The sequence below is a fragment of the Archangium violaceum Cb vi76 genome (assembly GCF_000733295.1).
GTDB lineage: Bacteria > Myxococcota > Myxococcia > Myxococcales > Myxococcaceae > Archangium > Archangium violaceum.
Window position 1 is genome coordinate 172,168 of sequence record NZ_JPMI01000233.1, and the last position, 57,151, is coordinate 229,318.

Below are 57,151 nucleotides of genomic sequence, written 5' to 3' on the forward strand. Positions count from 1 at the left end.
CGGTGAACAGCGCGGCGCCAAGCACGAGCGCCCCATCATGGACACGCGTGCGTGCGAAGACGTCGGCCAGGACGCGAGGCGGTGGAGAACCCGTGCCCGCGCTCAATGCCGTCCCACCAGCGAGGAGTGTGACCAGCGGGACGACTCGGAGGGGAGTGGAGACACGAACCGATGCTCAGCGAGGACGAACTCCGATGCAAGACGTCACTCCGAGGAATGGGCCGAGCCGGTGGAGTGAGCCGGAAAAGTGTCAGACACTTCGTACCGGCTCGCCCTGCCCGGCCCCCGGGGCCGTGGGGGCCGGCTAGCCGCGGATGAACGAGTGGCGGTACTGCTTGAGGGCCTGGGCGAGCTCCTGGGTCGCCTTCTGGACGGTGCCCTGGTACTCCAAGATGGGCTCCTGGCGATCGATGCTCGTCGCACCGAACGAGACGCCCAGCGAGTCCGCGCCGTCGCCGCCCTTGGCGGACACCTGCGTGCTCTGTGTCTGGATGGGGGTCAGCGTCGCCTCCACCTGGGTGATGTTCGCGAGCGCCGAGTAGGCCCGCGAGAAGTTCCCCTGGAGGGCGGCCTGGAGGGCACCGGAGTCGAGGATGTCCTGCGCTCCACCGGTGAACGTGAGCTCCGCCTCGAGCTCCCCGCCGCGATTGCCCGCCGCGCCGGGGACATTGGCACCGAGTGCGCCGCTGACATTGGCACCGAGCGTCACCGAGACCTCGCCGGTGCGCCTGGCGTTCGAGGCGATCTCCTTCGCGGCGTTCAGCGGATCGCGGACCGCATCGCCGACGCTGAAGTCCTCCGGCAGCTCGAAGCGCTCCTGCACGGTGACGGTCCCCGAGCCACCGATGCTCCCCTCCAGTCCCGGGATGGAGGCGGAATCCGACACGGAGGCATTCACGGATTGGGAGAGGACGAGCTGCGGAGGACCCTCGTCGCCGAACTCGATCCGGGCGCTCACCGAGGCCTTCCCGGAGGCGCCCGCGCTGATGCCCAGGAAGCTGTCGGCCTGCTGGGTCCCGCCCGGCGTGTTGGCCGGCCCGCTCGTTCCGCTCGTCCCTCCGAAGCCGACCTCGGCCAGCACCGAGGCCGACACGTTGGGGGAGATCTCCACGGCCGAGATGTTCTCGAGGAGCGCGTCGTAATCCGGAGTGGCCCCGTCGATGGCGCCCTGGATGCCGCCGTCGAGCGCGCCCGAGACCCCACCGCCGATCGGTCCCAGGAACGTCCGCGCGGCCTCGGCCACCTCGTCCGCGGAGTCGAACGTGAACTCCACGGTGGCGCTCTGGTTGGCGAACGCGTCCGCGGTCACCGTGCCCGCGCCGGTCGAGCCCGTGCGGCTCATCAGGCCGACCCCCGCCTCACCGTTCACGGCGAGCGTGTACGTCCCGTCCTGGTTGTGGGTGATCGTCTGCGAGCCACTGAGGCGCCCGGCCAGGCCGAAGGCGGAGCCGTCCAGGCTGGCGTTGAGCGAGTAGCTGTCTCCCGGCCCCAGGGCCTCGATGTCTTTCTCGATGGCCAGCAGCGACGTGGTGTCGCGGGCAAACTCGATGACGTCCCGGGTGGTACCGATTGGGTCCTCCGCCGCCCTGCGTCCGAGGTTCACCCCGCCGTGGGCCAGGGACTCCGCGGCGCCACCCATGAACTCCTGCACCCGCTCGTGGTGCTTCAGCGCCGTCCGGCCGAAGCCCACCGCGTTGCGCGCGCCGCCCAGCACGTTGTCGACGATGCCTCCCTCGGGCGCGAGCCGATCCGCCGCCGACAGGGCCCGGTCCGCGAAACCGAGCGCCGCGTTCGGTCCCGCGCGCGCGATGTCCCCCGCGAGTTGGTAACCGTTGTTCGCGGCGCTGATGGCGGAGTGGGCGGCACCTTCCACGACATCCAGGGTGTTCCGGCGCGCCTGCTGGAGGGTGTCGAAAACCCCCGAAATCACGGGAGGCGGCGATTGGACGAACTCACTCACGCCGTCGAAGGCGCTGGTCGCCGCATCGGTCGTGCTGTCCACCACGTCGTCCGCGGTGTCGACCACCGTCTCCGTCACATCGGACACCGCGTTGACCGTCGAACTGACCGTACTGGAGACCGCGCTGCCCACCTTGCCCAGAAAACCCATGTGCGTAACCCTCCGTCATTTCCGCCGTTTTCCCCTGTATGCACGTGGAGTTTTTCCGGTTACAGCCCGCATGAATCAAAGGTGGGACGGGGGCTTCTGAGGACGGGACGTCTCGCGCGTCCGGCCTACCGGCTCACCCGCCACACGATGTTGCCCGCATCGTCCGCCACCAGGAGCGAGCCATCCGGCAGGAAGGCCACACCCACGGGCCGGCCGTACACCTCGCGCTCGTCCGCGTTCTGGATGAAGCCCGTGAGGAACGGCTCCGCGGGCGCGGTGGGCTGGCCCTCCGGGGAGAACGGCACGAAGACCACCTGGTAGCCGGAGAGCTTCGAGCGGTTCCACGAGCCGTGCTGACCAATGAAGGCCCCGTGGCGGAAGCGCTCGGGGAACATGGGCCCCTCGTTGAAGGCGAGCCCCAGGCTGGCGGTGTGCGAGCCCAGCGGCACGTCCGGCACCTTCGCCTGCTTCACGAGCTCGGGCTTCTGCTCCTTCACCCGCGGGTCCACGTGGGCGCCAAAGTAGCTGTAGGGCCAGCCGTAGAAGGCTCCGTCCTCCAGGTGGGTCAGGTAGTCGGGCACCAGCTCATCGCCCAGCTCGTCCCGCTCGTTCACCGTGGTCCACAGCACGCGCGAGCCCGGCGCGAAGCCCAGCCCCACGGGGTTGCGCAGGCCGCTCGCGAAGATGCGCTCCCCCGAGCCATCCGGGTTGATCTCCAGCACGTTGGCGCGACGCACCTCGTTGTCGAGGCCGTGCTCCCCCACGTTGCTGGCCGAGCCCACCGTCACGTAGAGCTTCGTCCCGTCCGGGTGGGCCAGCAGGTTGCGCGTCCAGTGGTTGTTGTACCCCCCCGCGGGCAGGTCGAGGATCTTCTCGCCCTTGCCGGTGATGGAGGTGGCCCCGGGCGAGTACGGATAGCGCCAGACCGCATCGGTGTTGGCCACGTAGAAGAAGCCGGCGTGTACGAGCATGCCGAAGGGCTGATTCAGGCCCTCCAGGAACACCGTGCGCGTCTCGGGCACGCCATCGTGGTCCGCGTCACGCAGCAGCGTGATGCGGTTGGCGCTGGGCCCGGTGCGCGCGGAGGCGGCATAGCCCACCAGCTTCGCGCCGAACTTCATCATGCCCCGCAGCTCGGTGTTGGCCTCGGCCACGAGCACGTCCCCCTGGGGTGTGACGTAGAGGTTGCGCGGGCTCACCAGGTCGGCGGCGTAGCGCTTCACGGTGAAGCCCTCGGCCACCGGGGCCTTGCCCTCGGGCCAGCCCCGCACCTTGCTGAACTTGCGTACCGAGTCCGTGGTGTACGGCCTCGGCAGCTCCACCGTCTCCGTTCGCGTCTCCACCCGGTCCGGAGGGCCCTTCTCCGCGTGGGAGCATCCCCACAGCACGCTTCCCATCAGTCCCGCGACTCCCCACACATGCATCCTGTTCATGGGCGCGGAGCATTTCCCAAGCGTGAGGCGCGTGCGAGCAGGAACGCGCACCCGAGCGTCGGGAGACGAACACCGGAGGAGCGCCCTCTCAAGCCCGCTGGTAGCGCAGGTACATGGTGCCGGACTGGAACGTGCGCGTCTCCACCAGGCGCAGGGGCACCTCCCGCTCGAGCGCCGGGAAGTACCGCTTGCCGCCGCCCAGGATGATCGGACAGACCACCAGCCGGTACTCGTCGATGAGGCCCAGCCGGGCGAACGACGACGCCAGCCCCGGGCCGCCCATCATGAGATCCTCCCCGGGCTGCTGCTTCAGCCGCTCGGCCTCGGCGGCGAGGTCGTCCCGGACCAGCCGACAGTTCTCGCCCACCTTCTCGAGCGTGGTGGAGAACACGACCTTGGGCACGGCCCTCCAGATGCGCCCGAACTCCCGCTCGAAGTCCGACGCCGAGGGCTCCACACCCATGGTCTGCCAGACGCGCATCACCTCGTACATGCGCCGGCCATACAAGAACGCTCCGCAGTCCCGGATCTGCTGGGTGAAGAACTGATGCACCTCCTCGTCCGGATTGCTCCACGCGATGCCGCCATCGGGCGCCTCGACGTAGCCGTCCAGGGACACGTTCATCAGGTAGAAGATCTTGCGCATGAGACTCTCTCCTCACCGCGTGGTGAGCATCCGGTGCGGGGCGTGGATGACATCGACGGCATGATCTCCCCAGTGGGAGTGGAATGCGAATCGCCACCTCCAGCCGGCGGCCTCCACCTTCCCCACATCCAGGAGCGCGAAGCCCCCGCGCAGGTCCCTCGTAGCGGTGGCCGGGCAGGGCAGGCCCCTCCTCTTCCTTCACGGCAACCCGGATACCCATGACGCGTGGAGTGGCGTCGTCGCGCTGCTCGAGCAGGAGTTCGCGTGCTTCGCTCCTGGCCACATTCGCCAGACGTTGAGCCTCCGGCACTCCGGCTCCTAGGACGAGGCCCACCCCCCGCCAAGGGCCCACGTTACGGGTGGGCACCCAGGCAGGGGATGGGTGAGCGTGGCGTCACTGCCCGGTGGCGGCGGTGGGAGTCCTGGATGCAGCGGCGCGGTCTTCCTCCCCCAGGCTGTGGAGCATCTCGCGCGCGGAGCGCAGCCCCGCCTCATGGGCCGCGGCGAACGAGCCGTTGTACATGGGCCTGCCCGTGGCCTCGCCTCCGAAGTACAGCCGCCGGAGGCAACCCTCTGTTGCCGGCTCCTGCTGTGAGGCGGGTTGATAGGAGCAGATCGACTGGCCCAGCGTCTCGCGCAAGTGCCAGGCGTCGGGCCTGGCCGCGGAGTAGGCCCCGAGCACCCAGGGCTCCAGGCTCCACCGCGTGAGGTAGATGTCCGCCTTGTCCACCGCCTGGCCGATGTCGAGGGGCGCGGAGGCCCCGGCCGCCGCGCTGGCACTCGAGGGATACATCCGGACCAGGGCCGCCCTGGTCTGCTGGACCGCCTTCTCGTCGCAGGGCTGGCGCTCGGGGGGCAGGGGCTTGTCGCCCGAGAGGCTGGCGCACTGCTGCTCGTACTGCCTGGCCCGCTCGCCGCCAAAGAAGCCAATGGCGATGTTTTTGCCGAGTGGCCGGATGACGAACGCCATCACGGAGTTGTCGGGCGCCTGGTAGAGGACCCACGAGTTGGGGGGCGTGCCTGCCATGAAGTCAGGCTGGTCCTTGAAGTCGATGATGACCTTCTGCATGTTGCCCATGGGCAGACCGTCAATGGCGTCCAGCTTGCTGGGCGGCAGCGGCGGCTCGAACTGGATCTTCTTCGCCTGGAGCACGCCAATGGACACCGTCACCAGCGCCTTGCGCGCCTGATAGCGCTTGCCGTTCTTCACGTCGACGACGACGCCGTCATCGGTGTAGGTGATCTTCGTCACGGGGGAGTTGAGGCAGACAGGCTCTTCGGCTCCAAAGGCCTCGATGAAGTTGCCCATGCCCTGCTTGAGGAGGTCATCGTCCCCAGCCTCGAACTCGACGGCGTCCACGGTGGAGTTCTGCGAGGTCTCCACCGCGCTCTCCAGGGGGCCGATGTTCCCCTCGAACAGGTAGCGGAACTCGGCGCCAGGGGGGTGAGGGGGTTGATCGTCACCCCGTGAATCCAGGCGCCACCCAGATCGATGGGAGGCCCCCGCTTCAGGGTGCTGGCCCGGCCGCCAATGCGGTCGGTGGCCTCGAGGATGAGAACGTTGTGGCGGCCGCCGCGCCGGAGCTCCTTGGAGGCCGTGAGCCCACTGAGGCCGGCACCGACGATGATGGCGTCATAGCCCGTGGTTTTCTCGCAATCGGCCACGGCGGGAGCGCGGGAGAGCAGCACTCGGGAAGAGGTGGCGGAGGAGGGGGGGGCGGTCACGCACCCCATGGGCAACACGAGCAGCAGCGCGGCCCAGATCCTCGAACGGGCCCTTGGCGCTGCCTGCGAACGCGTTTCTGGCAATTCATTGTTCAGGCTCATGCGCGGGCTCTCTAGCTTCTACTCCCAGTGAAGACAAGCACGGCAGCCCGCTGGATGACCAGGGCTTCCCCCAGGAATTCGCGTCCTACGTCGCTTCAGAGGTCCTTGTCCTCTTTGATTCGTTGCTCTTGCCGAGCATCCAGGATGCCTGCCGGAAGAATCCCGTCAGTCACGCGAGCGTCTGGTGTGGCGGTGCTGTAGTCACCATACGTCAGATGGACAGGGGCTTCTGGCTCGCAAGCACCAGAGCAATGAAGAAAGATGGAAGTGCGACCGGAGATCCACCCATGATCTACGCGCTTGGGCCCATTGGGCCACCTCGCCCCGAATGGCAGCGGGATTCCTGGACCATACTTTCGCGACAGCGCAGAGCGGAGTTCATCAAACTGCTCCCGTCCACGCACGTCAGCAAATCTAATCGCTACCTTTTGCAGACGGTCCTCCTTGAAATCTATGTAAAGCTTCGCCGGGCGGCCCGCGAATGGTCTTTCAATGATGCTGATATCCAGGTCTTCGGTCGCCTTGGCGGTGAGTTGTCCGGGAAATAGGTCCTTGAACTCCTTTGTGGTCATGCCCCAGCGCATACCGAGCGGGGCGCTTTCGTTTCCGGCGGCCTGTGACATCCCGCCGTCACTTGCAGCCAGTGTGTACGTCCCTAAGAGAGCAAAGATGAATATGGGGCAGGGGAGGGTGGGTCAGCACCGCTCGGCTCCACTCTCTACGGGAACGTCACCTTGGGGATGCTCAGGGTGCGCCCTGCCGCGTCCCACAGGCGCAACGTCACCTCTTCGGAGGGCGCCCCAGTGCCAGCGTCGGCCTCAACGAAGACACGCCACGTCTGGCCTGGGGAGATGGCTTCGGGCTGGGCGATCGTCACCCCCTCCAACTTCTCGCCGGTGGCCGTAGCCAGGGAGGCCCCAGCCACCAACCATGAATCGGTGCCAGCGTTCATCACCCACGCGGCCACTGCCACTGTCTTCTCGGAGCGGTAGCTGATGCCTCTCGTCATGAGAAGGGCGCCGTCCCCGGGTTGTCCCGCCCGCACCGCGATCGGAGTGGCTTTGATTCCATCCTCTCCCAGTGCTCCGCTCGCATTCAGCCCCTGAAGCTTGCCCGCCCACTCAAGTCCGGCGCGGAGCTGCCGGTTCTCCGCGCGTAGCTGATCGTTCTTCTCGCGTTCCTGGGCTGCCTCCTGCAGCACGGACTCTCGGGAGCGTTGGTCTCGGAATACCTCCACCTGGCGCGTCGCCTGTCTCGGGTGCGCCACCAGGGAGAAGCTGGCGCTCTGCCGTAAGAGTCCTTCCCCCCAGTGGACTGTAAGCCGGAGACGCTCCCCAGAGGTCATGTCTGGAGGTGGCATGAAGGTGAATCCACGAGGGCCGCGCAACACCTGCGCGAAGCGGGCCTCGTCCTGCACCTCCACGACGGCGGGAGCGTCGAAGAAGAAGCCAGTCAGGAGACCAGGGCTGACGCAGACCTCCGGCATCATGGCTCCAGGTGCCAACTCGACGCGGTGGCTGTCCTCGCAGGCATCACGAGAGGGAGGGGGAGTAGCAGTCATGGGACTCCCATGGAGCAGAACCAGGACCAGCAAGGAGGGCGGGGTGGGTGGGAGCATGGGAAACGGCCTCCAACGCGGACCTACTCGAACCGGCGCACGGCGCGGACGCTGACGCCGGAGATGACGAGCGCCCGGGTGGCAGTGCTGCCGGGCTCCATCACGACGCCGAGGACGGGATCCGCCACCGACTTCATCTGCAAGCATACGGGCACGATCTCCCCAGAGGGCAACCGGGCCTCGGTGAAGCGGCCATAGACACGCTTCTCGCCGATAACGACTCGCCCGGAGAAGGTGGTGTGATCCGGGAGCCCTCCCCACCGACCGATGATCTCCGCAGTGACGGGCCCCTCCTGGAGGGGCACCACTTCCACACGCGGAAGCGGAAGGACGAGGTTGATGCCGTGCGTCGAAGCCACTCCGAAGCGCTCGTGCGCCGCGGCGGCTCCAGGCGGGCAGTCCTCCGGCGGGGGCGGGGGGCGCGGCTTCGGCGCGCTCACGCAACCAGCGGCGCCAGCGACACAGCCAGCGGCAATGAGGGAACGGACCTGTCGGGTCTTGAGCATGGACGGTGCCTCGGTGTGAATGGGCGCGGGAGTGAAGGTCGCGCCGGGGGCACCTTCCACCGCGCTTGCCGGCAGCTCGACTTCCTGACCAGATGTGCCCGGGGACGTCTCAGGGTCCGGAGACGACGCTGTGCGTGGGGTGACCAAGGGCACGAGAAGGAAGAGGGCCGCGGTGAGTCCGAGCCCGCCAGCGGCCCACCAGAGCCAGCGGGACTGGCGCCCGGGCTCCGCCGGAACTGGCATGTTCTCCTGGCCGCTTCTCGGAAACATCGGCGTGCGCCAGGAGTAGTCCGCCTCGGCGCACACCTCCACCAGGTCCGCCGCGAGTACCTTCGCGTCCGGGTAGCGGTCCTCGAGCTTCTTCTCCAACAGCCCCATGCACACGTCGCTCAAGACCTGGGGCACACGCGGGTTGAGCTCATTCGGGGCCGGCGGCGTCTCCTCGAGGATGGCCCGATTCAACCCGGGATTGTTCCGGTCTCCGAAGGGGAGCGTCCGCGTCAACAGGCCGTAGATGACGACACCCATGGCCCACAGGTCATCTCCCGGGGAGAAGGGGTAGTGCTCTCCCTCCCACTGCTTCGCGAAGCGCAACACCTCTGGGCTGCGGTACTCGGCGGTGCCCGGTGGCAGCCGCATCGTCAGGCGGAGCGCCCCCTCCTTGAGCCCCGCGGCGCCGAAGTCCACCAGCACCGGTTGCCCATCCGACTCGCGCACGACGATGTTGGCTTCCTTGATGTCCCGGTGCACCACGCCCGAGGCATGCACGTCCGCGAGAGTGAGCGCGAGGGGCAGCAACACCCGCATCACCAGCTCGAGCGCGGAGGGATTCTCCCGGGCCGCCCAGGCGTCGAGCGTGAGACCCTCGACGAGCTCCAGGGCCAGGACGAGGAAGCGCGGTTCATCCTCGGGCCAGAGGCCATATCCGTGGAAGGTCACCACGTTGGGGTGCCGCACCAGGCGCAGCGCGGCGGCTTCCCGATCACCCCTCGGGGTGATGCGCACCAGCTTGACGGCGTAGGGCATCCCACTCCGCCTCGCGCGGTACACGGTGCCGAAGCTGCCGGAGGCAATCGTTCCCTCGATGGTGAAACCGGCCACCTCCGTGCCGGGCGAAAGAGTCGGCACGGCCCCCCATTCATTGCTGTCGTCGAGCATCCCACGTCCCTCCGGAAGTGGCGGACGCTACCAGGGAGAGGAGCGGGCAGGCCCGAACCTCGGGGGTTGGGCATGGGGTAGGGGAGGGGTGCAGCCCCAACTACTCCTTCACGGCGAGCAGCGCGCGCCCTTTCGACGGCACCCAACGCTTCGGCCACTGCATCCTCGAAGGTGGTGAACGCATCCCCCCCAGGTTCACCCCCCCAGCAGATCGCGTCGCACCTGGACTTAGAGCTTGTGACGCTGGCCGCGTTCTCCGCGCAGCTCGGGCTGAGGATGACGAGCGGCGATCTGAAGTAGCGAGGAGGGCCATCCGTCTCTCGGATGTGACCGACGAGCGAACTGGCCACACGGTCATGATCACGAACCGTGTTGCGGTGTAGCCCTCCGAGCACGGGGCGAGGAATCGGCGCTCCACCGATTCCAGCCCGGTGTCTGGAGATCAGCGCTTGGGAGTTTCTCCCCCGGAGGAATTGGCGGACCCGGTCTTCTTCAGACCGAACAGGCCCCCCTCGGCGTCGAAGAGCACGTTGAAGCCGCGCAGGAAGTGGCGGCCCGTGTTGACGAAGACGGTCTTTCCATTCGCCGTGGTGATGACCTGCGCGGGCGCCAGGGGATTGGCCTGGGCCGTGTCCCCGACCGTGAAGGTATAGGACGCGACCGGGGCCTCGTTGTCCGGGAAGCGGACGGTGACCTGGGAGCCGTCCACCAGCACGGGGACCTTCTTGCCCTTCACGCTCAGGTCGGGCGCCAGCTTCGTCTGGACGTTCACCTGGGAGGTGACGGTCAGGTACATCTGGGGGATGCCCGTGTCGACGAGCACCGCTCCGGGCACGCACGGCGACGCGCCGACGGCCACGCAGATGGACGCCTCGGGCCAGTCGCGCGGATCTTTCGAGTACTTGGTTCCGCCCAGCTGGGTGAAGACGAAGCCGCTCGTGTTCGCCGCGGTGAGCCCCACGTGCACCCCCTCCGGGGTGATGAGGTAGCCGTCGCGCATCGTGTCCCGCGTCACCGGCTTGCCGTTGATCTTGGTGATGTTGAGGAAGGGGTTCTTGTCCGGCGTGCCCTGCGGCTGGCCGTCATGCTCGCGGCCGAAACCCACGCCCATGTAGGCGATCTTGTCGCTCGCGGTCCCGAGCGGTTTGCCCGGACAGGTCGCCTTGTCGTCCTTCTTGTAGTCGGGGCAGACCACCTCCTGCTCGATGGCCAGCACCGGCACCTGGGCGGTGACGGGGACGCCCCCGGCGCCTGTGAAGGTCACCTCCTTGGGAACCCAATGGCCCACCCAGAGGATCTTGCTGCTCGACAGGAACTCCCAGCCCTGGGGGTAGCGCGCCGCGCCCTCGGGCGAGTAGTTGGGAAGGCTCCGGGCCGACAGCATGATCCCCGTGGTCCCCGTGTCCATGGTCACCAGGTAGGGCTTGCCGTCGACCGAGAACTGGAACTTCAGCGCCTCGGTGAAGGGCGGGACGTTGCTCCGGGCGTTCTCGTAAGGGAGCAGCTGCGTGGTGGTGTAGCGGGCATAGTCGGGGGCGGGCGCGGAGTGCACGGCCGGCACGAACCCCAGGGAGAGCGCGGCCAGGGCCAGTCGCAGCGCCTGACGCGGAAGGGGGAGCATGAACATGGAAAGCCTCGTGAGAAGGAAGGTGAATACTCGAACGCCGGAGTCCGGCCGTCCTGGTACACACCACCTTGTCAGCCCGGCCCCGGCGGCACCGTGAGCGGGCTCACCCTCCGGGTATGAAGCCGGTCACAAGCGCCCCGCGCAGGCGTATAGGCAGGAGGTTTGATTCCCGCCGCCTCCCCGCATCAATCCTTGTCGTCCGCGGAGGCCTTCACCGCGACCGGCCGGATGCTGAATGGCACGTCGACGAAGGAGTCGAGGGTGTTCAGCACCCGGGCCATGACCGTGGGCCGCTCTCCTCGAGCCAGGGCCAGCCTCATCTGGGCCTGATGCCAGGCCGTGACGTAGCGGAGCTTGGGTGGAGTGAGGTGGATGGCCCGGCGCATCGTGCCCTTCAGGAGCTTCCACGCGTGCTGGTGTCCCGGTCCCCAGGCCAGCCCGTACGCCTCGCGCCAGCGCTCCGGCAGGAGGCCGGCGGTGAGCAACTCATCGAGCTGTCCCTGGGTAAAGGGCGAATTGAAGAGCAGGCCCGCCAGCTCGCGCGCCGTGTCTCCCACGCGCAGCGTCTCCCCCGCCAGCTGCTCATGGTACCACGCGTAGAAGTCCTCGAGCGTGGGCGGCAGCTGCTCCGGCAGGAGCCCGAACTGCGCCCCGGCGAGCCGCGTCTCCTGATAATACCGGCGTTTCTCCTCGAGGCTGAGCGGCCGCACGAAGGTCTCGAAGACCTCGATGGCGCCGTCGATGAGGGTGGCGAGCACCCAACGCAGCAGCGAGGGATCGTTCGCGCGATAGCGGCCGTCACCCTGCGAGCCGGGGCCGGCGGGAAGGGAGCCGTAGACGCGGCTGTGGAGGCTGTGGACCCGCTTCGCGGCGCCCGTCGCCTCTCGGAGGCCGCCGAAGACGAGCTGGTACATCGCCGTATAGGTGCGTCGCGCACGGCCGAGCAGATCACCCCGGAAGTTGCTGTTCTGGGAGACGCCGTGGGCCACCGCCGGATGGGCGATCTGCAGCAGGATGGCGCGCAGTCCGCCGAGGAGGATCACCGGCTCCCGGTAGAGCACCCAGGTCATGCTGCCGGGGCCGTAGATGCCCTCGTGCTCGCCCGCCGCGTGCTCGCGCAGAGAGTCGAGACACTTGCGGAAATGCTCACTGTCCTGGCCGAGCTGCTGCTGCACTTCCGGGGGCATCGACCGCCACATCGAGTTCGCCTTCATGCCCCCGATTCTACCTCCATCGTGCCTGTCACCGTGGTCGCACCACGGGTACCCTCAGAGGTGCGGCATCGCGACCATCACCTCCTGCAGCGAGGGCTGCTGGGAGACGGTGAAGGGGTTGCACTTGGAGCGAGGCGCCGTCGTGCCACCATCCGTGGGGGGCACTTCCGTCATGGGCGATACACAGAGGTTGTAGTCACCTGGGATGACGGCGGTGAAGCGGGCGGGTTCCACGGGAGTGAGCACCTGGACCTGGGCGGGCGGGGCGGTGGTCCCCGGCTGGGCCTTGGCCATCAGGAGGACGCGGGCCGAGGTGGCGCTGGCTCCCTCCGCGGGCTGGGCCCGGACGAACACCGTCACATCTCCTTGTGGGAACTCCAGCTCCACGCGCGCCACCTGCTGGGCCTGGAGGGTGGTGGTGGTGCGCTGCACCTGCTGACTGCCCGCCGAGTCCGCCACGGCCAGCACCATGTAGGTGCCCGGCGCGAGGTTGTCGAAGCGGAACCGGCCGTCCGTGCCCGTGGTGCCCGTGGTGCCTCCGGCGGGTGCCGAGGGATTGGTGACCATCACGAGCGCGCCGCTCATGGGCTGTCCCCCGCTGAGCACCGTGCCCTCCAACTGTCCCGTCGCCGCGAGCCGCAGATTCCTCTCCAGCGCCGCCACGCCCGCGGGAATCTGGACGAACTCCGAGCGCCCCTCCTGGGGGTGCTCGCCCATGAGCTGCAGGGGCGTGATGGGCAACCCCGCGAAGGTGAAGCGGCCATCGGCTCCCGTCCTCGCTTGTTGCAGGCCGTAGTCCAGCTCCGCCGCGGTTCCGACCACCACGCCCGAGCCCTTCAGGGCCTGGGAGATGGAGACCATCGCATCCGCCACCGGTGTTCCATTCGCTCTCAGGACCTGGCCCTGGAGCCGGCGCCCGGCCTGGAGCACCACCACGCCCACGTCCGTCTCCTTCCCCTCCTGGACCTGGACATCCTGCACGGCCTTGGTGATGAAACCGGGCCCCGTGATGTAGAGCGTGTGGGAGCCCTCGGGCACGCCTTGCAGCAGGAATCGCCCATCGCCGCCGCCGTACGGAATGGAGCCGGAGCCGCGCAGCACCACCGAGAAGCTCTCCGGGACCGAGTTGTCGTCCCGGCGTACCTGTCCCCGGATGGCCCCTCCCAGGTTGATGCGCAGCACCGCCTCCCGGCCTCCCGTCTCGGCCTGCACGGGGGGCACCAGCCAGGCCAGTGTCCGCTGCGGCGGCGTGCCCGGAGGCGCGGCCCGCAGCAGATAGGTGCCGGGCTGGAGCCCTCGCAGCTCGAAGCGCCCGGCGGGATCCGCCTGGGTGACGAGCTGCCCACGCAGCGTCTGCTCCACGCGGCCTCGCGCCCGTGCGGAGCTCAGCTCCGCCTGCACCACGGCCTCTCCGGCGGGCTGGCCGTTGGAGAACTCCACGTGGCCGCGAAGCACCTCCGTCGCGTTGAGCACCAGCAGCACCTTCTCCTGCCGGACCGGCTCCTGGGAGAGATCCACGTACCGGGTGGTGGAGCTCGCCTGCTCGTGAAGGGCCAGCAGTGCCAGGCGCCGTTGGGGCAGACCTTCCATGACGAACTCGCCCCGCTGGTCGCAGGTGACCTGCCGCGCCAGCGTCCGGCTCATGCCCTCATCGAGCGCCACCCGCACCAGCGCATGGGGGACGGGCTCGCCCCGGTCGTCGAGGACCTGCCCCATGAGCCGGGTGGGCTCGGGCAGCGTGATGGTGATTCCACTCGTCTCGCGATCTTCCTCCAGCGTCACGGGGGCCGAGGAGCCCGTCGCGCGTTGAGGGCTGGAGGCCTCGAAGCGGTAGCTCCCGGCCGTGAGCTGCTCGAAGCGCCAGCGGCCGGAGGCGTCCGTCACGGTTCCATCCCAGCGCGCATCGGTGAGCGTCTGGAGGCTCTGCGTGGAGGGGACGGGCGTGACGGTGACCCCGGACACGGGGGCGCCGCTCGCATCCACCACCGTCCCGGAGACGGCGGCTCCGGAGCGGACCGCCACCGTCACCCGCTGGGGCACGGAAGAGGCCTGGCCCACGGAGAGCTGCTGCCACACGGGCGAGAAGCCCCGCGCCGAGACCTTGAGCACCAGCCGGCCCGTCGGGAGCGCCTGCAGGAGCGCGCGGCCCGACCCATCCGTGGTCGCCGAGCGGGGCTGCTGGGTGCGTGCTTCCACGATGGCGCCTGGCACCGCGCGCCGCGAGCCCGCCTCCACGACCTCGACCTCGAGGGACGCCGCGGGCCGCAGGTGGAGGACGAGGGGCTCGCTCCGCTCGCTCAGCCAGAGCGAGAGGGGGCCGGCCTGAAGGGAGCCGTGCCGGGCCTCGAGCTGGTAGGCGCGGGGGGTGAGCCCGGTGAAGGTGAAGGTGCCGTCCTTCTCCGTGTGCGCCGAGCGCACCGGATTCGAATCCAGCAGCACGGTGGCGTCCGCGACCGGCAGCTCCTGGGGATCCAACACCAGGACCTGCAGCCGCAGGGAGCCCTCGGGATCCTTGTCTGGGACGATGGGGAGCGTGTTGGCCTCGGAGAGCCCCAGTCCACGAGACGCGACATTCTGGGAGCGAACCATGACCCGGCTCTTGCGTTCGGGCGATGCGCTCTTCCCGTCGGCCGGTTCATCCCCCGCCGGAGCGTTCAGCCCCCTCAGTGTCAGCAGGATTGCTCCCAGCACCACCAGTCCGAGCACCACCAGACCAAGACGCTTCATGGGCATGTCATCACGCGAGCGGAGAAAAGAAAGGGGGGCACACGGAGTCCTGTTCCGTGGCCCCCCTTCGGAAATCAGCAGATTACCGGTCGAACGCGGCGTCCGTCAGGGCGCCCGAGGAAGCGCTGGTGGTGGGCGCGGCCAGGCCGTACTCGTAGTACTCCACGTAGTACACCTCGTCCGGAGTCTCGATGATGATGATGACGATCTCCGAGTCAGCGACGTTGGTGGTCGGGCCTTCGTAGGCGGCGGTCCGGTCGGTGGCGGCGGCGGAGGCAGGCACCGCGAAGGACGTGGCGGCGAGACCAGCGAAGAGACCGAGCAGCGACAGACGGGTGAGGAACTTCTTCATGGACGTGACTCCTTGAAGCACTACTCCGGGGGTGGGGACTGCTACTGCCCTGACGGCCTGCCCGGCATGCCGGGCCCTCCGCCAGCTTCTCCCCTCCGGGTTCATCCCGGAGGAGGCGAGCCTGATGACGACCCCGTCTCCACTCCCGCTTCGAGGGACATGGAGGGCTGCTGCCGGGTCTGGAAACGCTGACGCAGCCGCTCGAGCCAGCGGCCGATCGCGCGGTACTCCTCGTCACCCATGAGCGCCAGGTCCACGGACGTCATGAAGAGCGAGAAGGTGATGAGGCCGAGGAACAGCGCGATGCCCAGGTGGAAGGTGAAGCCCAACACCACGGCCACCATGCGGGTGTAGCGGTTGAGGAAGAGCAGGAAGGGGAAGGCCACCTGGAACGCCACGGTGCCGTACGACAGGGCCGTCACCACGAAGGCGTCGCGGTAGATCCACTCGGTGACGCCCGGCCAGACGAACTGGCCGCCACGGAAGGCGTAGTAGAGGGCGGTGCCTTCCTGCCACACCGGGCCCTGCACCTTGTAGAGGCCCGCCAGCCCATAGACGAGGCTGATCTGCATGGCGATGGCGAGCATCGCCGTGTTGTGGAACATGGCGCTCACGGGGGCCCACGGTCCGGGCGCCTCCGGCCGGGCCTGGCGCCGGCTCGCATCCATGGAGAAGTACGCGCTGACATCCGCGAACGTCGCGTACACGAGGACGAGGTGGATGATGTTGTCTCCCCCATCCCAGATTCCGGGGAAGCGCTGGTGCAGCGACCAGAGGAAGACGTAGTTGAGCGGGGTGAGGAAGCGGGTGCGCCAGCCCACCAGCCACAGGGCCGCCACGAGGATTCCGAGGTGGAAGATCACCTCGAAGTACACGGGCGAGCGGCTCCAGGAGTAGAGCGAGAAGTTGGCCGAGCGGGCCATGTCCGCGGCGAACACCTCATAGGGCCACAGCCCGTTGGGCCCGAAGAGGTAGCGCCGGTGCGCGTAGTTGATGAGGTACTCGATGAGGATGGCCGAGCCCGCGAGGATGCGGAACAGGCTGGCGCCGATCAGGAAGCGGGGCTGGGACATCCGCGCGATGAGCTCATTCCACGCGGCGGCGATCCCCGGCGGCGCGGACGGGGAAGCGGAGGTGCTCATGGCTCCTTCACCTCCTCATAGGGCTGCCAGGGCAGCTCCGTGTAGTTCGTGTCTCCGGTGGCCTCGCTCTCCATGCGCTGGGAGAAGGGCGGCGCCTTGATGGTGGCCATGCGGACGCGGACCTGTTTCATGCGCAGCGACGGGTAGAGGTTGGCACAGGCCGCGGAGGCCACACGGCCCAGCACGCGGGAGCCCAACCGCTTCGTGTGCTCACGCTGCCGCTCCACCTGCGCCACGGCCTGCCGGTACTGCTCCGTGTCCGCGGGCTTCGACAGGAGCTTCTTCGTCACCTCGTCATCGTCGGGTGTGAGCTGGCTGATGCCCACCGTCTGGGCTCGATCCAACCGGTCCGCTGGCGTCAGCCGGTAACGCTGCTTGAGCTCGTGCAGCGGCAGGGTGATGTTCACCCAGGGCTGCTCCTGCACCACCCCCTGCGCGTCCTCACCCCGGCAGGACACCAGCACGTAGCGCGTCAGGGCATCCACATTCGGCGCGAACAGCGTCCAGCGCTGCTCGAAGAACGGGCGGATGTACCCCTCCACCACTGGCATCAGCCGCAGCTTCACCGGGTTGAGCGGCGTCAGGTATGCCATTGTCATGGCGAAGTGCACCGCCAGGACTGCGATCAGCGCGGCGGGCAGCACGCGCATCACCTTCTCCGGCAGTGTCATGAATTTCCTCGTACCCAAGGAAAGAACCGTCATCTTGGAGGCCACGAAAACAGCCAGATGACGATTATTCGATTAGCACGGTTTGACACACTGAGCAATCACCCCCCGTGATGTTGGAAATGGGGTCCGATTGTTGTTGCTTCAAGCGCAACAGGTGTTGCCAGGCAAGCTTCGGAGTCCTGTTTCCGAGGCCGGATGGTGTTTCATCACCGTCTGGTGCGACATGCCTCCGAGCTCCGGCAGGGCCCAGCCGAGGGGAGGAGTAGGAGCCGCCGTGGCTCAGAAGGGGACCTCGCCGAGGAGGCGCCGGAGGTTCTTCTCTATCCGCGCCTCTGCTTGAACGAGCACCTCTCTCCCATCCCCCAGGCGCCACAACCCTCGGGCATCCGCCTCCCGTAGGGCTGCCTCTGGTCCGAACACGACCTGGACCTCGGAGACCTGCGAGTCCAGCACCGCGAAGCGATGAGGGCCCCCCCTGGATTCGAGCACCTGATTGAGCAGCCCGACCACCGCGCCAATGTCCTCGAGCGAGTGCGAGTTGCGAGCCTTGACCGAGAAGCGCTGTCCGTCAGCGTAGGCCCTCAGCGTGTACTCGTCGCTCGAGGGCGGCTGGAAGAAATCGGCCGGGAGGGTTTTCGGAGGGAGTTGTTCAAACACCACCCCGGCCAGCGCTGGGCGCACCTTCCAGGCCAGCGTCACCAGCAACTCGTCATGCCGGCGGGGAAAGTCCCTTGTCTCGAGGTTGATGACAAAGGCTCGCTGAGCCTGACGCATGATGGAGCTCAAGGAGAGGCTTCGCGGCTCGTCTTCCATCGTGGGTGTTGCCGCGGGCACCAGCTTCCACTCGCGCGCCCAGGCCTTCATCTCCGCGAGCGAAGAAAAGTTCCTGACCGTGGCGAGGGGCTCGGAGGCACCCTGAAGCTCGGGAGACCTGGAGGCGGACATGGCGAAGCGAGCGGTCGCCGTCCAGCTGCTCGCGACCCACTTCTCCAGGCATCGCCCGACTGTCAGCGCATCGACTCTCCCGGGTGGGTTGGGGATGGGCGGGCACTTCCACGCTTGCTCCTCCTCCCACTGCCGCGCGAACTCGTCTCTCATGGCCTCCCGCCGCTCCCACTCCGCTCGTATCTCACCGCTGGCCCGGCGCCACAGCTCCTCGCGGAGCCCTTGGGCCACGGGCTCCTGCTTGCGTGAGAGCCGATACATGGCGGTAACGAACAGCTCCTCCCGGCTCTGATTCAAGATGCGGCGGACAGCGCTCTCGAGGGCGGGGGTGAACCGGGGGGAGTCGAAGAGGCTGTGGTGGGCGAGCACCCACGTGATGGGGGCGTCCTCTCGGGCGAAGAGCGCTGTTGTCTCGCTCCCCGGGCAGCGCACCAGCTTGCGCCAGAGCAGCTCGGTGAGAAGAGGGGGCTCCCTGGCGGTGTCGGCCAACCGCTCCCTCAGCCACGCGCACGGCACGCCCTCGTCGTGGAGCCCTTTGAGAAAGTTCATGTCGTCCGGAGGCTTGTCATCGCCGTGGTCACCGAGTCCCAGGACCACCCCATGAGTCCCCCAGAGCTCATCGAGGCTCCGCGCCGAAGCTGCCGCCTGACGGAGCGCGGAGAGGAACTTCGTCCCCATCTCCTGATCACCCTCCAGCAAGCGGGCTCGCACATAGGAGAGCGGGGGGCCCTGCTCCAACTCGTGGTGGAAGCCCTCCACCCGCGAGGGCAGTGGACCGGCGAAGCGCGGCGGCAAGGGTGCCGCGACCCGATCGAGAGGGAGGCGCGGCAGCTCCCTGCCGGACCGCGTGGACGCTCCGGACTCGGGCTCGCGGACCAGGATGTAAACGGTGCCTCCCAGAACGAGGCCCACCAGAACGACGACGAATGGCCACGGCTTCACGTCAGTACTCCCAGGCGGCAGTGAGGACTCCACGCGCGCATGAATGAGCGTGTCAGAACGGGAACCCTGACTCAAATGGTGATGGTGACGACGGCCTTCGTCCCGCGTCCTTCCTCTGTCCGGGCGCGAATGGGAGCTTGAACGCCTATGCGCTTGCATGCCCCCCTGCTGGCCCTGGTGTTGGTCTCCCTGGCCACCGCCTGTCACGAAGATGTGCTCCTTCCACCGTTGGAGGAGGAGCCTCCTCCGTTCGCCTTCGCGCTGTATCTCGAGGACGGCCAGTTGAGACCCCACGCCGACGTCCTGCTGGTGCGCCGCCCCAAGCACCTGGAGCGCGTCTACTCGCTCTCTCTCGCTGAGGACACGGAGTCAGGGGGTGAGCAGGCCAGGCTGCTCTTCGGCATCATCGAGGCGGAGTTCAGGGGTGCTGGGGTCTATGTCGCCAATAGCCCGAGCCAGAACGCGCAGGTTCAGGCGGACGTGCAGTACCTGCAGAACCTGGGCGCCACGAACATCCGGGTGAATCAGCAGCAACTCATGGTGGAAAACCGCCAGCGCGTGGGAGTCAATCGACCGGACCTTCAGTTCGACTATAACGGCCGCCGCTATCATGTCGAATACGACACACCCGTTTCGGGCCGTGGCCCCGCCCACCAGTCGCGAGCCACCTCCAACGACCCGAACGCGGAGATCATCCTGCTGATCGTGCCCTGAGGAGCGAGGCTGACCTGATGACCGGAGACATGAAGGGATTGCTCCTGGATGATCGCTGGGCTCCCGTCACGTCGGAGCTGGGGTTTCTGGAAACCGATGCGGAGCACGCCGCCCGCGCCTTTACTGCGTGGCAGGCAGGGCTGGGGGGGAGCCGTGGCATCGCCGTGCAGGTACAACCGGTCGCGGGCACCTTGGAGCAGGCTCTGAGCGCCCTGTTGCCCCTGACCAGTCCGGAGCCGCGGCGGTACCTCTTCATGCCGACGCGCGGCGCCTGGACGGGGTACGTCGACAACGCGCGGGGGGGAACCGATGCCGCGAGCGCCATGGCCGTCATGGCCCGGACGCTGGGCTGCCGTGGCTTGCGTGTGGTCGCGGTGCCCCACACCCTCCGCAAGACCCAAGGGGGTCGCTATGGTGCTGTCATGCTCGAGGTGTACGGCCCGCACCAGACGGCCTGGATCAATACCGTGCGCGCGGTGAGCGCCTCCAATGACGGGGGCCGCTGGGTCTTCGACCAGTGCGGCGAGCCTTTCTCCTTCGAGAAGGTGGAGCAGTACCAGGCGCGCCGGGTGAGGGACCGGTTCACCTTCGACATGCTCGAGGAGTACTTGCATCACCTGGGGCTGTCGCCCTTCGAGGAGGATTTCTACCTGCCGGAAGGCGCACCCGCGTGGCTGGTGGAGAAGACAGGCCCTGTCGCCCCCACGCATGAGGAGTTCACCCTGGCCCGGGCTCGGAAGGATTTCTGACGCACGTTCCTCCCCGAGGCGGTGAACGCTTTCACGGAGTGGACAAGACGCGGCGTGACGTGACTTGGATGCGCGAGGCGGGAGTTGGCGCCACTGCCTCGGGCGATGGTTGAACCCAGGCAACGGCGCCCGCCTCCGGGAGGTCCGGAGGCGGGGCATGAGAGGGGCGGGGGAGCACGCTGTTCTCGTCTGCTACTGGCCGTCGAGCTTGCCGTCCAGGTTGCGGTCGAGCGCGATGCGCGTGCCCGAGCCCGGCGGAACCGCGGTGAAGGTCACCTCCTGGCCCGCCTTGGTTGCCAGCGCGCGGAGAGCCGTGGTGGTGATGTTCGCGGTGCCGTCGTCGGGCTTCCACGTCCCGGCGGTGCGGTCGTAGAGGAAGCCCTTGGGCTTGCCGCCCACGACCGGCTTCGCCACCAGGTCGGCCTCATGGGTGGAGCCGCCGAGGACCTATGATCTGGCTGATTCCCTCGAAGCTCGATTTGCCGTCGGTGCCATAGAAGCCCTGCGAGGCGTCGATGGTGTGGCAGCCATTGCAGTTGAAGCCGTTGTCCGAGCCGATCGCGAGGCCGTCCACGCGGCGGCTGCCGAAGTAGAAGTCGCGGCCGGCCTGCTGGGCGGGGGTGAGCGACTCGGGCGCGGGGTCCGAAGAGGTTTTGTTGGGAACTCTTCGGGCCGCTGGACTGGAGGGGGTGGTTCGCTAGAGCGCGGTGTCCATAAGGGGAAGCGCACCGTACAGACGAGGACTGACATGCGTGCCCTCCTCCAAAGCGAACCCTCCAGCGCCCCTAACTGACATTCTTGTCATCTTCGCGTCATCTTGGTGCCCGCCCGATTCTCTAGAGATATGGGCGCATGGTTCCGAACGAACAACGGTCCCGAGGTCCATGGGCCCGCAAGAGCGCTCTCCTCGTCGTCGTCATACTCTGCATCGCCGCGGGCCGGTGGTGGCTCGGTCGCGCCTCGAAGCCAGGCGCCGCATCGGGGCCACCAGCGGTCCCCGTGGTGGTGGAGCAGGCTTCCCGCCGAGACATTCCCCACCTCATCCGGGGGATCGGCACCGTCCAGTCACTGCACAGCGTGGTGGTCCGCACGCAGGTGGATGGGCTCCTCACCAGGGTCAACTTCCAGGAAGGGCAGCACGTCAACGAGGGGGACCTGCTCGCCCGCATCGATGACCGGACCATCGCCGCCGAAATCGCCCAGGCGCGTGCCGAGAAGGCTCGCAACGAGGCGCAACTCCAAGCGGCCAGGCTCGACCTCGAGCGCTATGGCAACCTCGTCCGTGATGAAGCGATCGCGCGCCAGACGGTCGATCAACAAAAGGCCCAGGTCGAGCAGCTCGAGGCGACCGTCCGCGCCAATGAGGCGACCATCGCCGCGGCCCAGGTGCGTCTGTCGTACACGCGCATCACCGCGCCGGTCACCGGGAGGGTCGGGCTGCGCCGCGTCGACCCCGGCAACGTCGTCCGCGCGTCCGATGCGCAGGGGCTCGTCACGGTCACCCAGATGAATCCCATCGCGGTCATCTTCTCCCTGCCGCAGGACGAGCTTCCGCGGCTCCAGCCCCTGCTCCGTGCTCCGGCCGGCACTCCCGTGACCGCGTTCAATCGCGCCGGAGGGGAGGCGCTGGCGGAGGGGCGCCTGCTGATGATCGACAACCAGATCAATCCCACGACGGGCACCATCTCCCTCAAGGCGGAGTTTCCGAATGCCGAGGGCAAGCTCTGGCCGGGCCAGTTCGTCACCGTCGAGCTCAGCCTCGGCGAGAGCCAGGGCGCGACCGTCGTCTCGGCACGTGCCGTCCAGCGGGGACTTCAGGGCGCGTTCGTGTTTCGTGTCGATGAGGCGAAGGCCACCGTCGTTCCCGTCACCGTGGGCTATGCGGACGATGAGCTCGCGGTCGTGACGTCCGGGGTGGCGCCGGGCGACACGGTGGTCAGCGATGGGCAGTCACGACTCAAGGCCGGGAGCACGGTGAAGGTCGCTCCACCCGCTGGCCTGGCGTCGAAAGGAGGGGAGCGGTGATGGATTCCAAGCGCGGCATCTCCAGTTGGTTCGTGGTCCATCCGGTCGCCACCACCCTGCTCACGGCGGGCGTCGTCCTCCTCGGGCTTTTCGCCTACCCACGTCTTCCGGTTGCCCCCCTTCCCGAGGCGGAGCTCCCGACAATCCAGATCAACGCGGGCCTGCCCGGAGCGAGTGCCGAGACCATGGCCTCCGCCGTGGCGACGCCCCTGGAGGTCCAGCTCAGCGCCATTCCCGGAATCACGGAGATGACGTCGACGAGCGCTCTCGGCACGACCGTGCTCACCTTGCAGTTCGACCTCGAGAAGAGCATCGACACCGCGGCCCAGGAGGTGCAGGCCGCGATCAACACCGCCTCCGGCCGGCTCCCGTCGGAGATGCCGAGCCTGCCCACCTGGCGGAAGGTCAACCCGAACGACAGCCCCATCTTCGTCCTGCGCGTTCAGTCGGAGCTGATGCCGCTCACCGAGCTCAGTGACCTCGCGGAGACGCAGCTCGCGCGGCAGCTCAGTCAGATCTCCGGTGTCGCGGAGATCAGCATGAGCGGCCAGCGGCGTCCCGCCCTGCGCATCCAGGCGTCGCCCGAGCGGCTGGCGTCCCAGGGACTGACGCTCGCCGATATCCGGGCGGCGGTGCAGGCGGCGAGCGTCAATCAGGCCAAGGGCGCGCTCTTCGGAGAGGCCCGCGTCTCGACGCTCGCGACGAACGATCAGCTCTTCCGTCCCGAGGACTATGACGACCTCATCGTCGCCTACCGGGACGGGGCGCCGGTCCACCTGCGTGACGTGGCGCGCGTGAGCACGGGCGCGGAGAACGACTACGTCCAGGCCTGGCAGAATGGCAAGCCGGGGATCAACTTCATCATCCGCCGCCAGCCCGGGGCGAACATCGTCGAGACCGCGGAGCGGATCCGCGAGGCCCTTCCCCGGCTCCGGGCGCAGCTCCCCGCGAGCGTGGAGATCGACATCCTCAACGATCGCACGCGGACGATCCGCTCCTCGCTGCACGAGGTCCAGCTCACGCTCGTCATCACGATCGCCCTGGTGGTCCTGATCATGGGGCTCTTCCTCCGGCAGGTGTCGGCCACGCTCATTGTCGGCGCGGTGCTCCTGGTGGCGCTGGTCTCGACCTGTGCCGCGATGTACGTGCTCGGGTTCAGCCTGAACAACCTCACGCTGGTGGCGCTCGTCATCGCCGTGGGCTTCGTCGTGGACGATGCGATCGTCGTGGTGGAGAACATCCACCGTCATCTCGAGATGGGAAAGGACCGGTACGAGGCAGCCCTTCTCGGCTCCTGGGAGATTGGCTTCACGGTCATGTCGATCAGCTTCTCGCTCATCGCGGCCTTCATCCCGCTGCTGTTCATGGGCGGAGTGGTCGGGCGTCTGTTCAACGAGTTCGCGATGACGATGACGGCGGCCATCCTTCTGTCGGCGGTCTCGTCGCTGACGCTCGCGCCGATGCTCGCGTCGCGGTTCATGAAGCCCATGGCTCACGGCTCGGGCGACTCGCACGACGGGTTCGCGCAGCGCCTCATCGCCGCGTATGACCGGACCTTGAAGTGGGCGCTGGAGCACCAGCGGCTCACCCTGCTCGGCTTTGGCCTGGCGGTGGCCGCCGCCGTCGCGAGCTACGTGTATGTGCCCAAGGGGTTCTTCCCGGTGCAGGACACGGCCTTCGTCCTGGGGACCACCCAGGCGGCGCAGGACATCCCCTACGAGGACATGATCGCCAAACACGCCGCGCTCGCCGACATCGTCTCGGAGGATCCGGCGGTGCAGGAGTTCGCGCATGCCGTGGGTGCCACGGGTGGCAGTCAGAGCACTTCCAGCGGCCGCTTCTGGATCGTCCTCAAGGATCGCTCCGACCGTGACGTGTCGGTCTCCGCGTTCATCGACCGGTTGCGGCCGAAGCTCGCCCAGGTGCCCGGCATCATGCTCTACCTCCGCGCGGCGCAGGACATCAACCTCGGTGGCGGTCCCTCTCGCGCGCAGTACGCGTATGCGCTGAAGAGCAGTGACGGCACCCTGCTGTCCGAGTGGGCGGAGAAGCTCACGGCGAAGCTCGCCCAATCTCCACGACTCCGCGATGTCTCGAATGACCTGCAACTCGGTGCCAGCGTGACGCGCCTGACGATCGACCGTGCGGCCGCGGCCCGCTTCGGCATCAGCGCCCGGGACATCGACCAGACGCTCTATGACGCCTTCGGGCAGCGGCAGATCAACGAGTATCAAACGGAGGTCAACCAGTACCGGGTGATCCTCGAGCTCGACAAGTGGCAGCGAGGCACCCCGCTGAGCCTCGCCTGGCTCCACATCCGCTCACCCCGGACGGGGGAGGTGGTTCCGCTCTCCGCGGTGGCGAAGCTCGAGCCCCTGACGACGGGGCCCCTGTCCATCAACCACGATGGCATGTTCCCGGCCGTGAACATCTCCTTCAACCTGGCGCCGGGTGCGGCGCTCGGGGATGCGGTGACGGCCATCGAGCAGGCCGAGGCCGACATCGGGATGCCGGCGACGATCTCTCGCAACTTCCAGGGGACCGCGCGCGGCTTCCAGGAGTCCCTGGCGAGCCAGCCGATGCTGATCCTCGCCGCGCTCCTCGCGGTCTACATCATCCTGGGCGTCCTCTACGAAAGCTTCGTGCACCCCCTGACCATCCTGTCGACCCTCCCCTCGGCGGGGCTCGGCGCCATCCTGCTCCTCTGGGTGATGGGACACGACTTCTCGGTGATGGCGCTGATCGGCATCGTGCTGCTCATCGGCATCGTGAAGAAGAACGGCATCCTCATGGTGGACTTCGCGCTGGAGGCCCAGCGGGCGCGCGGGCTGTCGCCGCGAGAGGCGGTTCACGAGGCCTGTCTCGTCCGTTTCCGGCCCATCATGATGACGACGCTCGCGGCGCTCCTGGGTGGCATTCCGCTCATGATGGGGTTCGGTACGGGCGCCGAGCTCCGGCAGCCCCTGGGGATCGCCATCGTGGGCGGCCTGCTCGTCAGCCAGGTGCTGACGCTCTACTCGACCCCCGTGGTGTACCTGGCGCTCGAGCGCCTCTTCGGCCGTCTGCGAGGTCCGTCCACCTCGGAGCAGCCCAAGCCGCGGGCACTGGAGGTGACGTGATGCGCCGGTCCGCGGGATTCATGGCCGTACTCCTCGCCGTCACGGGTTGTGTGAGCGCGGGCCCGCCGAGGCTGCGTCCCTCGGAGCTTCAGACGGGGTGGGAGGATGCTCCCGCCACGGCCCGAAGCGCGTCCATCGACGCGGCGTGGTGGCGGTCGTTCGGGGATCCGGTGCTCGATGAGTTGATTGTCCTGGCCGAGCGCCGGAACCTGGAGCTTCGCCTCGCCGATGCACGAATCCGCGAGGCGCGGGCGCTGCGTGAGGGCTCCCAGGCCGCGCTCCTCCCACAGCTCAACGGCAACGCGGGGCTCAACCAGGGGCGGCTGCTGGGGACCAACATGGCACGGCCCATCGCCACGCTCGGCGTCGAGGCGAGCTGGGAGGTCGACGTCTTCGGGCGTCTGCGCCAGGAGTCCCGCGCCGCGGAGGCGGACCAGGCGGCGACGAGGGCCGAGCGTGACGGCGTGCGGCTCACGCTGGCCGCCGAGGTGGCACGCTCCTACCTGGAGTACCGCCTCTACCGCACCCAGCACACCATCGCCGAGGCCAACGCGAAGGCCGCGGAGGAGACGCTTCGGATCGCCCGGGCCCGGTTCGAGCAGGGCGTCGCCAGCCGTCTCGATGTCGAGCGCACCCTCACCACCCGGGGCGAGACGCGGGCCCGGGTCGCCCAGCTCGCGGAGCTCGCCGGGTCCTCCCGCCAACGCCTCGTCCTGCTTCTGGCCACGACTCCGGCCGAGCTCGGAGCGGTGCTCCCCGAGACCGGTCCCCTCCCGCGGGCGAGCGCGATGGGCGTACTCCTCACGCCGACGGAGGTCATCGGCCTGCGGCCCGACGTCCGGGCGGCCGAGGAAAGGCTGCTCGCCGCCGTGGCCCGTCGGGGGGCGGCGGAGGCCCTCCGTTATCCCCGGCTCACGCTCGGAAGCGTGCTGGGGCTCCAGAGTGGGACCGAGGCGGCGGCCTTCCTGTCGGGCGGCTCTCTGCTCTGGTCGCTCGGCGCGGGCCTCCTCGCGCCTCTGCTCGACTTTGGACGCATTCGCGCCATGATCGACGCCGCGGACGCGAGACAGGAGCAGGCTTACTTGAGCTATGAGCTGACGGCGCGCACGGGACTCCAGGAGGTCCAGACGGCGCTCATCCTCTATACCCAGGGGGAGAGCCGGCGGAACGAGCTCGCCGCCGCCACCGAGTCGGCTCGCCGGGCCGCCGCGCTCGCGCGCCGGCAATACGCGGAGGGGACCCTGTCGCTGCTGGAGGTCCTCGACGCCGAGCGCACCCTCTATGCCCTCGAGCTCCAGGATGCCCAGGCCACCGCGGACGTGTCGCTCCGGCTCGTGCGCCTCTACCAGACCATGGGACTCATGCCTCCGCTCCAGGAGGAGGCATGAAGCTCCTCATCGTCGAGGACGAGGTGAAGACGGCCGAGTACCTGCATCGGGGCCTCAACGAGCAGGGGTACACGGTCGACGTGGCGCGGACCGGGCCGGATGGGTATGCCCTGGCCCTGCATCACGACTATGACGTGATCGTCCTCGACGTGATGCTCCCGGAGATGGATGGCTTCGCCGTGCTCCGGGCCATCCGGACGCGCAAGCAGACGCCCGTCCTCATGCTCACCGCGCGAGACCGGGTGGACGACCGGGTCCATGGGCTCCGCGAGGGGGCGGATGACTACCTCGTCAAGCCGTTCTCCTTTCTGGAGCTCGTTGCCCGCTTGCAGGCGGTGACCCGGCGCGGCCGCTCGCAGGAGCCGACCCAGCTCAGGATTGGGGACCTGGAGATCGATCTGCTCAGCCGGAAGGCCTACCGCACCGGGAGCCGGCTCGACCTGACCGCGAAGGAGTTCGCCCTGCTCGCCTTGCTCGCCCGGCGCGAGGGGCAGATCCTGTCGAAGACGGTGATCGCCGAGCAGGTGTGGGACATGAACTTCGACAGCAACACGAACGTCGTGGAGGTCGCCATCAAGCGCCTGAGGGCGAAGGTGGACGGGCCCCATGAGCGCAAGCTCCTCCACACCATCCGTGGCATGGGGTACGTGCTCGAGGTGCGCGACGAGGAGGAGGCACCATGACGGCCTCGATCGCCAGGCGGCTGGCGGTGATGTTCGCGTGGGCCTCGCTCGGGGTCTTCTCGTTGCTCGGCTTCTCATTGCAGTACGTGCTCCACCGCGAGTTCGACCGTCACCAGCTCAGCGAGGTGAACACCCGGCTCGACTACGTGGGCATGATGTGCACCCGGAACGACAGCGCCGAGAAGTGGGCGGGTCTGCGCGCCAAGCTCGACGCGCTCACGCCGCTCGACGGGAGCGCGTTGTTCTGGGTCATTGGCCCCGACCCGCGGTTCGAGTACGGCGAAGTGCCCGCGGAGCTGCGCGAACGGCTGCGCAACCGTACGGACGGGACGTTCGTACTCGAGCTGGAGGGTCGTTCGATGCTGGCGACCGCGCGCACCTTCCCGCCCAATGGCGAGCGCCCGGAGGTCCAGATCATCTCGGCGGTGGATTCGACGAGGTTCCGCGACACCTTGAACGCCTTCGCCGGGGCGCTCGTCGTGCTCTGTCTGGCGGGAGTCGCCGTCGTCGCGATCCTCGGCCATCGCATCGCCAAGGTCGGGCTCGCGCCGCTGAGCAGCTTGTCCCAGGAGGCCCAGTCCCTCAGCCCGAGAGACCTGTCGCAGCGGCTGCGGCTCTCGCCCCTGCCGCGTGAGCTCGCCGACCTGGTCTCCTCGTTCAACGGTGCGTTGGACAGGGTGGAGCGTGCGTACGCTCAGCTCGAGGGCTTCAATGCCGACGTGGCCCATGAGCTCCGGACGCCGCTGGCGAACCTCATCGGCCAGACGCAGGTGGCGCTGGCCAAGGAGCGGACCGCGCCCGAGCTCCAGGAGGTCCTGCAATCGAATCTCGAGGAGCTCGACCGCCTGCGGGAGATCGTCAACGACATGCTCTTCCTCGCCCGGGCGGATCAAGGAGAGACGGCGCTCGGCCGGGTGGACACCTCGGCCGCGGAGGAGGTCTCGAAGACCGTCGAGTTCCTCGAGCTCCTGCTCGAGGAAGCGGGCGTCTCGGTGCGGGTGGAAGGAGATGCCCGGACGTCTTTCGAGCGCTCCCTGTTCCGGCGAGCCGCCAGCAATCTGCTCGTCAATGCCATCGAGCACTCCGAGCGTGGCGCGGAGATCGTCGTGGCCATCGCGCAGCGGGAGTCCCAGGTGCACATCGCTGTCACGAACGTGGGGACGCCGATTCCGGAGCAACACCTCGAGCGGCTGTTCGATCGTTTCTACCGGGTCGACGGGGCGCGCCGGAACAGCCGGAGCAACCACGGCCTTGGCCTGTCGATCGTGAAGGCCGTGGCCAAGATGCATGGCGGGAGCGTCTTCGCGAAGAGCACGAATGGTTGCAACACGGTGGGCTTCACCCTCTCGGACGTCCCAGCGGCCATGGGGGGGACCGGAATTTCCGCCGATCCAGCCTGAATCCCCGCTCTCCCATTCATCGGGGTCCCGACGCATCTTCTGATGGCGCGCCCGTCTCCCGCGGGCTCCCAGAGGACACGTCATGGCTCACGAACACCACACCCATTCCGTCCACCCCATCGTGCCGGGCTTTGGTGCTGACCGCGCCGCCCACTACGACGCCCAGGCATCCGTCAACCTCGCGGGTGCCCAGGCGATGTACGAGCTCGGCGTCAGCGCGTTGACCGCACAGCTCGACGGCCAGGAGACGGCGTCACTGCTCTTCGTGGGAGTGGGCACGGGCGCGGAGTTGGTGCCCTACACCCGCTTCGGCGTGCCGGGCTGGCGCTTCACGGGCGTGGATCCCTCCGACGCCATGCTCGACGTCGCCCGCAAGCGCCTGGAGGCCGAGGGGCTGCTCTCTCGCACGCAGCTGCACGTGGGCGAGCTGCGCACCCTGCCGCCCGGTGCCCCGTTCGACGGTGCGCAGATGATGGGGGTGCTGCACCATGTGGAAGGGGAGGAGGCCCGGCTCGAGTTGCTGCGGGAGGTGACCCGGCGGCTCAAGCCCGGGGCGCCCCTCGTCGTGGGCTGCCGCGTTGGCGGGGACCCCGTGCTGACGAACGTGGAGCTGCGGCGGCTGCGCGCGTATGGAGTGTCCCAGGAGCAGCTGGAGTATCGGCGCCAGCGTCTCGCGGAGGTGCTGCCCATCGAGTCCGACGCCGCCCTGTTCGCGATGTTGGCCCGGACCGGACTGGTGGAGCCGCGGCCGATCTTCATCTCACTGCAGTTCAAGGTCTTCCTCGCGCGCTTCGAGCCCGGAGCCGCGGGCTGAGAGCCGGGGACGCGAGCAGGGCCCACCCTCCAGGGCGAGGTGATTGCCCTGGTGGCGGATGCCATTGTCCTCTCCAGCGCACGATGGGAGTACCGCGAGGGTATTGTTGACACACTCCCGCCGAAGCCACCTTGACGGGTGTCTCGTCGTGGAGGGTCTTCACATGACAACCAGGCATCCCGTCCCTCGCCGAATCCTCGCCCTGCTGGTCATGTCGGTCTCGGCGAATGCGCTCGCTTCCGTGCGGGCGGCCGGAACCTTCGATGCCGTGCGCTCCTGCGAGGCCTTCAAGTCCTTCAAGAAGGGAACCAATCCCGGCTTCGTCCGGCTGGAGCCGGGACAGACCTATGCCATCGAGGAGCTCAACGAGAAGGACTGGGACTGGATACGCATCAACGTCCCGGACGTGAAGGATTCGAGCCGGTGGGTGTCCAAGGAATGCGGCGTGGCCCAGCTCATCCCGGGGGAGCCCGCTCCATCCGAGCCCGGTGTCACGCCGCAGCCCGGGGTGACACCCGGTGGGCGGGCCGAGTGCAACACCGCCAATACGTACGACAGCAACGTGCTCGCCCTGAGCTGGCAGCCCGGCTTCTGCGAACACGCCCAGTTCCACGGAATGAAACCGGAGTGCGAGGCCCTCGAGAGCGGTGATATCTCCATCTCGCACCTCACGATTCATGGTCTGTGGCCCAACAAGCGGGCCTGTGGAACCCGCTACGGAAGCTGCCGGGGGAGCGCGCTCGCGCTCTCCGAGGACACCGTGGCGGAGGTGTCGCCGTGGATGCCGAACCTCATGTTCGAGACGGATTTCGCCACCCATGAATGGGACAAGCACGGCACCTGCCAGGCCAAACAGGACGATGAGTACTTCCTCACCATCAAGCAGCTGACCGAGCTGGTCGATCGTTCCGTGATCGGTGAGCTCATCCGGTCCAACATCGGCAAGGGGATGAGCGTGAACGACTTCTTCGCCACTGTGCGGCGCGAGCTTGGCCCCGAGGTGGAGCAGAGGATTCAATTGCTGTGCGCGGGTGGGCGGTTCCTGCAGGAGATCCGGCTGAGCCTGCCGCGGGACATCGTTCCCGGCCCGGACATCGCCAAGATGGTGCAGGGCGCGCCTCGGATAGGCCCGAAAACGAGCAAATGCAACACCGACACCATCATCATCGAGCGCTCGGGAAGGGATTGAGGGACCAGCAAGGGCCACTCAGCGGAAGGGCAGGGAGAGGTAGTGGGCGCCCAGCTCCGTCAGGGAGCCCTGGGCGCCCAGCAGGCTCGCGAAGCATGGATCATTCGTCCACCGGCCCGTGAACCAGGCGTAACGGAACACGTCGTCACGGTTCTCGCAGACGGCCACCATTTCCGTCATCTGGGCCTTCTGTTTGGCGACCGAGTCGATCTGCGCGCCATCTCGCTGGCTGTGGCAGTTGGCGAATTCGGTGACCCAGAACTGCTTGCCATACTTCTTCAGCCGGTCCAACTGGCCCGCGAGCCCGTAGTCGTACCAGTGGAACGCGAGGTAGTCGATGCGCGGTTCCCGGTGGCCATTGGCCGCGCGGTAGGCCGCGTAGAACGCATCGAGCCAGACGACCGGATCCGAGTAGCCCGGGTAGGTTCCCCAGTTCATCCCGGGACCGACCAGCTTGACGCCAGTGTTCGCGGCGACGCTCTCGTACCGGGGCCATAGCCGCGCCGCGTCCTGGGGCGACATGTTGGCCTGGTCCGTGAGGTTGGGCTCGTTGAGGAGCAGCAGGTACTGGATGTCCGGGTGGGCCTTCAGGAAGGACTCGATGCTCGCGCTGTCGAAGTTCCCGTTCCACAGCATGGGGAGGAAGTCCATGCCGTAACGGGACCGGTAGTCCGTGGGCACGTCCCGATGGGGGCGAGGGCTCCAGTTGTACCACCAGCTCACCCCCGGCGAGAGGGCCGCGAGGTCCTCTGGCGTGGCGAGGTCGTAGGCAATCCCCCGTTTGGCGCTCTTGGTGGCAGTGGGCGTCTGGGTGCCCGGTCCGGGCCTGGCCGCCGGGTCACAGCTCAGCAGCAGGAGCAGCGTGATGCAGCAGGACGGCGCGACCAGTCGTTTCATGCGTTTCCACCTCCGAGCCGTTCATCATGCCCGGGCTCTTCTCCCCGCACAGTCAAAACCACATTTGACGCGGGAGATGAGCCGGGCTTGCCCCTTGAGCGCGCGCGGGCTCTGGCTGCCCGGGCCGAGCTGGCCGTCGCGCTCGGGGACGAGACACGCGCCCGGAGTGCGCGGGAGGAGCTACAGCGGATTCCGCTCTCCGAGGAGGAGCGGGCGCGATTCCGCGAGGAGCTCGAGGCCGCGGATGCCCTCGCGCGGACGCAGCGCTGACCACGCATGCGCCCTCCCCCTCTGGGAGAGGGCGGGGGGGAGGGTCGTCACCCGCGAGTTCCTCGTCCCGGCGCGCATCGCGACACGTAACGCTCTCCTGGCCGCGCTCTAAGCCAGCGGAAGTAGGTTCTTTCAGGGGTGCTGTTGAAATGAAAGCGCGGGGCGCCCTCCGGTCGCGCGGCGTGCCAACTGGTCCGACAGTCGGACCAGTTGCTCCCCATCGCGGCCGGGACCTCCCCCCTGACAGGACTTACTCCTCCTGGCTTGGCGAAGCCGCACGGGCCTCACGGTGTCTGAGGCGGGTTGCAGACGACGCGCGCGACGCACTTCGCCTTCTCACCGGTGGAGGTGAGGACCTTGGCGAAGGTCTTGAGGCGGATGGGCTTACCCGTCTGGGCGCGCTCTTCGCGGTCCGCGAGGCTCGCGCACTGCTCATAACTCTCCAGCGTGAAGAAGCTGGTCCCGCCGATGCTGGTGCCCGGACCGACGTTGATGCTCACGGAGCTCGGCTCCGCATTGCGCGGCCAGTCATGGATCGACGTGACCGTGAGCGTCCGCGTCTCGCTGTCGTTGAAGATGTACGTGTCGACCGCGATGAACGCTGGATAGCTGTGCACCTCCGCCACCAGGCCGCCAGCGACGAATCGCTCGCAGTGGAGCACGGACTCATCGTCGTCCGCGGTCGCCGCCGTTGCGCTGAACACCACGAAGCCGATGGCCGCCGCTGCCCAACCGTTGCGCATGGATGTCTTCCTCCCAGGGTGAGGTGACGAGGCTGAGAGCGGAGCGCTGGGGTCACAAGGCAGGTGCCGTGCGGCGTGTGCCCGGGAAGTCGGAGGCTCGACAGTACCGGAGACACCGCGTGCGCTAACTGACGCTCGATGGGTCCTCTCAACCGTGCCTCCAGTCCGCCTATACTTCGCCCATGACGGTGGAGCTGCGAGTTGCCTCGTACAACATCCTGGCGGACGCCTACGTCAAGCCCGAGTGGTTCCCGCACACGCCCGCGGACATCTTCGAGCCGAGGAGGCGCCAGGAGGCGCTGGCCCGCCGGATCCTGGGGCTGGACGCGGACATCGTCTGCCTGCAGGAGGTGGAGCCCGACAGCTTCTCCGCGCTCCAGAGCGCGCTGGAGCCACACGGGTACGTGGGCGTGCTGTCCCTGAAGCAGCAGGGCCGGCCCGACGGCTGCGCGGTGTTCCATCGCCTGGAACGTTGCCTGGGTCACCGGGCCCACTACTTCAGGGACCGGCTGGAGGACGGGCGCGTATCCGGGCACCTGGCGTTGGTGGTGGACTTCGACGTTGGAGGGGGCCGGCTGCGTGTGGCGTGTACGCACCTGCGCTGGGACCGGCCGGACAGGCCCGTGGAGCAGCACCAGGGGATGCAGGAGGCGGCGGAGCTGCTCGAGGAGCTGGTCCAGCGGGACCCGGAGGCCCTGTGGGTGGTGTGCGGTGACTTCAACGCGCAGCCCGGGGACCCGCTGGTCCGAGCGTTCGTGGCGGCCGGGCTGCTCGATGCCTACGAGGGGCGGCACCAGCCGACCTGCAACGCGAACGAGCGTGCCAAGGCGATCGACTTCCTCTTCCACTCGCGCGCGCTGCGGGCGCGGCCGGACCGGCTGCCGGAGCTGGACGACCGGACGCCGATGCCGTCGGAGAACGAGCCCTCCGATCATCTGCCAATCGCCGCGAGTCTGCTGCGCGCCAGCGACTAATGAGCGAGCATGGACAACGCACGCCGGTAGAAGACCCTGTGCCTGGGCAGCACGGTGTCGCGCCCGATGAAGCGGCGGGTGACCTCCTCGAAGTCTCCCTGGTCCGCCACCTGGTTGAGATCACGGCTGGTCCAGAACCAGGCCGCCACGCGGAAACCCACCTCGGGGTTCACGGCGAGCTCGGGGTTGTTCTCCAGGTCGATGCCCAGCGCCTTGCCGGCGGCGCGGTAGTTGGCCCGTCCGGTCAGCAGCAGGGGGCCTCGGCCCTTGTAGCGAGGGCCGTCCCCGGGCCGCACGTTGCCCAGGTCTTCACGGCCTTCGTACTGCTCGCCTGAATCCGGCTCCTCGAGCATGTTGAGCTGGCCCGTCACGAAGGCCAGCTCGGCGAGGAATGCGGCCTGACGCTGGGGCGTCGTGATGTCCGCCCCGTGCATCGCCACGTTGAGGTGCGGCAGCAGCTCGGTGGCCTGCATCTCCGAGCAGTTGGGCATGACGGTGCGCAACTGCTCCACGGAGAGACCCGGTCCCTGGGGCTCTTCCCGCTCCGGATGCTGGAATTCGACTCCGAGCTCACGCCAGGTGCCGGAGTCCACGATACCGTCCGCGTTCATTCCCTTGTCCCGCTGGAAGGACAGCACCGCGTCCTCCGTCTGCGCACCGAAGAAGCCGTCCGTGGGGCCGGGGTCGAAGCCGGCGGCCATCAGCCTGCGTTGCAGCTCGATGACCAATGGGCCACGCGAGCCCTTGTGCAGCACGGTGGGCAGACCCAGGGATGTGAGCTGAAGGAACGACGTATCGATCTCGGTCGGAGTTGGCATCGCGGGAACCTCCCTCTGTCTCAAGGTGCGGTGGTGCCAGCGGCTTTGTGAAGACTGGCGACCCGCCGCGCCGCTCAGAGTCCGAGCGAGTCCAGCACGTCGCAGCGCTGGGCGTTCAGGTTCGAGCCCTGCCCGAGCTCCATGTTGATCTCGAGGTACTGCTCCCCGTCCCGGGTATACGCGGGCCACTGCACCGCGCCCTCGCCATTCGGGTTTCCCTGGGTGGCGAAACGGGTCCAGTAGCCGATGAGCTTCCTGGACAGCTCCCGCTCGGCGTCGGAGTCCAGGGCGAACCGGCCCCGGCTCAAGCCGAAGACGAAGGGCAGCTCGGCGGAGTGGTACGCGCCCAGCTTCAGCATCCCACCGAAGACGCTGCCCAGGGGCTTCCTGGGCTCGTAGGTGAAGAAATAGGCATGCACGGGCTGCCCTTGCTCCGTCAGCGTGCGCGCGAGCCGCCGGGTGGGGCACACGAACATCCCGTCGCCGAGCAGCCGGCTGAAGGCCGCCTTGGGCGAGGTGAAGTCCTTCGCCGGATAGGCGCGCAGCAGGGGCTCGGCCTTGCCGGGCACGCGCACGTTCACCGCGGCCTCGTACTGCTCGGGCGTGTCGATCTTCGCCTGGAGGGTGAAGATCGTGCCCTCGTCCCGGTTGGTACCCAGCATCAAGGGCACCTTCGCGTACTTGCCCTCCGCGAGGAGCTGGCGCGGCGCCGCGGGGATGACGTTTCCATCCACCACCGGCCCGAAGCCCACCCGTGGCTTGATCAAATCGAGTGCGGCCCCACTCACGGCGAGCAGTTGCTCGGGCGTCCGGGTGCGCAGGCACGCGGCGATGTCACCCTCGGTGCAGCCCACCTCGCGGGCGAAGCGCATTCCGCGCTCCTCGGCGCTGTCCTCCTGGCCGGGCGTGCCCGGATCCTTCAGGGGCGTGGTGCCCAGGTAGCAGGTGCCGCTCTCGGCGATGAGGCGGTGGAAGAGACCGTGGGCCGCGGGCGAGACCATCTGCAGGCACGCGGAAATAGCGCCCGCGGACTCGCCGAAGAGCGTGACCTGGGTGGGGTCTCCTCCGAAGGCGGAGATGTTGTCGCGCACCCATTCGAGCGCGAGCCGCTGGTCCATGAGGCCGTAGTTGCCGGAGGACCCTTCGGGCGCTCCGGCGCCGAGCGCGGGGTGGGCGAGGAAGCCCAGCGCGCCCAGCCGGTAGTTCATGGTCACCACCACCACGCCCGCGCGGGCCAGTGCCGAGCCGTCGTACAGCTCATCCTGGGTCGAGCCGAGGGTGAAGCCGCCGCCGTGGATGTAGACCATCACCGGCGCGGGCTTCTGGGGCTGGAGCGCGGGTGTCCACACGTTGAGGGTGAGGCAGTCCTCGCTGGTGGCCTCGACGGGCTTGCCGTTGCGCATGTCCACCTGGGGGCAGCGGACGCCGAAGTGCGAGGCCTCGCGCGGGGTGCTCCAGGCCTCGGCGGGCTCGGGAGCGCGCCAGCGGCGCTCGCCCGTGGGGGGCTGGGCGAAGGGGATGCCGAGGAAGGTGGCGGTGCCATCTTCATAGGCGAGGCCCCGCACGGGTCCCCGGCCGGTCTGGACCACGGGGGCGGGTCCCTTGGCCAGGGCGGGCCCGTTCGAGTGGGCGCAGTGGGTGAGCAACAACAGGCAACTGGAGAGGAGAAGCCGGGAGAACGAGCGCATGGGCTATCTGGAGCACATCCGCTCGTCCCTGCCCACGCGCATTCTCTGTATGTCTTCCATGCCCGATGCGCATGGGAGAGATGGGGCACTGTCAAGGGCGGCGGCTTCGATTCCCGCCGCTTCCACTGCTTTACGCCGTGATGACGGATGGTTGGTAGCTGCCCCTACCTGTGTTGCACGTATGTCGCATGTGGGTGCAGGGGCGGGTCGAGCACCCCATGGCGAGGTGACTGCCGTAGGTGTGGCGTAGGTCGTGCCAGCCGCTCCGGCCCTTGCGTTCGTTGTCCCTTGGTTGACTCAGCCGCACGGCCTCCATGTAATCCCGCGTGGGGTTCTTCGTGAGCAGAAGCTCATGCCAGGAGGCGCTGGGTGCCAAGAGGGATGGTTCTGCTGACATGCATGTTGCTTGTGGGGTGCGGCAGCGTTCCCCGGAGCGTTCTCCCGGCCACTGGACAAGCAAGGTACTGCGTCTACGCCCCGGGCAGCGACCTGGCGCAGGCAGAACAAGGTGGAGCATCTGCCGCAGCGCCTGCGCCGGGAGCGGGTTCGCCGAGGGCTCCACTTCCCCATTCCCCATCACCGCTGCGAGGGCTTCCTGGCGGAGGCGCAGGAGATGGGGTGCCCCGCGGCATGCTCCGCCCGGTGCCACAAGGTGGCACGACCGCGGCAGGAGCAGGCACTGGCGCTGCGGCAGGAGAAGCCCTGGTCACGGGCGGCGCGGTCGTCGCGGCCGCGGGCAGTGTTCTGCTGCTTTGCTTCACCGTCAAAGCGGTTGTGGACGGTGAGCAGACCCCCATCGACATCGCGGACAAGTTCTACGGCACGCACTTCGGAGATGTTCCTGGATGGGTTCAAGGCCGGTATTCCCCAAGGGGCGCTGCAACTCCGAGCACCATCGAGATAGAGGTCCTCATTCACCAGGAGCCTGATGGCACGGTGTCAGTAGAGACAAGCGCGCCCACGCCCCAATCTGAGTTGGTGTCTTCTCCCCGCTTTCTTCCCAGTAGCCGGCCAGATGCGGAATCCGCCAGAGAAAGCAAAAAGAAACGCGGCCGTCTCTATGCGACCTACAGGAAGCTCAATGAGGCAACCAACCTTTACTACTCCGGGCGGACCAGCACGGTCATTGACCTCAGCCTGCCTCTTGACCTCCAGGCTCAGTTGGCCATCAAGCTCCGTGACATGAATCATCACGTTGACGAGAACAAAGATCCGAGCGGTGTTTCATTCAATGATGCACAACTTGATGTGTTCGACATTGGGGCCGCCATCGACTACGAACAGAGATATGATGACCCAGCATACTGGCGGATTCGCGGAAGAGAGCAGCAACTGATAGATTTCAGTGGAGGCGCCCAGTCCGATACTGGCAAACCCCATCGAACCGAGAACATCCTGCGCGCCGTGGCAAAAGACAACCTGAGGGGCAGAAGGTTTCACGATGCCGCCACGATTCGTTGGGGCGAACTTCACCGTTACACGGGGTACTAGGACATGCGGCCAACGCACAAACCAGGTTCATTTTTGAGAATTCCCCTCCCAGACGGCTCCTTCGGTTATGGAAGAGTTCTCGAATTGCCGTTCGATGCTTTCTATAATCACAGGACTACTGAGCCGGACGCGGATCTGGATGGGATCGCATCCAAGCCCATCCTTTTCAGGATTGTTGTCCGCTCTCCACATCCGAAATCATGGGAACCCATTGGGTGGAGAGAGATTGAAGAACGTCTGACTCAACCCGTTGTTCAATTCAGGATGGAAGTAGGACCACTCCGTCGCTGTTGGATTTTCGATAGCCTCGGCAATTCGAGAGAGGCGACCCCAAAAGAATGTATTGAGCTCGAGCCAGCCACTGTCTGGGAGCCGCACGGTGTCGAAAAACGTCTGCTGGATGCCTTCATGGGCCGTCCCAACACGGTACTGGAGCGCATCAAGAGGGAGTTGGAGTAGCGGCTCCGATTCCCGCCGCTCCCTCCGCTCAGCCCTGCACCTCCCGCAGCGTCACCGAGGGGGGCGCGTCCAGCACCCGGCGGGTGGCGAACATGCCCGCGCTCACCGCCGCCAGCACGCCCAGCCCGCCACCCACTCCCACCAGCCGCCAGTCCGCCTGCCATGGCAGTCCAAACACCTGCGTGGCGATGACCCCCGCCAGGAGGGAGGCGGCGGCCGCCGCGGTGAGGCCCGACAGCAGGCCAATGGCCGCGAACTCCGAGGCCTGTGCGAGCCGCAACTGCCGGCGGCTGCCTCCCAGCACTCGCATCACGCCACCTTCCAGCAAGCGCTCGTCCTGACTGGCATTGACCGCGGCCATCAGCACCAGCAGGCCCGCGAGCAGCGAGAAGTAGAACACTACCTCCACCACGGTGGAGACCTGGTCCGCGGTGCTGCGCGCCTGCTTGAGCAGTGCATCCACATCCACCACCGAGAGGTTGGGGAAGCGGGCCACCAGCTCCGAGGTGAAGCGCGTGCGCTCGGGGGGGACGTGCATCGCGGTGATGTAGCTGGCCGCGTAGCCCGCGAGTGCGCCCGGAGACACCAGCACGATGAAGTTCGGCCGGAAGCTCTCCCACTCCACCTTGCGCAGACTGGTGACGGTGGCCTCGAGCCGCTGGCCCGCGATGTCGAAGGCCACGCGGTCTCCGAGCTTCCAGCCCATCGAGGAGGCGAAGCCCTCCTCCACGGAGAGCTCCGGCTTCTCCGGGCGCTGCTGGCCCCAGAACGTGCCCGCGGTGACGCGGTTGTCCTCGCGAAGCGTGGCGGCGCTGGAGAGGTTGTATTCGCGGTCCCTCCGCCGCTGCCCACGGCGCTCCTCCTCGGAGCGAGGCTCTCCCTCGGCGGGCGCGGCCTTCACCGGCTCGCCGTTGTGCGCCACCAGCCGGCCGCGCACCATGGGGAAGAGGTCTGGCGCGGGCAATCCCCGCTCGGCCATGAAGGCACGCATCGGCTCCTGCTGATCCTCCTGCACGTTGACGATGAAGCGGTTGGGGGCCTCCTTGGCGAGCGCCACCTGCCAGCGGTCCAGCAGGTCGGTGCGCACGAAGGTGAGCAGCAGCAGCGCCATCAGCCCCAGGCCGAGCGCCGTCACCTGCGCGACGCTGGTGGCCGCGCGCCGGCTCACATTGGCCAGTCCGTAGCGCAGGCTCCCGCGCAGCCGCGAGCGCAGCCGCCGCACGACGGAGATGAGCCCCCACGCCAGGGCGGCCAGCACCCCCAGCGTGGCGATGATGCCGAGGAGCATCGTCGCCCCCAGCTTCGCCGAGCCGGCCTTCCACCACAGCAGCGCGGCCAGTCCCGCCACGCCCGCGAGCCCCACCAGCCAGGAGCTCGGCTCGGTGCGGTCGAGGTCCCTCCGCAGCACGCGCAGGGCGGGCACCCGGCGCAGCGCGAGGATGGGCGGTGCGCCGAAGGTCAGCAGCACCACCAGGCCCACGCCATACCCCTGCACCGCGGGCACCCAGCCGGCCGCCGGGATGTTCATCTTCAGCGCCCCGGAGAGCCAGTTACCCACCAGCCACTGCATGAAGAATGCGAGCACGACGCCGATGGTGCTCGCGATGAGCCCGAGGAGGAGCAACTCGCCACCGTGGGTGGCCACCAGCGTGCGCTGGCTCGCGCCCAGACACCGCATCACCGCGGTGCTCGACAGGTGCCGCGCGCTGTGCCGACGCGCCGCCATGGCCACGGCCACCGCCGCCAGCACCACCGACACCAACGCCGCCAGGCTCAAGAAGCGATCGGCCCGGTCGAGCGCGGAGCGCATCTCCGGACGCGCGTCCTTCACCGTCTCCAGGCGCTGGCCACGCGCGAGCCCCTCGCGCGCGGTGCGGATGAAGCCCTCCACCGCGTCCGGCTCTCCGGCGACCACCAGGCGGTAGCGCAGCCGGCTGCCCTCCTGCACGAGCCCCGTCGCGGGCAGGTCGGCGAGGTTGAGGAACACCCGGGGCGCGATGTTGAAGTAGTCGATCGCCGCGTCCGGCTCCTGCACCACCAGCGCGGAGAGCCGCAGCTGCGACTCGCCAATGGCAATCATGTCCCCCAGCTTCGCGTCCAGCGCGTCCGCGCCCGCGCGGCTCAGCCACACGGTGCCTCGCTCGGGAACGCCCGGGGCGTCGCGCTCGGGGCCGTCCACCGTGTCCACCACACGGAAGCGGCCCCGCAGGGGAAAGCCCTCTCCCAGGGCCCGGAGCTCTCCGAACTTGAGCCGCTCATCATCCGCGTCGCCGACGCGGATCATGCTGGGCATCTCCTGCGTCTCGGTGCTTCGCAGCCCGGGCGCCCGTGCCGCCTCGCGCACCACCCCGTCGAGGGGCGTGTCTCCGAGCACCACCGCATCACCGCCGAGCAGCCGGTTGGCCTCGAGGGCGAGCGCGCGCTCGGCGCGGTCGGTGACGAAGCCGATGGCCGTCACGGCCAACACGGCGAGCACCAGGGCGCCGAGGAGGATGCGGAGCTCGCCAGCGGCGAAGTCACGGCGCAGCTGGCGCCAGGCCATCTTGAGCAGCCTCATGACGCCTGCCGCTCCCCGGTGACCAGGCGGCCCCCGTCGAGCCGCAGCCGCCGCCCGCAGCGCGCCGCGAGGTGCTCGTCATGGGTGACGAGCACCAGGGTGGTGCCGGTCTCCGCGTTGAGGGAGAACAGCAGCTCGACGATGGCCTGGCCGGTGCGGGTGTCGAGGTTGCCGGTGGGCTCGTCGGCGAAGAGCACGGCCGGCCGGGTGACGAAGGCGCGCGCCAGGGCGACGCGCTGCTGCTCTCCGCCGGACAGCTGGCGCGGGTAGTGGCCCAGCCGCTCCCCCAGCCCCACCTTGGCGAGGATGGCCCGGGCGGGCGTCTCCACGTCCGCGTCTCCGCGCAGCTCGAGCGGCAGCATCACGTTCTCCAGCGCCGTCAGCGAGGGCAGCAACTGGAAGCTCTGGAAGACGAAACCCACCTTCTCGCCGCGCACGCGGGCACGGCCGTCCTCGTCCAGGGCGGACAGCGGCTCGCCGTCCAGCAGCACGCTTCCGGAGCTGGGCGTGTCCAGTCCGGCCATCAGCGACAGCAGGGTGCTCTTTCCCGAGCCGGAGGCCCCGACGATGGCCACGGTGTCGCCATGGGAGATGGAGAAGCCCACTCCGTCGAGGATGGTGAGGGCTCCAGACGGCAGGGATACGCGTTTGCCCAGTTCCGACACCTGGAGGGCCAACCGCTGGGGGTCGGGCTGGACTTTGGTGTGCATGGCGAGGTCGTGGGGCATATTTGGGTTCTTCGTCAGGCGAGGGTCTGCTCGTAGAGCAGGCTTGTAACGGCGGCCCGGAGGAGTTGCAGCGATGAGCCAAGGATACATGAGGGAGCGCACCCGGACCGCTGGTGTGCTCGGTTGCCTGGTGGTGACACTGGCCGTGGGGTTGGCCACGCTGGGCGCGGGGGCCGCGGAGGCCGGGCCCGCGCGGACGGTGCTGGTGATGGGGGACTCGCTGTCCGCCGCTTATGGGCTCGCGCCGGAGGAGGGTTGGGTGGCGCTGACGGCCGAGCGGATGAGCAAGGAGACGCCTGGATGGCGGGTGGTGAACGCCAGCGTCAGTGGTGAGACCACCGCGGGAGGCGCCTCGCGAATCGAGGGAGAGCTCGCGCGCAACAAGCCCGCGGTGGTGGTCATCGCCCTGGGCGGCAACGACGGACTGCGGGGCCTGCCGCTCAAGCAGACCCGGGCCAACCTGGAGAAGATGGTGGGCGCGGCCAAGGCGGCGGGTGCCCGGGTGTTGCTGGTGGGCATGCGCATGCCGCCCAACCTGGGGAAGGCCTACACGGAAGGCTTCACGGCCAACTTCCGCACCGTGGCCGAGGCGCACCAGGTGGCCCTGCTCCCGTTCCTGCTGGAGCCCATCGCCATGGACCGCTCCTCCTTCCAGGCGGACAACATCCACCCCGTCGCGGCCGTGCAGTCCAAGCTGCGCGACCACGTCTGGCCCGCGCTGGCGCCGTTGCTGAAGTGAGGGCCCTCGTTCCGCTCGCCCGGGCGGAACTCGGGCTCAGGCCTTGCCTTCGTCGACGATCGCCTGGGTCTCGGCCTCCAGCCAGCGGCGGACGGAGGCGAGGCGCGCCCCGGTGAGCGCCGGAAGTGGCAGCAGCTTCCAACTGGTGAGGAATCCGTTCCAGAGGATGCTGAGCTTCGCCGCACGGCCCTCGCCATCCGGGGGGCCCAGCCACCGGGCCAGCGGGATGAGCACCTTCTTGTGGAGGAACTCGACGCTCGCCGCGTGCGCCTCGGGGTCCGCCGCCGACAGGAGCATCATCGCCAGCGGGCCCGGTGCGTCCGGTGAGTCGAAGAAGACCGCCACCATGGTCACGCCGAAGCGGTGCCGCTCCAGTTGGAACATCGGGGTGATGTCGAGCTCCTCCAACGTCGCCCGGAACAGGCCCAGTTTCGAGCCGAAGTAGCGGCCGACGAGCGCGGAGTTCACCCCCGCCAGGTCCGCCACCTCGCGCACGCCGGTGTGGGCATAACCCCGCGTGGAGAACAGGGTTCGTGCGGCGGCGAGGATCGCGGCGCGTGTGCGCTCGGCATCCCGCTGGCGCGCCGGCCTCTTGGTTTCTGAGGGGTCGGATATGTACACGGTCGTTTACCTAGGACATCAAATGAGTTATGTCCAGGATGTACACGGCCGTGTACATGCGTCGCGGCTGTTGGGTTGAAAGGACGTGTGCGGATGATTGCGTCGAAGAAGGATGAGCTCTCGTTCTCTCCGGAAGCACTGAGGGAGAAGTACCGGCAGGAGCGTGAGAAGCGGCTGCGCGCTGACGGCAACGCTCAGTACCGCGACCTCAGCGGCCTCTACGCGGACTTCGACAAGGACCCGTACGTCGAGCCTGGCTTCACCCGTCCGGCGTTGACCGAGCAGATCGACGCGCTGATTGTCGGTGGTGGCTTTGGCGGCATGTTGGCGGCGGTGCGGTTGCGCCAGGCCGGCGTCCACTCCTTCCGCATCATCGAGAAGGGCGGCGACTTCGGTGGCACCTGGTACTGGAACCGCTATCCGGGCGCCGCCTGCGACGTGGAGTCCTACATCTACATGCCGCTGCTCGAGGAGACCGGCTACATCCCCAAGGAGAAGTACGCCAAGGCGCCGGAGATCTTCGCCCACTGCCAGCGGATCGGCCGGCAGTTCGATCTCTACAAGGCGGCGCTGTTCCAGACCCAGGTCGAGCAGATGGACTGGGACGAGAACTCCCGGCGCTGGAATGTCACGAGCAGCCGGGGAGACAAGCTCGCGGCGCGGTTCGTGATCATCGCCGGTGGCATCATGCACAAGGCGAAGCTGCCCGGCATCCCGGGCATCGAGACCTTCAAGGGCCACAGCTTCCACACGAGCCGGTGGGACTATGCCTATACCGGCGGAGGGCCCACGGGTGGAATGAACCGGCTGGCGGACAAGCGCGTGGGCATCATCGGGACGGGCGCGACGGCGGTCCAGGTGGTCCCCCAGCTCGGTGCCTCGGCGAAGCAGTTGTATGTCTTCCAGCGCACGCCCTCGAGCATCGGTGTGCGGGGCAACCAGCCGACCGATGAGGCCTGGGCGAAGTCGCTCAAGCCCGGCTGGCAGGCGGAGCGCATCCGCAACTTCACCGCGCTCGTCTCCGGGCTCGAGCAGGACGTGGACCTGGTGCGGGACGGGTGGACCTCGCTCTTCGATGCTTCCGAGATGCGCCGCGCCAGGAGCGCCGAGGAGGCGGCGGAGATCCACCAGCTGTCCAACTTCCGCAAGATGGAGGAGATCCGCGCGCGGGTGGCCTCCATCGTCAAGGATCCGGTGGCGGCCGAGGCGCTCAAGCCCTACTACGATCCGCTGTGCAAGCGGCCCTGCTTCCATGACGAATACCTGGACGCGTTCAACCGCCCCAACGTCCAGCTCGTGGATACGGACGGCAAGGGCGTGGAGCGCATCACCCCCACCGGCGTGGTGGTGAATGGCAAGGAGTACGAGGTGGACTGCCTCGTCTACGCCTCGGGCTTCGAGGTCACGGGCGACTACACCCGCAAGCTGGGCTTCGACATCCGCGGGCGCGGCGGCAGGTCCTTGAGCGACGCCTGGGCCGAGGGCCCGTCGACGCTCCACGGCGTGACCAGCCGCGGCTATCCGAACCTCCTGATGATCGGTCTCACCCAGAGCAGCTGGGCGATCAACTTCGTCCACGTCCTCGGGGAGCTGGCGCGGCACGCCGCCTACCTCGTCGAGGAGTCCCTGAAGCGGGGCGTCGAGGTGCTTGAACCGACGGAGGAGGCGCAGCAGCAGTGGTGGGGAACCATCCTCGCCAGTCTCCAGAAGGTGGGCATCGCTTTCGGCGGTGCCGAATGCACGCCCGGCTACATCAACAACGAGGGCCAGCAGCCTCACCCGCGCATGATTCGCAGCGCGGGTTTCGCGGGCGGCACGTTGGGGTTCATCGACATCCTGGAGAACTGGCGCAAGTCCGGTGAGCTCTCGGGCCTGGAGCTCACCCGGGGAGGCGGCAACCCGTGATGACGCGATTCTTCTCCAAGACGCTGGCGGCCACGTTGCTGCTGGCGAGCGGCCAGTCGCTCTCCGCCCCTCCATCTGCTTACAAGCAGGAGGTGGTGGTGGCCGCCTCTCCCTTCCAGGGCGTCCATGGGCTGGCGCTCGATGGCAAGGGGCACCTGCTGGCCAGCAATCTGCTTGGCCAGACGGTCCACTCCATCGACTTGAGCAACGGTGCGGTGAGCACCGTGGTGGGGCCTCCGCAGGGCGGCGCGGATGATGTGGCGCTGGGCCCGGATGGCTCCATCTACTGGACCGGCTTCTTCTCCGGCCAGTTGATGCGGCGCACGCCGGATGGAAAGGTGCGCGTCATCGCCAAGGATCTGCCGGGCCTCAACTCGCTGGCCTTCCGCGGCGATGGCAGGTTCTACGTTACCCAGCTCGGCCGGGGCGCGGATGTGTTGTGGGAGGTGGATCCGAGCGGGAAGAAGCCTCGGCGGCAGGTCCTCTCCGGGCATGGCTTCCTCAATGGCTTCGAGTTCGGTCCGGACGACAAGTTGTACGGTCCGCTCCTGATGAAGCGGCAGATTGCCCGCATCAACGTGGATACGGGGACCATCGAGACCGTGGCGGAAGGCTTCGGGATGCCGGTCGCCACCAACTTCGATTCGAGCCGCGAGAACCTCTTCGTGGCGGACGCGGCGCTGGGCCAGCTGGTCCGGGTCCGGGTGGCCACGGGAGAGAAGTCGGTCGTCGCGCAGCTGCCCACGGGGCTCGACAACCTGACCGTTGGCCCCGACAACATGGTGTACGTGTCCAACATGGTGGACAACGACATCCACGTGGTCAATCCCGCGGATGGCTCCATCCGGAAGCTCGTCGAGGCGCGCTTGAGCGTGCCCTCGGGCATCGCCGTCGCGCCGGATGATCCGGACGAGAACGTGTACGTGGCGGATGTGTATGCCTTTCGCCGGGTGGGAGGGCGTGATGGGAAGATCTCCCAGACGACGCGTGTCCTCTCCTCTCATCTGAACTTCCCGATGCAGGTGAGCGTGGGCCCGAAGCACGTGGTGTTGAGCACCAGCTATCTGGGCGACATGAGCGGCGTGCAGGTGCTGGAGCGGGACTCCGGAAAGATGCTGCGGAACATTCCCAACAAGAATGGCCTCCAGGGCGCCATCGAGCTCCCCGATGGCACGCTGCTGCTCGCCGAGGGCAACACGGGCAGGCTCGTCCGGGTGGATGCCACCGAGGCCGCGGGGACCACGGTGCTGACCGAGGGCCTGAAGGGGCCGGTGGGGCTCGTGGCCGACACGGAGGCGAAGGAGCCGGGGGTGTACGTCACGGAGGTGCGCTCGGGGCAGGTGACCCGGGTGCGTCTCTCGGATGGAGCCCGGACCCCGGTGGCCAAGGGGCTGAAGGCGCCGGAGGGCATTGCCCGGCATCCCGACGGCGGATTGATCGTCGCCGAGGTGGGCCGCAAGCGGCTGGTGCGCATCGAGCCGGCCACGGGACGCTCCACGGTCATCGCGAGCGGCTTGCGCATCGGGCTGCCCGAGACCGGGGGCTTCCCGCCCGGGTACATCCCCACGGGGGTCGCCGTGGGCCAGTCGGGGACCATCTATCTGTCGTCCGATATGGAGAGCGCCCTCTACCGGTTCGTTCCCGCGTCGGCTCCCGTCTCGGGGAAGACACAGCCATGAAGCTCCAGAAGAAGATCGTCGTCGTGACCGGCGGCGGAAGCGGCCTGGGCCGGGAGCTCGTCCTCGCGCTGCTGAAGAGGGGCGCGAGCGTCGCCGCGGTGGACATCAACGCGCCCACCCTCGAGGAGACCGTCAAGCTGGCGGGGATGAACAGCGCCAACCTGGCCACCTACGCCGTGAACATCGCGGACCGGGCCCAGGTGGAGGCGCTCCCGGAGCAAGTCATCTCCCGCTTCGGGGCGGTGGACGGCATCATCAACAACGCGGGCGTGATTCAACCCTTCGTCAAGTTGAAGGACCTCGACTACGCGGCCATCGACCGGGTGATGAACGTCAACCTGTTCGGAACGCTCTACATGACGAAGGCGTTCCTGCCGCACCTGCTCGCGCGCCCGGAGGCGCACATCACGAACATCTCCAGCATGGGCGGCTTCCTGCCCGTGCCGGGACAGACCATCTACGGCGCCTCCAAGGCGGCAGTGAAGCTGATGACGGAAGGTCTGAGCTCGGAGCTGCAGGGGACGAACGTACGGGTCACGGTGGTGTTCCCGGGAGCCATGGGCACGAACATCGCGGAGAACTCGGGGGTGATGAATACCCTGAAGATGACGGGCGCGGAGGCCCCGCCGGTCAAGATCCTCTCCGCTGACAAGGCCGCGCGGATCGTCCTCGACGGCATCGAGAGCAACCAATACCGCGTCCTGGTGGGAAACGACGCCAGGCTCATGGATGCCATCTATCGACTGCACCCCCAGCGCGCGGCACGGTTCATCCTCAATCAGATGAGTGGCTTGTTGTCGCAATAGGAGTGATTCCCATGGTCGACCCCAACACCCTGGCGCTGCCCGACAACGCCTCCCTGTTCACCCGCCTGAAGGTGGCGCTCCAGTGTCTGGAGGTGCTCAAGGACGACCCGGGGAATCCCACCTGCGGCCAGTTGATCAACATCTGCCTGGACCTCAACGTCTACGCCTTGCTCGTCCAGAGGCTCCAGGGCAGCGAGGAGGGGCGCCGCATGCTGTCCGAGCGCCCCTCCCTGCAGGGCGATGATCTGGACCTGGCCGCGTTGGACCTCCTGCCCGAGGGAACGCTCGGCCATGAATTCGCGCGCTACTTCCGCGACAACAAGATCTCTCCCTTCAAGACGACGCTCGAGCTCAAGAACGACGTCGACTTCATCGGCAAGCGCTACCGCGAGACGCATGACGTGTTGCACCTGCTGACGGGCTACGGCACGGACGTGGTGGGCGAGATGGAGCTGCAGGCGTACGCCCTGGGCAACCTGGGAATCCAGAGCGCGAAGCTCATCCTGGCGTTCGGCACGTTGAGCCAACTCAAGGAGCGGAAGCCGGGTTTCGGGCTGTCCGCGTACCTGCGGCGGCTGAAGGCCGCGTACCAACGGGGCCGCGCGTCCAAGCTCTTCCTGGACGTCTGGTACGAGCACCAATGGGAGACCCCCGTGGCCGCGCTGAGCTCGCGGCTGTGCGCCCCCGCGGTAAAGATGAACTGACACACCTGAATTGCAGCTTATTGTTGGCATTAGCGGTTTTCATTGAATATCATGCTGGGACACTACCCCCTGCTGGAGGTGCGTTTTGTCCTGGCTACGTGCAATCGCAGTATCCGCGGTGTTGTCGCTGTGTGTCGTCGCTGGCCCCGCGTCCGCGGCCCCGTCCTTCCGAGTCATCGACATCACCACGCGTGATGGCGTGACCCTGAAGGGCAATGTCTTCACGCCGGAGACGCCGGGGCGGTATCCGGCAATCATTTTCATCACCAGTTGGTCACTGCCCAGCATCGAGTACATCGCGCAGGCGCAGCAGTTCGCCGAGGCCGGGTACGTCGTGGTCTCGTACACCCCGCGAGGCTTCTACACGTCGGGGGGCGCCATCGACACGGCGGGCCCCAAGGACATCGGTGACGTGACCGATGTCATCAACTGGACGCTGGCCAATACACCCGCGGATCCATCGCGCATCGGCGCGGCGGGTGTCTCCTATGGCGCGGGCATCTCGTTGATTGGCGCGGCCTTCGACTCGCGCATCCGCGCGGTGGCCGCGTTGAGCTGCTGGACGGATCTGACGTACTCGTTGTTCGGGAACCAGACGCGCCATCTGCAGAGCGCCGGGCTGCTGTGGCTCTCGGCGGAGCTCACCGGGAAGCCCTCGGCGGAGCTGCGGCAGGCCCTCTCGGACTTCTTCGCCAACCAGAACCTGGAGGGGGTCATCGCCTACTCGCAGGTGCGCAGCGCCGCGACGTACCTGGAGCGCATCAACGCGAACCGTCCCGCCATCCTCCTGGCCAACGCCTACGGCGACACCTTCTTCGGGCCGAACCAGCTCTCCGACTTCTTCACCCGGCTGTCGGGGCCGAGGCGGCTCGAGCTCCGCCCGGGGGACCACGCCATCCCCGAGCTGACCGGCATCCTCGGCATTCCCAATGACGCCTGGACGAGCACGCGCCGCTGGTTCGACGAGTATCTGCGCGGAGTGAGCACGGGCATCGCCTCGGAGAACCCCATCCAGCTCCAGATCCGGGGCCAGGGCTCCTACGAGTCATTCCCGTCGTGGAGCGCCGTCTCGACGAGCACCGCGCGCTACAACCTGAGCGACGTGCACTGGTGGAGCAACGAGGGGGACCTCGCGGCGGGCGCGCAGGCGGGCTGGAGCTCGACGATCTTCGCGGGCGATGACACCGTCGCCAACGGAGGCGTGGTGCTGCTGACGAACGGCGTGGAGGCCATCACGGGTGAGCCGCCCACGGCGTGGATTCCGGCGGTGGACCGCGCGAACGCGGCCGTCTGGCAGTCGGAATGGCTGACGAGCCCGCGGCGCGTGCGCGGGGCCCCGCACCTGCGCCTGAACGTCACGCCGGGCAGCTCCGGGCAGACGACGGTCATCGCCTACCTCTTCGATACGGATTGGTCGGGGACGGGGAGCCTCGTCACGCACGTCGCGGTCACGCTCCGGGACGCCGTGGCCGGCCAGCCTCGAGTCCTGGACGTGGACTTCCCGGCGACGGCCTATGACGTTCCCAATGGCCATCGCCTCTCGCTCGTCATCGACACCGTGGATCCGCTCTACGCGGACAAGGCGCCGGCCTTCTCCACGGTGAAGTTCTCCTCGACGTCGAGCAGCCCGTCCTATGTGTCCCTGCCCCTGAAGTGACATCCAGCCCCTTGGGGGGGGCGGCTTGACACCCCAAGGGGCCCTGGCTTCTAGTCGACCGCTGACAGGGGTGTACCCACGACGAACGAAAGGGACCGTGATGGCAACTCTTCGGGAGTTTCAAGCGTGCTTGATTGAGCTGCGCGCCTCAAAAGATGCCCTCCCTCCGGAAACCTCCAAGATATTGTGTTTTGGGGGAAGCAAGATCTACAACCGCATCGCCGCCAGGGCCCTTGGCCAGAGCCTCATCGACATCTGTGCTGACTGCGCGGACGCCCTCGAGGATCCAGACACCACCCTGTTCAACTTCAAGGCGAAGGTCACGGAGATCGACGCCTTGCTGAATATCCAGATGATCACCGCCAACAAGGCCCAGGTTCAACGCCTGAAGACGGCGGCGATCGCGCTGCAGAACCACTGCAGGACGACGGGGACGATCGACAAGCTCGATCAGCTCTCCACCAAGGCCGATTGGGCTGGAGAGCGGGCCATCGACATCGTCGTGGATGAGCTGTCCAAGAATCCCGAACGGTTGCACTCGAAAAAGGTCGCGGGACGAGCACAATTGATCATCAACAACGCCGGCGACTCCGCCCACGTCGGGGATGAGGGGTGGAATTCCAGCAAGCGTGCGAACATCGAGAATCCCCTGGAGCGGGTGCCCGAACAAAGCCGGGACATCGTCGGGATGGGGAAGGCGACCTCTCTCGATCGGAACGAAGCGGGCTTCCTGGCCGTCTGTCATGGCACGGCGGCGGGCATGCTCAACATCGTGGGCCGGAAACACCGCACCTATCAGGCAGGAGGAAAGGGCCCCGTCCTGCGAGAACAGGCCCGTGTGCTCGCACAGCAACTGCTGGCGGATGCCAACAAGCTCTATCTTCTGCATTTCAAGTGCACGGCCCAGATGGACGGGCACTCCTTCATGCTGTGCATGAACCATTCTGGCAGCGTGACGCGCGCCGAGTCCTGGGCCAACAGAACGGGCAACGGCTTGTTCCTGGACCTTCAAGCCGACAAGAGAAGAAGGAACACGGCGGAGCTCACGAATCAGGCAGCAAGAGATGCCGTTGAGGACATCTTCTCCGCGGATGCCGACAGGCGCACCCGGGGCTATATGGTGCTCGCTCAAGCCTACGATAACAGCGTGCTCTACGAGCAGAAACGGCACGACGAGCATGCCGAGGATCACGAGTGTGATGATGACTGCCGTGCCGACGATGCCGAGATTTCCATCATCGTCAGGGCCAGACAGCTCACCAAACCCAAGACCGTGAGGAGCCGTCTGGAAGTTCTTCGCGGTGTCTACAACGCCATCTCCGTCTAGCCTACTGCTCCAGGCCGCTCCCGCCCGAGACCTTCGGCATGAAGTCCGCGGAAGGAGCCGCGGCGGGCTCGCGCAGCGGCGGCAGGCCCACGCCCGTGGGCAGCCACGTCTCCTGGAAGGAGGGTGTCCCGAGGTCCGAGGCGCGAATGACGAGCGCCGTGGACACCTCCGCCAGGACGTGGTCCTCCACCTTCATCAGCTCGGCGCGGGCGCGGATTGGCTCCTCCTTGCCGAGCACCGCCTGGGCCCGCGCGTCATCCAGCACGTAGAGGAAGGTGCGGAAGGGGCTGGGGCGCTCGCTCACCCCGGGGCCCACCAGCGCCCCCTTGCGCTCCATCCGCTCCGAGGGCATCGCCGCCCCGGGACATCCGAGTTGCACGCGCACCGGCGCCTGGCCGAAGCCCGACTTCTCCCAGAGCGGATGACGCTCCCTGAGCGAGGCCAGGTCCGCCTTGAGGGCGCCCAGCAGCTCCCCGCTCCGCTCCTTCAGGGTTGGTGCCAGCTCCACGCAGACCTGCAGGCCGGTGCGCTCGGCCACCAGCAACGCGTTGTCGAGCATCAGGTGGGGGTGCTCGGACTCCACCTCCTCCATTCCCGCGCACCGGACTCCGAGGACCAGCATGCCCACCATGGCCACCACGTGTGCCACTTCCCGCCGTGCGAACTTTTTCATGGCTTGCATTCCTCTCACCACGTGTTGGCGCGGTCCGCGATCCGCGTGACCGAGTTCTTGTCATTGGCCGTCGGGTACCAGACCGGGTCGGTGCAACCCATGCTCGAGTACAGGTCGTTGTGCATGACGCTGTTCAGGCAGTGTCCGTAGTAGTCCGGATCCTTGAGGCCGAGGATGTGGCCCGTCTCGTGGTTGATGAACTTGCGCGCGCGGGTGTCGTAGCCGTTGACGTGCTCCGTCTGGAGATAGGAATACCCCCACTTGTAATGGGTGTGGTACCCGTCATAGACGGCGTTATCGAACACCACGCAGCTGTAATAGCCGCCGCAGAGCGAGACCTCGTACCAGTCGTCCTTGATGTGGTACTCGTACTCGATGGTGGCGCGCGTGGCCGAGTCGTAGTCGAAGCAGAACTTCGAGGCGCGCCACAGGTCGACGCGCCAGTTGGCGGTGCCGTCCCAGATGGTGCTCAGCTTGACGAGCGTTTCCTCGATGAAGTTGGCCATCCGCGTGCCGTCGATGCTCGCGGTGCGCGACTGGACGCAATATTGCTCGTCCTGATCTCCCGGGCTGGTGCTCGTCCCGTTGTTGCCGTGAATCGTGGCGATGTGCAGCTGGGTTCCGCCCGTGTGGGTGTGATTGGCGTGGGCCCTGGGGATGTGGTGCCACGCCACCACCGACAGCACGGCCACCCAGCCCAGGCCAATCCAGCCGGGGGTTCTTCGGTGGCGCGGGGGAACTTCCGCTTGGGGGGGGACAGACATGATGCGGCTCCTGGTACGTCGAGGCGGAGTCGCATCTTCTCATAAAGCATGAATTTCATGGTAGGGCGGTTTCCATGATTTGTGTCGGCTGGAGCACACCGGGAGACGGAGGGCGCTACCGGTGGAAGAACGACGCCTGCTGGAAGCGCAGGCCGGAGAGGATCTGCTCCACCCGTGCATCGGACAGCGAGCCGATGCGTTCACCCAGGCGGGACTTGTCGACCGAGGAGATCTGCGACACGACGACGACGCTCTGCTTGGGAAGGTTGCCCTCGCCTGGCTCGAGCAGGACGTTGCCCGGCTCGCTGGCCCTGTGCAGGTTGGACGTCAGGGCGCAGACGACCACGGTGGTGATGCGCGAGTGGTTGAAGACGTCGTCCTGGACCACCACGTGGGGATGGGAGTAGCTCGGGGCAGGCCCTCGCGAGTCATCGGGGGCGATCCAGAACACGTCACCGCGGTTGATCCTCACGGTCTCCGAGGATACCGCGCTTCGATTCCCACCGGGGAGGTCCCTCCGCGCTCCGCGTCCTGGCAGGGCGCGGCAGCGGAGATGGATGGCGAGGTGCCCGGCGAGTTGCCGTGCCGCATCACCATCCTCGCCGGAGCCATCCGCCTCGAGGTGGAGCGAGACTCACGGCACGGGGCAGTAGGAGCCCGTCTTCATGGCCCACAGGGTGGTGGCGTCCGCCCCCGTCGCGAAGAAGACGTACCCGGCCGAGCGGAAGAACACGTCATCCCGCTCGGGGTCGAACCCCAGCGGCGTGGGGTGCGAGCCCTCCGCGCCGGGGACGATGTCCGCCACGAGGCGAACCCTGTCCTGGTAGACCTTCCAGGGCTCGGCGCCGCGCACGCCGTCATCCGCGACGAAGTAGAGCTTCCGGTTCGCCACGCGCAGGCCATGGGGGCTCGAGCCCGGAGTGCCGGGCCGGATGTCCTTCACCAGCCGCGTGCCGCCCACCGTTCCATCGGTCACCCACGGCTCTCGCCCGTGCACCCCGTCATCGGCGGAGAAGTAGAGCAGGTCCTCGAACACCGTCAGCTCGGAGGGCACCGAGCCCTCGATCCCCGGGCGGATGTCCGTGAACAGGTGGGTGCCCGCGGGAGTGCCATCGCTCACCCACAGCTCCATGGAGGAGAAGCCGTTGCTTTCATCCTCCGGCTCGGCGACGAAGAAGAGCCGGCCCTTGTACGCGGTGAACGAGCGGGGCGTGGAGGCCCGGCCGAAGAACTTCACCAGCGACGCGCCCCCCGGCGTTCCATCGCTCGTGTACAGGAAGGCCTCTCCCCGGTCCCCGGGATCGATGCGGAAGAACAGCCGGTCTCCCACCGCGGTCAGGCTTTGGATGCTGGTCTCGCTGGCCCGGGTGCGGAAGAGCTCCTCCAGCCGCCTCGTGGGCGTCAGCTTCAGCAGCGTGACGTCCTCGCCGTCCTCGCCCAGGAGGGCCCCGAAGACGAAGTCGCCACTGGCGGTCACGACACTGTCGCTGATGAGGCTGGAGGCCGGCCCGGGATTGAGGTCCGCGAGCAGCCGGGTGCCCGAGGGGGTGCCATCGCTGGACCACAACTCCCTACCGTGCTCGGGGGTATACATCTGGAAGAGCAGCTTGCCCCGGTACTCGCGCAGGAGCCTGGGGTCGGGATCTCCACCAGGCAGGGCGGAGGTGACGAGCGGAAACGTTCCGTCCGCCGTGCCATCGCTGCGCCACAGCGAGCGTCCGAACACGAAGAAGAGCAGCCCATGTGCCTCGACCAGCTCGTCCGGGATTCCCTCTCCCGGCGGGAACTCCCGGATCATCACCGTGCCCCCCGGGGTCGCGTCGCTCTTCCAGAGTTCTCTTCCCACGACGAAGAAGAGCGTGCCGTCCACATCGGTGAGCTGGCTCACACCCGGGGACGGGAACTCTCCGGCCCGGACCGGTGGAACGCACGCCTCGAGCGGGTGCGCTTGCTCGCCGCGCACCGCGTCCTCCACGGGGTCCGTTGTCGGCCCACAGTGGACGAGCCCGAGCGCCAGCAATGCCAATGATAGACATCTGGTCTTCCCGTACATGAAAAGCCCCCCTCGGGCGCGAAGCAAAACGCCTCACGCCGTGCCGAAGATGGGGGCTTCTCATGACAGACAACATCCGCTCGGGAGACGGTGTGCGATGGTCACCGAATGACATCGCCGGTTCCGTCCAGGGTTTCGAGGAGCGCCGCTCCTTCGCGTTGTCCCCGGTTGTTTATCGGGGAGTGCGTGAATCAGCGGGCCGTGCGAGCCCCCGGCCACAAGCGGACCAGCAGGGCCGCCAGGGAAGCGGCGATGGCCAGCAGCGTCACCGCGCCCCATCCCCACCGGGCCAACAGCAGGCTGCCGCTCGCCGCACCCAGGGACATGCCCAGGAACACGCCGGTGAACAGCAGGGCGTTGAGCCGGCTGCGCGCGGAGGGCTCGAGGCCGAAGACGAGCGTCTGATGCGCCACGAGGGTCATCTGGACGCCGAGGTCGAAGCCGATCGCGCTGGCGGCGATGAGCCACAGCCGGTGGTTCGGGGCGAGCCACGGTGAGGCGAGCATCGTGGCGAAGGAGAGGGCGGTCAGTCCGGCGCCCAGGCGCGTGACGATCTCGGGGCCGAGGCGATCCGAGATGCGGCCCGCCACGGGGGCACCCAGGGCACCGGCCGCACCCGCCAGGCCGAAGGCACCGGCGGCCGCGCTGCCCAGGTGGAACGGGGCGCCATGCAGCATCACGGCGAGGGTCGACCAGAACGCGCTGAAGCCCACCGAGAGCAGGCCCTGGGCCAACGCGGCCCGGCGCAGGGCGCCGTGCGTGCGCCACAGGCTGGAGAGCGAGCCGAGCAGGGCGCCATACGTGAGCGTACTGGACGGACGGAAGCGGGGCAGGCCGCGCCAGGCCACCACGCCAATCAGGGCCACGCTGGCGGCGGCGAGCATGTACATGGCGCGCCAGCCGAAGTGCTCGGCGACCACGCCACTGATGACGCGAGACAGCAGGATGCCGAGCAGCAGGCCGGTCATCACCGTGCCCACCACCTTGCCGCGCTGCTTCTCGGGCGCCAGGGTCGCGGCGGCCGGCACGATGTCCTGCGCCAGGGTCGCCGTCAGGCCCACGGCGAAGCTCACCGCCAGCAGTGGAAGGATGTCCGGGACGAGGCCGCCCAGCAGCAGCGCCACGCTCAAGAGGGCGGCCTTGATGAGGATGATGCGGCGCCGGTCGAAGCGGTCGCCGAGCGGCGTCAGCAACAGGATGCCCAGCGCGTAGCCCAACTGGGTGAGCGTGGGCACGAGGCCCACCGCGGTGTCGGAGGCGCCGATGTTGGTGCCGATCACCCCCAGCATCGGCTGGCTGTAATAGAGCGACGCCACCGACAGCCCGGCGCCCGTGGCCAGCAGCAGGGTGAGGCTGGCCGGCAGGGGCTCGCTGCCCCCCTCGCTGACAGCGGTGGTCGCGGGCCGCGAGGGACGGGGCGTCGCGGCGGAGGCCCCGGAGCCGTTTCCAGCGGTGCTATGTACGGTGCGAATGAAGGACATGGTGCTCACCCCTGTGCTGCGAGACGAGGCAACTGTGCGCCAGAGGGGAGCGCATCGGTAGTAGCCCGCCTCGCACAGTGGATATACGCTCCGCGTATATGCCCCCACCCTCGAAGCCGCCCCGGCCGCGTACCTCCGCGATGAGGAGGAACCCACCCGCCGCGTCGGCCACGGCGGACCGGCTCGAGCTGATGCAGACCTTCCTCCGCATCGTCGACGCCGGCAGCCTGTCCTCCGCCGCCGCGCAGATGGGCACCACGCAGCCGACGGTGAGCCGCCGGTTGCAGGCGCTGGAGCGGGCATTGGGGTTGCGGCTGCTCCAGCGCTCCACCCATGCCATGAAGCTCACCGAGGACGGCGCGCGGTGTTACGAGCGCGCGAAGGAGTTGCTGGCCAGCTGGAACCTGCTCGAGGCGGACCTGCGCGGCGCGGGGGACGAGCCGGAGGGCCGGCTGCGTGTCGTGGTTCCCCACGCGTTCGGACAACAGCTGCTGGTGGGGCCGCTGACGGAATTCCTGAATCGCCACGCGCGGGTGTCGGTCGAATGGCTGCTGTACGACCGGGTGGCGGACTTCATCGCGGACGGCATCGACTGTGCCATTCACGTCGGCGAGGTGCATGACCCGGGCGTGGTGGCCATCCGCGTGGCCGAGGTGCCGCGCATCGTCGTGGCCGCGCCGTCCGTGTTGACGGGCGTGCCCATGCCCACCCATCCCGACGAGCTCGCCCGGCTGCCCTGGTTGTCGCTGCGCACGTTCTATCGCAACGAGGTCTCGCTGACCCACGTGGACACTGGCGAGGTCCAGCCCATCGGCTTCCAGCCGCGCCTGAGCACGGACAGCCTCTACGCCATCCGCAACGCCGCGGTGAACGGCCTCGGCGTCTGTGTGGCCTCGGCCTGGGTGCTCCACGAGGACATCCAGCGGGGCCGGCTCCTGCACCTGGTGCCGCGCTGGCAGGCCGCGCCCCTGCCAATGTACGTGCTCTACCCGTATGCGCGGTTCTACCCGGCGCGGTTGCGCGCGTTCGTGGAGTGGATGCGGGAGACGATCCCCTCGGCCGTGGCGGTGGCTACCGGTGAAGGAGGGAAGAAGAAGCCCGCACCGGAGAGGTAATTC

Annotated in this window: 51 protein-coding genes and 1 pseudogene (1 of these 52 cut by a window edge); 21 read left to right on the top strand and 31 right to left on the bottom strand. The window is 67.8% G+C overall.

The features are described from left to right. The 17 genes and pseudogenes from Q664_RS32385 to Q664_RS32455 all read right to left on the bottom strand — a co-directional run. Positions 1-106 carry the 5' portion of a biotin transporter BioY gene (locus Q664_RS32385; protein ID WP_052518941.1) on the bottom strand. It extends 491 nt beyond the left edge of the window, so only the first 106 of its 597 coding nucleotides appear in the window; the start codon lies at positions 104-106; the stop codon falls past the left edge of the window. 198 nt (positions 107-304) lie between these two features. Next, a complete protein-coding gene (locus Q664_RS32390) occupies positions 305-2,110 on the bottom strand; it encodes a hypothetical protein (protein ID WP_043404223.1) in 1,806 nt (601 codons plus the stop codon). Positions 2,111-2,235: 125 nt separating this feature from the next. Beyond that, positions 2,236-3,543 carry a PQQ-dependent sugar dehydrogenase gene (locus Q664_RS32395; RefSeq protein WP_235216960.1) on the bottom strand — a complete coding sequence of 436 codons (1,308 nt, stop codon included), beginning with the start codon at positions 3,541-3,543 and terminating at the stop codon, positions 2,236-2,238. Positions 3,544-3,631: 88 nt separating this feature from the next. After that, complete coding sequence (locus Q664_RS32400) at positions 3,632-4,189, bottom strand: dihydrofolate reductase family protein (protein ID WP_043404227.1); 558 nt, start codon at positions 4,187-4,189, stop codon at positions 3,632-3,634. 12 nt (positions 4,190-4,201) lie between these two features. Then, a complete protein-coding gene (locus Q664_RS63220) occupies positions 4,202-4,372 on the bottom strand; it encodes a DUF5063 domain-containing protein (RefSeq protein ID WP_152622465.1) in 171 nt (56 codons plus the stop codon). 211 nt (positions 4,373-4,583) lie between these two features. After that, complete coding sequence (locus tag Q664_RS32405) at positions 4,584-5,666, bottom strand: flavin monoamine oxidase family protein (protein ID WP_084610505.1); 1,083 nt, start codon at positions 5,664-5,666, stop codon at positions 4,584-4,586. Then, positions 5,636-6,016: pseudogene (locus Q664_RS63020) on the bottom strand (NAD(P)-binding protein); the annotation flags it as partial. The pseudogene Q664_RS63020 and the gene Q664_RS32405, both read right to left, overlap by 31 nt. Before the next feature lie 95 nt (positions 6,017-6,111). Further along, positions 6,112-6,639 (bottom strand): hypothetical protein, encoded by a 528-nt coding sequence (locus tag Q664_RS58185; protein WP_152622460.1) that lies wholly within the window; start codon positions 6,637-6,639, stop codon positions 6,112-6,114. A gap of 95 nt (positions 6,640-6,734) precedes the next feature. After that, positions 6,735-7,634 (bottom strand): DUF2381 family protein, encoded by a 900-nt coding sequence (locus Q664_RS32415; protein WP_075207568.1) that lies wholly within the window; start codon positions 7,632-7,634, stop codon positions 6,735-6,737. Between the two features lie 23 nt (positions 7,635-7,657). Further along, a complete protein-coding gene (locus tag Q664_RS32420; RefSeq protein WP_160174549.1) occupies positions 7,658-9,268 on the bottom strand; it encodes a serine/threonine protein kinase in 1,611 nt (536 codons plus the stop codon). Between the two features lie 472 nt (positions 9,269-9,740). Further along, positions 9,741-10,925 (bottom strand): hypothetical protein, encoded by a 1,185-nt coding sequence (locus Q664_RS32425; RefSeq protein WP_052518942.1) that lies wholly within the window; start codon positions 10,923-10,925, stop codon positions 9,741-9,743. 185 nt (positions 10,926-11,110) lie between these two features. Then, positions 11,111-12,139: an oxygenase MpaB family protein gene (locus tag Q664_RS32430; RefSeq protein ID WP_052518943.1), complete on the bottom strand. Its 1,029-nt coding sequence runs from the start codon at positions 12,137-12,139 to the stop codon at positions 11,111-11,113. Between the two features lie 54 nt (positions 12,140-12,193). Next, positions 12,194-14,866: a carboxypeptidase regulatory-like domain-containing protein gene (locus tag Q664_RS32435; protein ID WP_160174550.1), complete on the bottom strand. Its 2,673-nt coding sequence runs from the start codon at positions 14,864-14,866 to the stop codon at positions 12,194-12,196. A gap of 82 nt (positions 14,867-14,948) precedes the next feature. After that, positions 14,949-15,218 carry a hypothetical protein gene (locus tag Q664_RS32440; protein WP_043404240.1) on the bottom strand — a complete coding sequence of 90 codons (270 nt, stop codon included), beginning with the start codon at positions 15,216-15,218 and terminating at the stop codon, positions 14,949-14,951. 101 nt (positions 15,219-15,319) lie between these two features. After that, complete coding sequence (locus Q664_RS32445) at positions 15,320-16,360, bottom strand: HTTM domain-containing protein (protein ID WP_052518944.1); 1,041 nt, start codon at positions 16,358-16,360, stop codon at positions 15,320-15,322. Then, positions 16,357-17,031 carry a DUF5819 family protein gene (locus Q664_RS32450; RefSeq protein WP_043404243.1) on the bottom strand — a complete coding sequence of 225 codons (675 nt, stop codon included), beginning with the start codon at positions 17,029-17,031 and terminating at the stop codon, positions 16,357-16,359. The genes Q664_RS32445 and Q664_RS32450 overlap by 4 nt, the downstream gene beginning before the upstream one ends. 279 nt (positions 17,032-17,310) lie before the next feature. Then, entirely contained in the window at positions 17,311-18,918 is a 1,608-nt protein-coding gene (locus Q664_RS32455) for a hypothetical protein (RefSeq protein ID WP_043404246.1), read from the bottom strand. A 147-nt stretch (positions 18,919-19,065) separates the two neighbouring features. Here Q664_RS32455 and Q664_RS32460 point away from each other — a divergent pair, with 147 nt between their 5' ends. Beyond that, positions 19,066-19,632 (top strand): hypothetical protein, encoded by a 567-nt coding sequence (locus tag Q664_RS32460; protein WP_043404249.1) that lies wholly within the window; start codon positions 19,066-19,068, stop codon positions 19,630-19,632. Positions 19,633-19,661: 29 nt separating this feature from the next. Continuing rightward, the gene (locus tag Q664_RS32465; protein WP_152622461.1) at positions 19,662-20,381 is read left to right on the top strand and encodes a hypothetical protein; all 720 of its coding nucleotides are present in this window, start codon (positions 19,662-19,664) and stop codon (positions 20,379-20,381) included. A 192-nt stretch (positions 20,382-20,573) separates the two neighbouring features. On the opposite strand, the gene Q664_RS61390 is transcribed toward Q664_RS32465, so the two are convergent. Next, a complete protein-coding gene (locus Q664_RS61390) occupies positions 20,574-20,795 on the bottom strand; it encodes a hypothetical protein (protein ID WP_043404255.1) in 222 nt (73 codons plus the stop codon). A gap of 10 nt (positions 20,796-20,805) precedes the next feature. After that, a complete protein-coding gene (locus tag Q664_RS61395; RefSeq protein ID WP_235216961.1) occupies positions 20,806-20,955 on the bottom strand; it encodes a hypothetical protein in 150 nt (49 codons plus the stop codon). 431 nt (positions 20,956-21,386) lie between these two features. Between Q664_RS61395 and Q664_RS32475 the strand changes: the two genes are divergently transcribed. The 7 genes from Q664_RS32475 to Q664_RS32505 all read left to right on the top strand — a co-directional run bounded on the left by Q664_RS32475 (position 21,387) and on the right by Q664_RS32505 (position 30,999). Then, the gene (locus Q664_RS32475; protein WP_235216962.1) at positions 21,387-22,406 is read left to right on the top strand and encodes an efflux RND transporter periplasmic adaptor subunit; all 1,020 of its coding nucleotides are present in this window, start codon (positions 21,387-21,389) and stop codon (positions 22,404-22,406) included. Next, the gene (locus Q664_RS32480) at positions 22,406-25,525 is read left to right on the top strand and encodes a multidrug efflux RND transporter permease subunit (RefSeq protein ID WP_043404262.1); all 3,120 of its coding nucleotides are present in this window, start codon (positions 22,406-22,408) and stop codon (positions 25,523-25,525) included. The genes Q664_RS32475 and Q664_RS32480 overlap by 1 nt, the downstream gene beginning before the upstream one ends. Next, positions 25,525-26,913, top strand: a complete 1,389-nt coding sequence (locus Q664_RS32485) for an efflux transporter outer membrane subunit (RefSeq protein ID WP_052518945.1) — start codon at positions 25,525-25,527, stop codon at positions 26,911-26,913. Before Q664_RS32480 ends, Q664_RS32485 begins: the two co-directional genes overlap by 1 nt. Further along, entirely contained in the window at positions 26,910-27,596 is a 687-nt protein-coding gene (locus Q664_RS32490; RefSeq protein ID WP_043404265.1) for a heavy metal response regulator transcription factor, read from the top strand. The genes Q664_RS32485 and Q664_RS32490 overlap by 4 nt, the downstream gene beginning before the upstream one ends. Then, entirely contained in the window at positions 27,593-28,996 is a 1,404-nt protein-coding gene (locus Q664_RS32495) for a heavy metal sensor histidine kinase (RefSeq protein WP_052518946.1), read from the top strand. The genes Q664_RS32490 and Q664_RS32495 overlap by 4 nt, the downstream gene beginning before the upstream one ends. Positions 28,997-29,078: 82 nt before the next feature. After that, positions 29,079-29,810 carry a class I SAM-dependent methyltransferase gene (locus Q664_RS32500; protein ID WP_043404267.1) on the top strand — a complete coding sequence of 244 codons (732 nt, stop codon included), beginning with the start codon at positions 29,079-29,081 and terminating at the stop codon, positions 29,808-29,810. Between the two features lie 163 nt (positions 29,811-29,973). Next, positions 29,974-30,999 carry a ribonuclease T2 family protein gene (locus tag Q664_RS32505; protein WP_043404270.1) on the top strand — a complete coding sequence of 342 codons (1,026 nt, stop codon included), beginning with the start codon at positions 29,974-29,976 and terminating at the stop codon, positions 30,997-30,999. An 18-nt stretch (positions 31,000-31,017) separates the two neighbouring features. Here the strand turns inward: Q664_RS32505 and Q664_RS32510 are convergent, their stop codons facing one another. After that, positions 31,018-31,896, bottom strand: coding sequence for a glycoside hydrolase family protein (locus tag Q664_RS32510; RefSeq protein ID WP_043404273.1), 879 nt, complete (start codon positions 31,894-31,896; stop codon positions 31,018-31,020). An 87-nt stretch (positions 31,897-31,983) separates the two neighbouring features. Here Q664_RS32510 and Q664_RS32515 point away from each other — a divergent pair, with 87 nt between their 5' ends. Further along, positions 31,984-32,166, top strand: coding sequence for a hypothetical protein (locus Q664_RS32515; RefSeq protein ID WP_043404276.1), 183 nt, complete (start codon positions 31,984-31,986; stop codon positions 32,164-32,166). Between the two features lie 284 nt (positions 32,167-32,450). On the opposite strand, the gene Q664_RS32520 is transcribed toward Q664_RS32515, so the two are convergent. Beyond that, positions 32,451-32,909 carry a hypothetical protein gene (locus Q664_RS32520; RefSeq protein ID WP_043404279.1) on the bottom strand — a complete coding sequence of 153 codons (459 nt, stop codon included), beginning with the start codon at positions 32,907-32,909 and terminating at the stop codon, positions 32,451-32,453. 182 nt (positions 32,910-33,091) lie between these two features. On the opposite strand from Q664_RS32520, the gene Q664_RS32525 reads away from it, so the two are divergent. Then, positions 33,092-33,883, top strand: a complete 792-nt coding sequence (locus Q664_RS32525) for an endonuclease/exonuclease/phosphatase family protein (protein WP_043404282.1) — start codon at positions 33,092-33,094, stop codon at positions 33,881-33,883. Here Q664_RS32525 and Q664_RS54190 read toward each other — a convergent pair. Further along, positions 33,880-34,701: a peptidoglycan-binding protein gene (locus tag Q664_RS54190; RefSeq protein ID WP_052518947.1), complete on the bottom strand. Its 822-nt coding sequence runs from the start codon at positions 34,699-34,701 to the stop codon at positions 33,880-33,882. The genes Q664_RS32525 and Q664_RS54190 overlap by 4 nt on opposite strands. A 74-nt stretch (positions 34,702-34,775) precedes the next feature. Next, on the bottom strand, positions 34,776-36,389 hold the full coding sequence (locus Q664_RS32535) for a carboxylesterase/lipase family protein (RefSeq protein WP_043404285.1): 1,614 nt from the start codon (positions 36,387-36,389) through the stop codon (positions 34,776-34,778). A gap of 618 nt (positions 36,390-37,007) precedes the next feature. Between Q664_RS32535 and Q664_RS58190 the strand changes: the two genes are divergently transcribed. After that, positions 37,008-37,880: a hypothetical protein gene (locus Q664_RS58190; RefSeq protein WP_152622463.1), complete on the top strand. Its 873-nt coding sequence runs from the start codon at positions 37,008-37,010 to the stop codon at positions 37,878-37,880. A 3-nt stretch (positions 37,881-37,883) separates the two neighbouring features. Beyond that, positions 37,884-38,339 (top strand): Imm26 family immunity protein, encoded by a 456-nt coding sequence (locus Q664_RS55350; protein ID WP_075207569.1) that lies wholly within the window; start codon positions 37,884-37,886, stop codon positions 38,337-38,339. A gap of 28 nt (positions 38,340-38,367) precedes the next feature. Here the strand turns inward: Q664_RS55350 and Q664_RS32540 are convergent, their stop codons facing one another. Together Q664_RS32540 and Q664_RS32545 are read right to left on the bottom strand one after the other, a co-directional pair. Further along, a complete protein-coding gene (locus Q664_RS32540) occupies positions 38,368-40,896 on the bottom strand; it encodes an ABC transporter permease (RefSeq protein ID WP_043404288.1) in 2,529 nt (842 codons plus the stop codon). Continuing rightward, on the bottom strand, positions 40,893-41,606 hold the full coding sequence (locus Q664_RS32545) for an ABC transporter ATP-binding protein (protein ID WP_043404460.1): 714 nt from the start codon (positions 41,604-41,606) through the stop codon (positions 40,893-40,895). Before Q664_RS32545 ends, Q664_RS32540 begins: the two co-directional genes overlap by 4 nt. A 91-nt stretch (positions 41,607-41,697) precedes the next feature. Between Q664_RS32545 and Q664_RS32550 the strand changes: the two genes are divergently transcribed. Then, a complete protein-coding gene (locus Q664_RS32550; protein WP_084610510.1) occupies positions 41,698-42,363 on the top strand; it encodes an arylesterase in 666 nt (221 codons plus the stop codon). Positions 42,364-42,399: 36 nt separating this feature from the next. Here the strand turns inward: Q664_RS32550 and Q664_RS32555 are convergent, their stop codons facing one another. Then, positions 42,400-42,984 carry a TetR/AcrR family transcriptional regulator gene (locus tag Q664_RS32555; RefSeq protein ID WP_084610511.1) on the bottom strand — a complete coding sequence of 195 codons (585 nt, stop codon included), beginning with the start codon at positions 42,982-42,984 and terminating at the stop codon, positions 42,400-42,402. A 93-nt stretch (positions 42,985-43,077) separates the two neighbouring features. Here Q664_RS32555 and Q664_RS32560 point away from each other — a divergent pair, with 93 nt between their 5' ends. The 6 genes from Q664_RS32560 (at position 43,078) to Q664_RS32585 (ending at position 51,062) form a co-directional block, all read left to right on the top strand. Continuing rightward, entirely contained in the window at positions 43,078-44,889 is a 1,812-nt protein-coding gene (locus Q664_RS32560; protein WP_200883796.1) for a flavin-containing monooxygenase, read from the top strand. After that, a complete protein-coding gene (locus tag Q664_RS32565) occupies positions 44,889-46,568 on the top strand; it encodes an NHL repeat-containing protein (protein ID WP_043404292.1) in 1,680 nt (559 codons plus the stop codon). The genes Q664_RS32560 and Q664_RS32565 overlap by 1 nt, the downstream gene beginning before the upstream one ends. Then, positions 46,565-47,374: an SDR family NAD(P)-dependent oxidoreductase gene (locus Q664_RS32570; protein ID WP_043404295.1), complete on the top strand. Its 810-nt coding sequence runs from the start codon at positions 46,565-46,567 to the stop codon at positions 47,372-47,374. Before Q664_RS32565 ends, Q664_RS32570 begins: the two co-directional genes overlap by 4 nt. Before the next feature lie 11 nt (positions 47,375-47,385). After that, positions 47,386-48,078, top strand: a complete 693-nt coding sequence (locus Q664_RS52965; RefSeq protein ID WP_052518948.1) for a Coq4 family protein — start codon at positions 47,386-47,388, stop codon at positions 48,076-48,078. Positions 48,079-48,163: 85 nt separating this feature from the next. Beyond that, positions 48,164-49,735, top strand: coding sequence for a CocE/NonD family hydrolase (locus tag Q664_RS32580; RefSeq protein WP_043404299.1), 1,572 nt, complete (start codon positions 48,164-48,166; stop codon positions 49,733-49,735). Between the two features lie 130 nt (positions 49,736-49,865). Then, positions 49,866-51,062: a hypothetical protein gene (locus Q664_RS32585; RefSeq protein WP_152622464.1), complete on the top strand. Its 1,197-nt coding sequence runs from the start codon at positions 49,866-49,868 to the stop codon at positions 51,060-51,062. 1 nt (position 51,063) lies between these two features. Here Q664_RS32585 and Q664_RS32590 read toward each other — a convergent pair whose 3' ends face one another. The 5 genes from Q664_RS32590 to Q664_RS32610 form a co-directional block, all read right to left on the bottom strand. Then, a complete protein-coding gene (locus Q664_RS32590; protein ID WP_052518950.1) occupies positions 51,064-51,735 on the bottom strand; it encodes a hypothetical protein in 672 nt (223 codons plus the stop codon). A gap of 14 nt (positions 51,736-51,749) precedes the next feature. Continuing rightward, positions 51,750-52,499, bottom strand: a complete 750-nt coding sequence (locus Q664_RS32595) for a zinc metalloprotease (protein WP_052518951.1) — start codon at positions 52,497-52,499, stop codon at positions 51,750-51,752. A gap of 115 nt (positions 52,500-52,614) precedes the next feature. Next, on the bottom strand, positions 52,615-52,971 hold the full coding sequence (locus Q664_RS32600; protein WP_043404308.1) for a type II toxin-antitoxin system PemK/MazF family toxin: 357 nt from the start codon (positions 52,969-52,971) through the stop codon (positions 52,615-52,617). A gap of 162 nt (positions 52,972-53,133) precedes the next feature. Next, positions 53,134-54,552, bottom strand: coding sequence for an ELWxxDGT repeat protein (locus Q664_RS32605; protein WP_084610512.1), 1,419 nt, complete (start codon positions 54,550-54,552; stop codon positions 53,134-53,136). Positions 54,553-54,743: 191 nt separating this feature from the next. After that, a complete protein-coding gene (locus Q664_RS32610) occupies positions 54,744-56,033 on the bottom strand; it encodes an MFS transporter (RefSeq protein WP_043404312.1) in 1,290 nt (429 codons plus the stop codon). A gap of 140 nt (positions 56,034-56,173) precedes the next feature. Here Q664_RS32610 and Q664_RS32615 point away from each other — a divergent pair, with 140 nt between their 5' ends. Continuing rightward, positions 56,174-57,148 (top strand): LysR family transcriptional regulator, encoded by a 975-nt coding sequence (locus tag Q664_RS32615; protein WP_043404314.1) that lies wholly within the window; start codon positions 56,174-56,176, stop codon positions 57,146-57,148. The last annotated feature ends 3 nt before the right edge of the window (positions 57,149-57,151 follow it).

Excerpts from the sequence above, each read along its gene's own strand:
- Q664_RS32525 (WP_043404282.1), top strand. The coding sequence starts at position 33,092 with ATGACGGTGGAGCTGCGAGTTGCCTCGTACAACATCCTGGCGGACGCC.
- Q664_RS32590 (WP_052518950.1), bottom strand. The coding sequence starts at position 51,735 with ATGAAAAAGTTCGCACGGCGGGAAGTGGCACACGTGGTGGCCATGGTG.
- Q664_RS52965 (WP_052518948.1), top strand. The coding sequence starts at position 47,386 with ATGGTCGACCCCAACACCCTGGCGCTGCCCGACAACGCCTCCCTGTTC.
- Q664_RS32610 (WP_043404312.1), bottom strand. The coding sequence starts at position 56,033 with ATGTCCTTCATTCGCACCGTACATAGCACCGCTGGAAACGGCTCCGGG.
- Q664_RS32540 (WP_043404288.1), bottom strand. The coding sequence starts at position 40,896 with ATGAGGCTGCTCAAGATGGCCTGGCGCCAGCTGCGCCGTGACTTCGCC.
- Q664_RS32520 (WP_043404279.1), bottom strand. The coding sequence starts at position 32,909 with ATGCGCAACGGTTGGGCAGCGGCGGCCATCGGCTTCGTGGTGTTCAGC.
- Q664_RS32615 (WP_043404314.1), top strand. The coding sequence starts at position 56,174 with ATGAGGAGGAACCCACCCGCCGCGTCGGCCACGGCGGACCGGCTCGAG.
- Q664_RS32495 (WP_052518946.1), top strand. The coding sequence starts at position 27,593 with ATGACGGCCTCGATCGCCAGGCGGCTGGCGGTGATGTTCGCGTGGGCC.
- Q664_RS32395 (WP_235216960.1), bottom strand. The coding sequence starts at position 3,543 with ATGAACAGGATGCATGTGTGGGGAGTCGCGGGACTGATGGGAAGCGTG.
- Q664_RS32500 (WP_043404267.1), top strand. The coding sequence starts at position 29,079 with ATGGCTCACGAACACCACACCCATTCCGTCCACCCCATCGTGCCGGGC.
- Q664_RS32435 (WP_160174550.1), bottom strand. The coding sequence starts at position 14,866 with ATGAAGCGTCTTGGTCTGGTGGTGCTCGGACTGGTGGTGCTGGGAGCA.
- Q664_RS32390 (WP_043404223.1), bottom strand. The coding sequence starts at position 2,110 with ATGGGTTTTCTGGGCAAGGTGGGCAGCGCGGTCTCCAGTACGGTCAGT.
- Q664_RS32460 (WP_043404249.1), top strand. The coding sequence starts at position 19,066 with ATGCGCTTGCATGCCCCCCTGCTGGCCCTGGTGTTGGTCTCCCTGGCC.
- Q664_RS32465 (WP_152622461.1), top strand. The coding sequence starts at position 19,662 with ATGAAGGGATTGCTCCTGGATGATCGCTGGGCTCCCGTCACGTCGGAG.
- Q664_RS32415 (WP_075207568.1), bottom strand. The coding sequence starts at position 7,634 with ATGCTCCCACCCACCCCGCCCTCCTTGCTGGTCCTGGTTCTGCTCCAT.
- Q664_RS32480 (WP_043404262.1), top strand. The coding sequence starts at position 22,406 with ATGGATTCCAAGCGCGGCATCTCCAGTTGGTTCGTGGTCCATCCGGTC.
- Q664_RS32400 (WP_043404227.1), bottom strand. The coding sequence starts at position 4,189 with ATGCGCAAGATCTTCTACCTGATGAACGTGTCCCTGGACGGCTACGTC.
- Q664_RS58185 (WP_152622460.1), bottom strand. The coding sequence starts at position 6,639 with ATGTCACAGGCCGCCGGAAACGAAAGCGCCCCGCTCGGTATGCGCTGG.
- Q664_RS32565 (WP_043404292.1), top strand. The coding sequence starts at position 44,889 with ATGACGCGATTCTTCTCCAAGACGCTGGCGGCCACGTTGCTGCTGGCG.
- Q664_RS32445 (WP_052518944.1), bottom strand. The coding sequence starts at position 16,360 with ATGAGCACCTCCGCTTCCCCGTCCGCGCCGCCGGGGATCGCCGCCGCG.
- Q664_RS32430 (WP_052518943.1), bottom strand. The coding sequence starts at position 12,139 with ATGAAGGCGAACTCGATGTGGCGGTCGATGCCCCCGGAAGTGCAGCAG.
- Q664_RS54190 (WP_052518947.1), bottom strand. The coding sequence starts at position 34,701 with ATGCCAACTCCGACCGAGATCGATACGTCGTTCCTTCAGCTCACATCC.
- Q664_RS32510 (WP_043404273.1), bottom strand. The coding sequence starts at position 31,896 with ATGAAACGACTGGTCGCGCCGTCCTGCTGCATCACGCTGCTCCTGCTG.
- Q664_RS32535 (WP_043404285.1), bottom strand. The coding sequence starts at position 36,389 with ATGCGCTCGTTCTCCCGGCTTCTCCTCTCCAGTTGCCTGTTGTTGCTC.
- Q664_RS55350 (WP_075207569.1), top strand. The coding sequence starts at position 37,884 with ATGCGGCCAACGCACAAACCAGGTTCATTTTTGAGAATTCCCCTCCCA.
- Q664_RS32570 (WP_043404295.1), top strand. The coding sequence starts at position 46,565 with ATGAAGCTCCAGAAGAAGATCGTCGTCGTGACCGGCGGCGGAAGCGGC.
- Q664_RS32440 (WP_043404240.1), bottom strand. The coding sequence starts at position 15,218 with ATGAAGAAGTTCCTCACCCGTCTGTCGCTGCTCGGTCTCTTCGCTGGT.
- Q664_RS32485 (WP_052518945.1), top strand. The coding sequence starts at position 25,525 with ATGCGCCGGTCCGCGGGATTCATGGCCGTACTCCTCGCCGTCACGGGT.
- Q664_RS32505 (WP_043404270.1), top strand. The coding sequence starts at position 29,974 with ATGACAACCAGGCATCCCGTCCCTCGCCGAATCCTCGCCCTGCTGGTC.
- Q664_RS32605 (WP_084610512.1), bottom strand. The coding sequence starts at position 54,552 with ATGTACGGGAAGACCAGATGTCTATCATTGGCATTGCTGGCGCTCGGG.
- Q664_RS32490 (WP_043404265.1), top strand. The coding sequence starts at position 26,910 with ATGAAGCTCCTCATCGTCGAGGACGAGGTGAAGACGGCCGAGTACCTG.
- Q664_RS32450 (WP_043404243.1), bottom strand. The coding sequence starts at position 17,031 with ATGACACTGCCGGAGAAGGTGATGCGCGTGCTGCCCGCCGCGCTGATC.
- Q664_RS32425 (WP_052518942.1), bottom strand. The coding sequence starts at position 10,925 with ATGTTCATGCTCCCCCTTCCGCGTCAGGCGCTGCGACTGGCCCTGGCC.
- Q664_RS32545 (WP_043404460.1), bottom strand. The coding sequence starts at position 41,606 with ATGCACACCAAAGTCCAGCCCGACCCCCAGCGGTTGGCCCTCCAGGTG.
- Q664_RS32550 (WP_084610510.1), top strand. The coding sequence starts at position 41,698 with ATGAGCCAAGGATACATGAGGGAGCGCACCCGGACCGCTGGTGTGCTC.
- Q664_RS32560 (WP_200883796.1), top strand. The coding sequence starts at position 43,078 with ATGATTGCGTCGAAGAAGGATGAGCTCTCGTTCTCTCCGGAAGCACTG.
- Q664_RS32595 (WP_052518951.1), bottom strand. The coding sequence starts at position 52,499 with ATGTCTGTCCCCCCCCAAGCGGAAGTTCCCCCGCGCCACCGAAGAACC.